Source organism: Paraburkholderia aromaticivorans, assembly GCF_012689525.1.
GTDB classification, from domain to species: domain Bacteria; phylum Pseudomonadota; class Gammaproteobacteria; order Burkholderiales; family Burkholderiaceae; genus Paraburkholderia; species Paraburkholderia aromaticivorans_A.
Window position 1 is genome coordinate 1,663,813 of record NZ_CP051515.1, and the last position, 56,944, is coordinate 1,720,756.

Genomic DNA, 56,944 nt, shown 5'->3' on the forward strand with positions numbered 1-56,944 from the left:
GCGATGCAGCCACTGCCGGCAACCTGGCGAACGACGCGCTGGCGGCCGGCCAGCAAGGCATTGTCGCCGACGTGTCGGGCAGCGTGTGGAAGCTGCTCGTCAAGGAAGGCGAACGGGTCGGCGACGGGCAGGTGCTCGCGATCGTCGAGTCGATGAAGATGGAAATTTCCGTCACCGCGAGCGGCGACGGCGTCATCGAAACGATCGACTGCGCGGAAGGCGCGGCGGTCGTCGCAGGTCAACGATTGATGGTGATGCGCGCCGGCGTTGCAGCCGACGCCACCGAGGAGGTTACGTGCAAATGAAATCCCACGACGATCTGTTCCAGTCCATGTCGATTGCCGCGCTGCGGGCGCGCTATCGCGCCGGCAGCCTCACGCCGGCGCAACTGGTGGAAGCCATCGCCGCGCGCACGTCGGGCGACGATCCGCACCACGCATGGATCCGCCCATTGAGCCGCAACGAGATGATGCGTTACGCCGATGCGCTCGAAGGCCGGGACATGGACACCTTGCCGCTCTACGGCGTGCCGTTCGCCATCAAGGACAACATCGACCTGGCCGGCATTCCGACCACCGCCGCCTGTCCCGCCTATGCGTACACGCCGACGGCCAGCGCGCCGGTGGTCGCGCGCCTGATCGCCGCCGGCGCGATCCCGGTCGGCAAGACCAATCTCGACCAGTTCGCCACGGGTTTGTCCGGCCAGCGTTCGCCGCACGGTGCGTGCCGCAACGCGCTCGATCCGCGCTACGCGTCGGGCGGATCGAGTTCTGGTTCGGCGGTATCGGTCGCGCTCGGGCTGGCGGCGTTTTCGCTGGGCACCGACACGGCAGGATCGGGACGCGTGCCCGCTGCATTCCACGGCCTGTTCGGACTGAAGCCGACCAAGGGCGTGCTGAGCACGCTCGGCGTGGTGCCGGCGTGCAAATCGCTCGACTGCGTGTCGATCTTCGCGCGCTCGGTGGACGACGCGCAGAGCGTGTTCGATGCCGCGCGCGGCGTGGCGCCGAGTGATCCTTATGCGCGCGAATTCCAGCCGCCGCCGGGTGCCGCGCAGCTTGGCGCGCAACCGTCGCTGCGCGGTGTGCGCTTCGGCGTGCCGCGCGCGAACCAGCTCGAATTTTTCGGCGACACTTCGTACGCGCACGCTTTCGATGCCTCGCTCACGCGTTTGCGCGCAGCCGGCGCCGAACTGGTCGAGATCGACTTCGAGCCGTTCCTTGCCACCGCGCGGCTGCTTTACGAAGGGCCGTGGGTGGCGGAGCGGCTCGCGGCGATCCGCGAGTTCGTGGAGACGCAGCCCGACGCGCTGCATCCGGTGATCCGCGAGATCATCGGCGGCGCGGCGCGCTGGAGCGCGGCCGATGCGTTCGCCGCGTTCGACCGCCTCGCGTTGCTGCGCATGCAGGCGGCGCAAGTCTGGCAGCGGATCGACGCCATCGTCACGCCGACGTCGGCGACGACCGCCACCGTCGACGAACTGGAAGCGGACCCGATCCGCGTGAATTCGCGCTTCGGCTACTACACGAACTTCGTCAACCTGCTCGATCTGGCCGCGCTGGCGGTGCCGGCCGGCGTCTGCACGGTCGGCAAACATGCGGGCTTGCCGTTCGGCGTGACCTTCGTCGCGCGCGCGCATGAAGACATCGTGCTGCTCGATCTGGCGCGCGCGTGGCTCGACGAAACGACCGCCGCTTCAGGGTCCGCACACGGCGCAAGCGCATTCAGCCTCGGAGAATCACATGGCAGTCATTGACAGAACCGAATGGTTCGCGGTGCGCCGCGAACTCTCCGTCCGCGGTAAATGGCTGTTGGGCGCGGGCTCGTTCCTGTTGCCGCTCTTCGTCTGGTGCCTGGTCAGCTACGTGCCGTTCATCTGGCATCCGCAGGTGCTGATCGAGAGTCCGGGCAGCGTCGACTATTTCCAGCCGGGCATGCGTGTCGACAAGGACGTGTTCGCCGACGAACTCGCCCACGCGCGCGATGCCCATGCGGCGTTGCCGGCCGGCGAACCGGTCAACCCGGTCTATCTGCCCGCGCCCCATGAAGTGCTGCGCGCGTTCTACACCGCGTTCACCACGCCGCCCGCATCGCGCGACGGCGTATGGCTGCATCAGAGCCTGTGGCACAGCATTCAGGTGATCTTCTGGGGCTTCGTGCTGTCGTCCGTGATCGGTGTGCCGATCGGCATCGTGTGCGGCACGTACAGCGCGATCGCGCGCTTGCAGGAGCCGTTCTTCGAGTTCTTCCGCTACTTGCCGGCGCCCGCGTTCGGCGCGCTGATGGTGGCGATCCTGGGCATTTACGACGGCCCGAAGATCGCGATCATCGTGATCGGCACATTGTTCCAGCAGGTGCTGATCGTGGCCAACACCACCCGCAAGCTCGAGTACAGCCTGTTCGAAGCCGCCATGACGCTCGGCACGAAGAAGTTCAAGCTGCTCACCCATGTGGTGATTCCCGGCATCCTGCCGGACCTGTACCGCGACCAGCGCATTCTGCTCGGCTGGGCATGGACGTATCTGATCGTGGCGGAACTGGTGGGCACCAGCTCCGGCATCACCTGGTACATCACGCAGCAGGCGCGCTACCAGCATTTCGACAACGTCTACGCGGCAATCATGATGATCGGCATCATCGGCCTGGGCACCGATCTCGTGCTGGCCTTTCTCGGCCGCAAGCTGTTTCCGTGGGACCGCACGCTCAAGACGTAGCGGACGGCTTCGTGACACGGCTTATCGCATGCACCGCACCGCATTCAAAGGATTCCATCATGTTAAATCCGCAACCCGTTCCGTCGTACCTGATCCAGTCCGAAGCGGTACGCGAGCGTTTCGACCGTCTGAAGTCGCGCGAAGTGATTCTGGAGGTACGCGACCTCGGCAAGCGCTTCGAGACGCCCCAAGGCGAGTGCACGGCGCTCGACGGCATCAGCTTCAAGACGCACCGGCGCGAGTTCGTCTGCGTGATCGGACCGTCGGGCTGCGGCAAGTCCACGCTGATCCGCATTCTTGCCGGCCTGGAGGCGCAGACGAGCGGCAGCGTGCTGCTCGACGGCAAACCGGTGCGGGGCCCGGGTGCTGACCGCGGCATGGTGTTTCAGGGCTACACGCTGTTTCCGTGGCTGACGGTCAAGAAAAATGTCATGTTCGGTCTCAAGATGAACGGCCACAGCACCCTGCATGCGGAACGCGAGGCGCTGCAATGGCTCGATCTGGTCGGTCTGACGAAATTCGCCAACGCCTATCCGCATCAGTTGTCGGGCGGCATGAAGCAGCGCGTGGCGATTGCCCGCGCACTCGCCAACCGGCCGCGCATTCTGCTGATGGACGAACCCTTCGGCGCGCTCGACGCGCAAACGCGCGCGAAGATGCAAGCGCACCTGCTCGATATCTGGCGCAACATCGACGTGACTGTGCTGTTCATCACGCACGATCTGGACGAGGCGATCTTTCTCGCCGACCGCATTCTGGTGCTGAAGGCGAATCCCGGCGAGGTGCAGGAGTTGATCGAAGTGCCGGTGCCTCGGCCGCGCGATTACTCGCAGGTCACGTCGCCGGAGTTTCTGGCGACCAAGGCGCGGCTGGAAGCCTTGATCCATCCGCCCACAGAGACCCGTGACGACGAGGACGACGTCGTCAAACCGCACATGATCCGTATGACCGATGTAGCGGACAACGTCGAATAGATCGCAGCGCTTGCGGCTCTGTGCTGCGGCGCCGCATGCGAGTGAAGGCGCCGGCCACGCAAGATTCGTCGCAAACGCGCGCCGCGCATCCCGAGCGAGCGCATCAACATTACCGGATCGTAATCACCCGCGCGAGTGCTTGACGGTATGATTTCACCGTCAACGCAAAGCGGAGCAATCGATGCGAATCCTGGTAATCGAGGACGAGCTGAAAACAGCGGCCTACCTCAAGAACGGCCTGGAAGAATCCGGCTATGCCGTCGACGTGGCCAACGACGGGCCGCAAGGGCTGATCCTCGCTCTGGAAGAAGAGTACGACGTGATCGTGCTCGACGTGATGCTGCCCGGCATGGACGGCTGGACCATCGTCAAGACCTTGCGCGCCAAGCGCACCACGCCCGTGCTGTTCCTTACCGCGCGCGACGACGTCGACGACCGCGTGCGCGGCCTCGAACTCGGCGCGGACGATTACCTCGTCAAACCCTTTGCCTTCGTCGAATTGCTGGCGCGCGTGCGCACGCTGGCGCGCCGTGGCCCGCCGCGCGAAAGCGAACTGATCAAGGTGGGCGATCTGGAAATGGACGTGAACCGCCGTCGCGTGAAACGTGGCGGCACGCGGATCGACCTCACGCCGCGTGAATTCTCGCTGCTGCAACTGCTCGCGCGCCGTCAGGGTGAAGTGCTGAGCCGCACGCAGATCGCGTCGTATGTGTGGGATATGAATTTCGACAGCGACACCAATGTGGTCGAAGTCGCGATCCGCCGCTTGCGCACCAAGATCGACGACAACTTTCCCGTCAAGCTGATCCACACCGTGCGCGGCGTGGGCTATGTGCTCGAACTGAAGGACACCGCTTGATGCGCGGCCGCTCGCTTGCCGCGGCGCTCGCGCTGGCGTTCGGCGCCACCACGCTGACGGTTTTCGTGCTCGTCGGCAGTTTCCTGTATGTCGCGCTCGAAAAGCAGATCAAGGCGCAGGACAATCTCGACATCGTGCTCGCCGCGCGCCACGCACGGCGGCTCGCCGAGGAACTGGATTCGGCGCAAGGGATTCGCGAGCACAGCGAGCGGCTGACCAGCATCGTGCTCGGCAACGAAGCCATGTCGATGGAAGTGTTCGATCCCGACGGCAAGCGGGCGATCGAACACAACATCGCCGGCGCGCTCGCCGTGCCGGATGCGGCAAGCGGCGCCGCGACCATCGCGGCATTGCCGCCGCTCGCACGCGTTGCCGCGACGGCGCGCATCACCGAGACCGATATCGGCGACTGGACCGGCCGCGACGGCGCGCCGATCCGCGGCATTCTCACGGACGCGCGGCTGCGTGACGGCAACACGGCGAGTGTGCTGGTGGCGCGCAACATGAGCGACCGCTGGCTGCTGCTGGACCGTTACCGCGACAAGCTCAACCTCGCGGGCGTGGCCGGCGTGGTGCTGGCCATGCTGCTCGGCTACCTGCTGATTCGTGCCGCGCTGCGGCCGTTGCGCGATATCGCGGCGAGCGCGAGTCTGGTCACGGTGAATCGCCTCGATACGCGGATCGCGGTGGCGCGCGTGCCGAGCGAACTTGAAGCTTTGGTCGCCGCGCTGAACGCGATGCTCGAACGGGTCGAGCAGGGTTTCCAGCGTCTGTCGCGTTTCACCGCCGACCTCGCGCACGACATGCGCACGCCGCTCAGCAACATGCGCGGCGCCGCCGAAGTCGCGCTGGCGCGGCCGCGTTCCGTCGATGAATACGAAACGCTCCTCGCCTCGAATCTGGAAGAGTGCGACCGGCTCGCGCGCATGATCGAGAACGTGCTGTTTCTGGCGCGCGCCGAACATCCGCAGTTCGTCAAGCAATTGCGCGCGTTCGACGCGGGGCAGGAGTTGACGCATATCGCCGACTACTTCGAAGGCATTGCCGAAGAAGCGAATGTGCGTTTGCGCGTGAGCGGCGCGGCCAGCGTGACGGCGGATCTCGAGTTGTTCCGCCGCGCCGTGAGCAATCTGCTCGCCAACGCCATTCGCTATACGCCGCCGGGCGGCGAGATCGTGCTGGACGCAAGCGCGTCGGCCGACGCGGTGCGCGTGACCGTGGAGAACCAGGGACAGCCGATTCCCCCCGAGCATCTCGAACGGATTTTCGACCGCTTCTATCGGGTCGATCCGTCGCGCAGTTCGCTGCCGTCTTCAGGACTGTCGCAAGGGTCCACGGGTTCGACCGGGCTCGGGCTTGCCATCGTGCGCACGATCATGGAGCTGCACGGCGGCTCGGTGCATGCGGAAAGCGATGCGCGCGGTACGCGGTTCGTGCTGAGGTTCCCGCGCGCCAGTTGAGGGCCTTTAACCGCTTACGCCGACCCCGGCGCGCTCTTGCCTTCATCACTCCACGTCCCACCCAACGCCTTCAACAACAATACGCTCGACTCCAACTGCCGCGCGGCGATCTGATCCGCGATGCGCTGGTTCGTCAGCGCAATCGTCTGCGCGGTCACCACGTCGAGGTAGCTGACCGCGCCCGCGTTGAAGCGGTTCGTCGTGAGCCGCAACGACAGGTCCGCGGCGGTGGTGGCGCGCTGCTGGCTGGCGGCTTCGTCGGCGAGGGAATGCAGGGCGGACAGGTTGTCCTCGACCTGCTGGAATGCCACCAGCACTGACTGTCGATAGTCCGCGACGGCGCCGTCGTATTGCGCGGTGGCGCCGTGCAGGGTGGCTTTGCGCTTGCCGCCGTCGAACAGCGTGCCGGCCAGTTGCGGACCGAGCGACCAGAACAGGCTCGGCGCGCTCAGCCATGGCGCGAAAAAAGTGCTTTCGAGACCCGCGCTCGCGGACAGCAGCAGATCCGGAAAAAACGCCGCATGCGCCACGCCGATCTGCGCATTCGCGGACGCCACGCGCCGTTCGGCTGCGGCGATATCGGGGCGCCGCTCCAGCAGTTGCGAGGGCAAACCAATTGGAATAGCCGGTGGCGTCACGGCCGAGCCGTTCGGCGGAAGCGTGAAGGTCGATGCCGGTTCGCCGATCAGCGTCGCAATCGCGTGCTGCATCTGCGCGCGCGTCACGTCGATGTCGGTGTCTTGCGTCCGCGTCGCTTCGAGTTGCGTCGTGGCCTGCGCGACGGCGGAGGCATCGATCGCGCCGTTCTTCAACTGCTGCTGCAACAGCTTCAACGCGGCGGCGTAGGCGTCCACGCTGTCGTCGAGCAGCTTCTTCTGCGTGTCGAGCGAGCGCAGCGAGAAGTAGTCGGCGGCCAGATCGGCGCTCATCGACAGGCGCACGCCTTCGAGGTCCGCCTCGCTCGCCTGGGCGTCGGCCTGCGCGCCGTTCACGCTGTCGCGGACCCGTCCGAACAGATCCGGCTCCCAACTCGCTGACACGCCCGCCGAGTAGTCCGGCACGGTCTTGCCCGCGAGCGATTTCCCTTCGACGTTCTGCGAGGTCCGGTAACGGTCCTGCGCGACACCGGCGGTGATGGTGGGGAAGAAGCCGGCGCGCTGATAGTCCACCATCGAGCGCGCCTGCTGAACCTGCGCGACCGCCTTGCGCACGGTCTGGTTCGATACATCGATGCGCGCCTCCAGTTGGTTCAGTACGGGATCGTCGAAGATCGTCCACCAGGGACCGCGCGGCGTGGCGTCGGCCGGCGTGGCCTGCGCCCAGCCGGGCGCGGCGCCCGCATGCACGGCGCCCGTATGCACGGCGCCCGTATGCACGGCGCCCGCATAGTGCGCCGGAATGTCGGCGCTCGGGCGTTGATACGGAGGCAAGGTCGAGCACGCGCTGAGCAGCGCGCCGATCAGCGTGGCCGCCAGCGCGCGGCTCGGCAAAGGCCGGGAAAGAGACAGGGAAAACATCGGCAAATCCTTTCTGTGACGAAGCACTCAGCTGTGCATGGCCGGCATGATCTGAACCATCTGCCCGGTGGAGAGCGAATCGCCGGGGTTGTCGATTACGCGGTCGGTGGCGGCGAGTCCCGTGGTGATTTCCACGTGCGTGCCGAAATCGCGGCCGATATGCACGGTCTTGAGCAGCGCCCGGCCGCTGCCGTCGACCACGGCGACCGTCACGCCGTCCGGCCGGAATAGCAGGGCGCTGACGGGCAGATCGAGCGCCGGCGTGGTCGATTGCAATTGCAGATGCACCTGCGTGTAAGCGCCCGGCATCAGCGCGCCGTCCTTGTTGTCGACGTCGACCTCGACGCGCAGCGTGCGGCTCGACGGATCGATCGAACCAGTGCTGCGCGCCACCTTCGCCGCGATGCGGCGGCCCGGATACTGCTGCGCGGTCAGATATACGCCGGTGGCCGGGGTGACGTACGGCGCGTCGTTCTGCGGCACGTCGACGAACACGCGCAGCACGCCGTTCTGCTGGATATGGAACAGCTCGCCCGACATGCCCGCGGCGCCGGGCGTGCCGCCCGCCGTCACCAGCGCGCCGACGTCGACGTTGCGCGCGGTGATTACGCCGTCGAACGGCGCGGTGATCTTCTCGTACGAGACCAATTCGGCGAGATGCGCGACATTGGCTTGCGCCGACGCCAGCATCGCGCGGTGCGCTTCCATGTCGCTGACCTTGGTGTCGGCGTCCTGTTGCGCGACCGATTGGGTCTTGAGCATCTCCTGCCAGCGTTGCGCGGTGGTCTTCGCGTAGTCGAAATTGGCCTGCGCGGTGGCTTCGTCGGCGCGGGCCTGGCGCAGTTGCGCGTCCAGATCGGGGGCTTCGATCGTCGCGAGAATCTGACCGCTTTTCACCTGCGCGCCGATGTCGGTGTTCCAGTGAGCGAGGTAGCCGCTCGTGCGCGCGTAGATGGAGGCTTCGGCGAACGGCGTGACGGCGCCCGGCAGCAGCAGTTCGTTGACGGCCGGCGCGGCGCGCGGCGCGACCACCGACACGCTGAGCATGCTTTGCGCTTGTGTTTGCTGCGTGAGCGCGGCGCTTGCGTGCAGACGCGGCACGATGCCGATGATCAGCAACGCCGCGGCTAGACCGCTCAGCGCGAATGGCCAGAGACGTCGGCGCGGTTTGGCGTGTGTCTCGCGGTGCGAAACGGCGTCAGCGGTCGCTCTGTCTCGCGTGGATTCCGCGGACGGAGCGGCATGCGCGCGGGCGTCGCGGTCTGATTCCCACGCGGGCGAAGCTGCTGGCGCAGGCTCAGCCGCGCGAGCGGCGACAGCCGCGTGAGTTTTTTCAGCGGCGTTGGCAGCCTGTTCGGCCTGCCCACCCAACTTCGGCGGAAGTGATGAATCGTTCATAAAAAAGGTCTCGTCGAAATCAAAGAGTGCGGGCGGTGACGGCGGCTTCCTGCTTTTCGCTGCGTGCCGCGCGGCGTTTGTCGAGCCACGCATGCACCATCCCGTAGACGACCGGGACGAACAGCAAGGTCGACACCGTGCCGAGCGCGAGGCCGCCGATCACGGCGCGGTCGAGCGGCGCGTTCTGTTCGCCGCCGTCGCCGAGGCCGAGCGCCATCGGCAGCATGCCGATCAACATCGCGAGCGCCGTCATCAGCACCGGACGGAAGCGGCTGAAGCCGGCTTCGAGCGCGGCCACGAGCGGCGGCTTGCCGCCGTCGTGCAATTCACGCGCGGTGTTGATGACCAGAATGCTGTTGGCCGTGGCGATGCCGATGCACAGAATGGTGCCGGTGAGTGCCGGCACGCTCAGGCGAGTGCCGGTGCTGAACAGCATCCACGCAATGCCCGCGAGCGAACCCGGCAGGCCGCTGATGGTAATGAACGGGTCGAGCCACGACTGGAAGTTGACCACCATCAACAGATACACGAGACCGATGGCGAACACCAGGCCGCTCGCGAGACCGCTGAACGAATCGTGCATGGCCTGCACCTGGCCGCGTACGACGATGGACGCGCCCGGCGGCAATTGCGGCCGGATCTGCTCGACCAGCCGGTTCACGTCCACCGCCACGCCGCCGAGATCGCGCCCTTGCGCCGACGCGAAGATATCGAGCACCGGCTGCACGTTGTAGTGCGAGACGACGGCTTGCTGCGTGCCGCGCGTCAGCGTGCTCAACGCGCCGAGCAGATTCTGCGGCGCGGGGCCTGCGCCGCTTGCCGAACCAGCCGCCGTCGTCGCGCCGGAACTGCCGCCGTTCTGCGCGACCGGAATATTGGCGAGCGCCTGCAGCGAGTTGACGTCGTACTGCGGCATCATCGCCATCAGCGGATAGCTCACACCGTTGCGCGGATCGAGCCAGAAATTCGGCGAGGTCTGCGAGCTGCCGGAGAGCGCGATCAGCAGATTCTGCGACACGTCGCGTTGCAACAGGCCGGCCTGAATCGCCCGGGTGCGGTCGACGTTCACGTTGATCGCGGGCGCGTCGCCCGGCTGTTGAATGCGCGCGTCGACGAGACCGCGCACGCCGCGCAGTTGCGCGAGCAGGTGGTTCGCCACCACGCGGTTGGCGTCGAGCTTGTTGCCGACGATCTGGATATCGATCGGCGCGGGCAGCCCGAAGTTGAGAATCTGGCTGACGATGTCGGCGGGCAGGAAAGCGAACGTGACGCCGGGGAAATCTTTCGTCAGCGTCGTACGCAGCGTCGCCACGTATTGCGCGGTCGGCTTGTGTTTCGGCGCGAGCGTGACCATCACGTCGGCATCTTCGGGGCCGATCGGGTCCGACGAGTCATAGGTCAGATTGATGCCGCTCACCGGCACGCCGATGTTGTCCAGCATCGCCGAGAGTTCCTGCTTCGGAATCACGTCGCGCACGCGGGCTTCGACCTGATCGGTAATGCTCGCGGTGTCCTCGATGCGCGTGCCGGTCGGCGCGCGCAGATGCAGGCGGATTTCGCCGGTATCCACAGCCGGGAAAAAGTCGCGTCCGGCAAACGGCACCAGCGCGAGCGAGCCGATGCAAAGCACGAGAAAGATCGCGATGAAGCGCTTCGGGCTCGCTATCGCCGCGCCGAGCACGCCGCGATAGCGTTCGCGCAGCGCTTCGAAGCGTTGCTCGAAGCCGGCCTGAAAGCGGATCAGGCGCGCAATCGGACCGTTGCCTTTGACCGGCGCATTGCTGCGAGCGCGCATCAGATACATCGCAAGCGTCGGCACTAGCGTGCGCGAGAAGAAGTACGACGCGATCATCGCGAACACCACCGCTTCGGCGAGCGGCACGAACAGATAGCGCGCCACGCCGGAGAGCAGGAACATCGGCACGAATACGATACAGATCGACAGCGTCGAGACGAAAGTCGGCACGGCGATTTCGCCAGAACCGTTCAGGATCGCGTCGTGCAACGGCTCGCCGTTCTCCAGATGATGCGTGATGTTTTCGATGGCGACGGTGGCGTCGTCGACGAGAATTCCCACGGCGAGCGCGAGGCCGCCGAGCGTCATGATGTTGATGGTCTGGCCGAGCGCGGACAGCGCGATCAGCGAGGTCAGCACGGCGAGCGGAATTGACACCGCGATGATCAGCGTGGCGCGCCAGCTGCCGAGAAACAGCAGGATCATCACGGCGGTGAGGGCGGCGGCGATCAGCGCCTCGCGTGCCACGCCCACCACCGCCGACTTCACGAACACGGATTGGTCGGACAGCGCGGTGATGTGCAGCGCGCTCGGCAGACCGGCCGCGATATGCGGCAGCATCGCCTTGACCTGCTGGATGATGGTCAGCGTCGAGGTGCTGCCGGATTTTTCGACGGTCAGGAGCGCGGCGCGTTTGCCGTCGCTGCGCACGATGTTGGTTTGCGGCGCGTAGCCGTCGCGCACATGGGCGACGTCGCGCACGTACACCACGCCGCCGGCCACGGTCTTGATCGGCAGATCATTGAGCGCGGCTACGGTGTCGGTGCTGCCGTTCATCTGCACGTTGTATTCCTTCGTGCCGATCTTCGCCGTGCCGCCCGGCAAAATCAGGTTCTGCGCGTTGACCGCGTTGACCACGTCGAGCGGGGCGAGTCCCTTGGCCTGCAATGCGCGCGGGTCGATATCGACCATGATCTGCCGCACTTTGCCGCCGAACGGCAGCGGCACCGACGCGCCTTGCACCGTCGCCAGTTGCGTGCGGATCTGGCTGTTGCCGAGGTCGTAGAGTTGCTGTTCGGAGAGCGTGTCACTGGAGAGGCCGAGTTGCAGGATCGGCACCGTCGAGGCGTTATACGTAATGATGTTCGGCGGCAACGTGCCGGGCGGCAGCACGCGCAGGATCGACGCCGAGTTGGACGCCGCCTCGGCAATCGCGCGATTGATGTCCGCGCCCGGATGAAAAAAGATCTTCACCACCGAGACGCCGTTCAGCGATTGCGACTCGATGTGCTCGATATCGTCGACGTCCGAGGTCAGCGCGCGCTCGTAGTTCGAGGTGATGCGATTGGCCATGTCCTGGGCGGAGAAGCCGTTATAGCTCCAGACGATGCTGACCACCGGGATATCGATGTTCGGAAAAATATCGGTCGGCGTGCGCAGTATCGCGAGCGGGCCGACGATAAAGATCAGCACGGCGAGGACCACGAAGGTATAAGGGCGGCGCAGCGCCAGGCTGACAATCCACATGACGGGTTCCTGAAAAAAGGCCGATGGAGGCGCGCGTCGATGCAGTGTTGCGGAGGTTCGTGACGCGGGCTTCGTGAGTCAGGAGTGTGGCGTGGCGGCGCTGACGGGCTGCCGTCGGCTAGATTACCGTTCTGTTATGTGGGCGCTGATGTGAATGTGCTGGAGCGGCGCGCGGCGTTTCGCGAGGCTGGTGTAGATAACAAAACGGTAATCTCGAGGTCAGTGCTCCGACAGGGGAAATGACAAGAATGGGAAGCGTGGTTCAGGCCACTCATTCCTTGCCCCTACTCGGAGAGACATCATGAAATTGCTTACCGCTGTTGCCGTCACCGCACTCAGCCTCGTGTTCGGCGCGAATGCCTTTGCGCAAACGAGTCCATCCGGGCTGACGCGCGCCGATGTGATGGCGCAGTTGCAGCAGGCACAGGCCGAAGGTCTGGTGCCGACACGCAATAACGACTATCCGCCGTCGGCCACCGAAGTGGCGCGAAATCGGGAGATCTATGCGATTCAGCACGGCACGCATGACGCCGCGGCGGCGCGCACCGCGCAGATGCCGGCGGCGCATGGAGAGTCGGCTTCGAATTGAGGCGAGGGCGAGCCGGCCAGTCCACTCGTGATGCGGACCGGCCGCGATCCGTTCAGGGTCGCCGGGAGGTGTCAGCCGCCCAATCCACCGCGGCGTCGAACAGGCTGTTCCCCGCCGGCGAAAGATTGCCGAACGTTTCGTTGGTGAGAACGAACATCACTCTTCGTGCCGGCGCGAGCGACTCATCATCCATCTTTGCGCCTTTCTGGTACGCGAAAATCGCTGCTTTCTCCGGTTGGCCATACAAGGTTGCGACGATCGTCGCGCCGAGCCCCGGTTTGCCTCAACTCATCGCGGCCTGCTTGCCGTAGACATTCGTCACGCCCGCGGGCAAGCCCGCCGCGATCGAACGGATACCTGAAGTTGCGATATTCGTACGAGGCGACCACCTGCGTATCGCGCCCATGTATGAACACCACCTCCGGTTACCCACGCATGCTCAAATGATTCTCACGCAGTCCGAATCGACATTCGTGTCTTGACTGGAGAAACTTGAAATGGCGATCACATCGATAGGCGGTATCCACATCACGGTAATTGACGTTCGCCCTGGCGAAATAGGTGCACCTCACGACGACCCGGGCAGAGGCGACCCGGGCACGCCCGATCCCGTCGGAAGCCCGGAACAAAAGGGCCGAGACGATACCGACATAGATCACGGCGGAAACAATGACGCCGTCAAAAGCAAACCAGGCGAATCTGGCGGATCTGGGGCGGCCTCGACGTGGCCCACTGCGTACGCGCTGGAGCGGCTGCCCAGCCGCTATGGTCCGTCGAAAGACGATCCGAATGTCATGGTCGACTACGAGCATCCGGGCGATAACAGGTTCATCATCCGCAACGACCAGGCGTATCCGGTAAAAACCGAGAACGGCCAGACGTCGATCTACGATCCGCAACACCCCGAACGGCCGGCTTATCCGGTGAGCTACGACGCTGCAACCGGGAGCTGGTCGGTCCACGACGACGCCGGGCAGGCCCCCGCAGGCGGGATGCTCAATGTGCCCAATACCTACGTGAGCAAGCCGGACGGGCAACTGAGACCGGACTCGCAGTCGCGGGGCGTCTACCGTGACGGCAAGGGCCAGGCCTTTATCCGTCAGGAAGGCAAAACATACGCAGTGGCCTACGACAAGGATAACGAAACGTGGAGAGTGCGGTCACCGGAAGGTGGCACGAAGCCGTCGTACCCGGTGCGGCTGAACAGTAACGGGAAGTGGGAGCTCAAGCCGGATGCGGGGTTACCGGGCGGGGGCCGGCCGTCGAAGTATACGGACGATTTGGGCCAGCAACTCTACACGGATTATCAGAACGGCCTCACGCAGCAGGCGCTCGCAACAAAATATGATCTTAACCCCAATACGGTTCGCACATATGTCGCAAAGTATGCGCGCGCCCACGGCTTACCAGTGGGCGCGGGGACGCCGATCAAGTATACGAAGTATACGGAGGAGCTGGGCCTGGCAATACACACGGACTATAACAACGGCCTTTTGTACAGAGACATCGCAAAAAAACACAATATTGGCCTTAACACTGTTGGGCCCTGGATCCGCAAGTACGCGCAAGACCACGGCTTGCCAGTGCGCGTGAGAGAGCGATCCACATACACGGATGCGTTGGGCATACAAACCTACATGGATTATCAAATCAACGGCCTGTCGTACGCGGACCTCGAAAAAAAGTATGGAATTAACAAGGACACAGCCAAATCCTGGGTCACAAGGTATGCGCGAGACAACGGTTTGCCGGCAACGGAAATAACTCGCAGCGACAGTGCGGTGGCACTTGCTAGAGGTCAGTATATCTACACCGACCTGGCGAACGGACGTACGCTGCAAGAAACCGCGAATATGTATACGGACGGAGATGTCACCGTGGCCTATCGTGCAGCGATGCGCCATGCAACCAAAAATGACCGTTCCAAAGATGTGGTCGTGCAAGCCTGGGGGAATGATATGGAGGCCAAACTTTCGGCTGGCGCTGGCCAAGGACCGGCCGCTGTTGCGCCGGCCGGTCCTGCGCTGCAGCCTGAGATTGATCCGATGAGTGAGCAGCAGTACGGGCAGATTCTTGAACTGTACGACCAGGGCGGCCTGACACCCCAGCAGATTGCACAGCAAACTGGGGTGCCCGAGGCGTCGGTCCGGAATGTCGAGCATGGCTACGGCTACTTTTCGCCATCGAAGCAGGCCTATGTCGAGCCGATTTCCGACCTCGAGAGAGAGCAGCCGCCGGCCAAGCGGCAGCGTCCGGATTCGTCCGCACCTTCGTTGGAACCTCAGCCCGGGCCTTCGGGTGTCGACCAAGGGGCCGCTGCACGGGTGGTTCCCGGATGGGGACGCGCGGAGATACGGCAGTATCTGAACGAAGACCCGGAAATCGCACAGAATATGAATCCGGACACCCGTGACGCCATTACCGACTGGCTGGAGGGCAATACGCCCGCGCCGGAAGGGCTGCAGCAGGAGATGATCGACCAGGGATATCTGGACTTGACTCCGGATATGGTGCGCGCGTATTTCGAGCGAGGAAGCAATCTCACGTCGGCGCAACGTAGAATGGTCGAGAACTGGCTCGGCGTCTGACGGCCGCGTCGGGTGGCTCGATGAACATAGTCGACAATGCTGCGCTGGATCGACGGGTGGCTCCGCGCCGGAAGCCGTCACTTGTGTGATTCACACACACATTTCTTTGCGATTTCAGGGGGCGAGAGTCCGTTTTGATAGTCCGTGAAGACGCTCCGGCCCAGTTCCTCCGTATATTTCCCTCCCCCCTCAATGGCAAGCCGTGCTCCTTCGCGTACCTTGCGACATAATCGAAAACCGCCGCCGGCGTAAGACCATATCTTGTTGCGAGTGCGCCGTACGTGAGGCTTCCGTTCTGATATTCCGTGTAGAGTTGCTGGCCCAATTCGTCCGTATACTTCGACGGCCGGCCCCCGCCCGGTAACCCCACATCCGGCTTGAGCTCCCACTTCCCGTTACTGTTCAGCCGCACCGGGTACGACGGCTTCGTGCCGGCTTCCGGTGACCGCACTCTCCACGTTTCGTTATCCTTGTCGTAGGCCACTGCGTATGTTTTGCCTTCCTGACGGATAAAGGCCTGGCCCTTGCCATCACGGTAGACGCCCCGCGACTGCGAGTCCGGGCTCAGTTGCCCGTCCGGCTTGCTCACGTAGGTATTGGGCACATTGAGCATCCCGCCTGCGGGGGCCTGCCCGGCGTCGTCGTGGACCGACCAGCTCCCGGTTGCAGCGTCGTAGCTCACCGGATAAGCCGGCCGTTCGGGGTGTTGCGGATCGTAGATCGACGTCTGGCCGTTCTCGGTTTTTACCGGATACGCCTGGTCGTTGCGGATGATGAACCTGTTATCGCCCGGATGCTCGTAGTCGACCATGACATTCGGATCGTCTTTCGACGGACCATAGCGGCTGGGCAGCCGCTCCAGCGCGTACGCAGTGGGCCACGTCGAGGCCGCCCCAGATCCGCCAGATTCGCCTGGTTTGCTTTTGACGGCGTCATTGTTTCCGCCGTGATCTATGTCGGTATCGTCTCGGCCCTTTTGTTCCGGGCTTCCGACGGGATCGGGCGTGCCCGGGTCGCCTCTGCCCGTCCCGTCCCGTCCCGTCGTGAGGTGCACCTATGTCGCCAGGGCGAATGTGAATTACCGTGATGTTGTGGATACCGCCTATCGATGTGATTGCCATTTCAAGTATCTCCAGTCAAGACACGAATGTCGATTCGGGCTGCGTGAGATTCATTTAAGCATGCGTGGGTAACCGGAGGTGGTGTTCATGCATGCGGAGTTTTTATCAACGTGGCAAGGCGCCGCGCAACTGGTTGCGGCGGTAACGATTCGGCGCGTGGCGGTCGAACTTTCACCTGGTGAGCGAAGCGCTGCGTCTGCGCTCAGTCAGGCCGCTTTACGATGCGCGGCTCGACCTTGTGACGGCAACCCACGAGTTGCAGCCCACCGGCCGCTAAGAAGCTCTGCGCTAGCGCGCACAGCTGTAATCCTTCATCTAATTTCCTCGGACAAGTCGATAGGAGGACACTCAGTCTAAGATCACTTCTGAACGTCGGACCGATCCGACCCGTGTTGGGATTGGCCGAGCTGCCTTGGAATTGACCTGTCGATCGGGCTCTGGCGTTCCCCGAGCGTTGCCGGGCCCAGCGTCTGTGACCTAAAGGAGCTTTGTTCTGCACCGTGAGTGTCCTGTCCCGCGATTGGGGTTGGCGATGCACCGCCTCCGTCGACCTTGGCCGTCAAGCGTCATGATGACTTCCTCTTTCGTCGCGCGCATCCGCATCTTCGGGGTAAGGGGGCGTTCGACGGCGCGGTTGATTCTGCTCGACGCACCGGGGGCATAGACAAATGCCTAAAGCGTGCCAACGTTTGTTTCCGTAATTGTCCCGTCCGAAATGCGCCGTTTCCCACCAGGCTGCGGCGCAGCATCGGATACGTCATATCACACCTTGCCACGTCGATAAAAAGCTCCGCATGTATGAACACCACCTCCGGCTACCCACGCATGCTCAAATGAATCTCACGCAGCCCGAATCGATATGCGTGCATATCGCGTGTCAATGTCCTGCAAGTCGACACGGGTCTGCGTGTATTCGTGTTCTTACTGGAGATACTTGAAATGGCAATCACATCGATAGGCGGTATCCACAACATCACGGTAATTCACGTTCGCCCTGGCGGCGACCTAGGTACACCTCACGAAGGTACACCTCACGACGGGACGGGCAGAGGCGAGCCGCCCACGCCCGATCCCGTCGGAAGCCCGGAACAAAAGGGCCGAGGCGATACCGACATAGATCACGGCGGAAACAATGACGACGTCAAAAGCAAACCAGGCGGATCTGGCGGATCTGGGGCAACCTCGACGTGGCCCACTGCGTACGCTCTGGAGCGGCTGCCCACCCGCTATGGTCCGTCGAAAGACGATCCGAATATCATGGTCGACTACGAGCATCCGGGCGATAACAGGTTCATCATCCGCAACGACCAGGCGTATCCGGTAAAAACCGACAATGGCCAGACGTCGATCTACGATTCGCAACACCCCGAACGGCCGGCTTACCCGGCGCGATCCGGCGCTGACGGTCAGTGGCAAGTCAGCCTTGGGCTCAAGGGTGGCGACGACCCGCGGCTTCCCGCTCCGCCCAATCGCAATGACCCGGGTTATCAACCGCCGCCGCATGCCGGCGGTGGTGGCGCGAACGCTCCGCAGCCCGACCTCGGGAACGTGCTGGCATTGGGCGCACCCGCGCCGGGCTTCCCCGGCATGAACCTGGGGCAGTGGCTTGCGGCCGGTGCTCCCGCAGCGCCCAATAATGGGCAACCGCAGGCGCAAGGTCCCAATAACCCGGGCATAGCTGGACAGCAATGAACTTGCACAGCGCGGTTCCGGACAGACCGTGTTCACCGCTTCAATACTTCAGAAAGGATGTCGATATGAGCGTCACCAGTTCCACCGCTTCCCAGCCGAGCCCATACGTTGGCGAAGAACAGCACGCAGGCACGACCATCAGGGTCGTCGATCAGAACCAGCTTCCCAACGCAAATGGCTCGAACAACAATGTCGCGACCGAGTTCAAGCTAAATCCGAACGGGCAGATGCCCATACAGATCGGTTCGCAAGTCGTTCCGCCGCCGCCGCACGACCCCAGCAATGACGAGGGTATCGGCGAAGTGATCTGGCGCGGCTTCAAGGAAGGGTTCGGTCATCCGGGCTCTTTTTTTTCAGAAGCTGACGGCATGGGGAAGGCTGAGGAGAAGGGTGAAGAGTACACTCCTGAACAGTTCGACGCCGACCGGAACCGAGGCGCCGAGTGGGACGATTTGCTGGCAAACTTACCTATCGTTGGCGAAGCCATACAGGGCGCTCAAACCGGCACCAACGGGATCGATGCCTTTCGAGGCAAACCCGCAGAGATCGTTCCGCCCTTCACGCCGCACGATCCGGCCAAGGGACACGGCAATAAAGAGCCCTCCAGCTAACCATGTTCAACTAAAGCGTGTTAGGAACTTTTGAAGTGCCGGCACTGCGTGAACGAGCATGAGCATGGCGAAGACCACGAAATGAAGTCCTGCAAGGGTCTCGGGTAGCCGTTCATCATCACGTGCGAGGCGGCGAAAACGGTTGAGCCAGTCGAAGCTGCGCTCAACCGCCCGCCGCTGGGGCGGCAGTAATTTTTTTTTGCTTCTTCGAGTTTGATCACCTGCAGTTCAATGCCTTCATCGAGTGTCGCCTGCGCTGGCTCCTTACCCCTGTATCCCTGATCAGCGAATGCGACCTTGACCGTGTGTCCCGTGACTTGCACCGCACCAAACGAAATGCAGCGAGGGCCACCATGATTGATCATGCTGCCCTGACAGTTATACCGCGCAACGGTGCCTTTGGTGCCGGGATACGCAACGTGCAGCTTGCGCCCGCAGTGACCGCAGCGAAGCAGTCCTGCCAGAAGCGAGCTCCCGCGCTTGACAGCGCCGCGGACCATGTTGCCCTTCATGTTCGCGTTATTGGTAATCAATTTGCGGTTCGCCTCGTACTCGTGCCAGCTAATGTAGCCCGCGTGGTGCTCGATGATCAAGGCCTGCCAATCCTCGCGTTGAAGGGGGTTGCCTGCATACACTCGCTTGCGTCCGTTCACAATGCGGGCGATTGTTCGGGTCTTGCCAAACGCGTATGCGCCGCCATAAGTCGGATTGGTCAGGATATGCAGGAGGGTGTTATAGACGGGAAGCTTCCACACAATGTGGCGACCGTCCGGGCCGTAGTTCACCGCAGGCAACTCGATGCGTTCCTGCCGAATCCATAGAAGCACCTGCCGGACGCTACCAAACTCACGAAACTTCCGGAACGCCAGATCGAGGGCTTCACGAATGCGCGCATCAGGATCCTTCTCAATGCGATTTCCATGTGCACGTACATAGCCGATTGGGATCGACGTGAACAGTTCGCCGCGTTTGGCCTTCTGGTCAAGAGCCGCTTGTGATCGTTGACGAAACGTCGAGAGCTCCATCTCGGAGAGCGTACCCTTCATGCCTAACAGGAGGCGATCGTTAGGCTGTCGCGGATCGTAAATTCCGTCCTCGTCAACCAGCAAGCATCCTACAAGCCGGCAGAATTCCAGCAGCGTATGCCAGTCGCGCCCGTTGCGCGCGAGGCGCGACGCTTCAATGCAGAATACGGCACCCACTTCTCCGCCGCACAGTGCCACCAGCAGGCGCTCGAATCCGGGGCGATAGTTGCCAGAACCGGAGCGGCCAAGGTCGTCATCGATAACCGTCACATCTGCCCAGCCAAGTCCGCGTGCGCGATCGGCCAGCCCGTACTGGCGTAACTGGCTCTCGCGATTGTGATGAACCTGATCCAGGGTTGATTGGCGAACATAAACGTATGCGCGACGGGAGAGGTGTTCAGCACCGATCTTGCTCATCACGCGCCTCCGCTTCGATGACGTCTATCAATGCGAACATCAGCAGGGCCAGTTGCGTCACCAGATCGGTTTGCATCTCCTCGGGCACTAACGTGTCCGGTACGGTCTCCTCGAACAGATCCTTCTGCCTCCTCATCTGCTTGCGCATCTTTGCCTCCGTCATGTTTTACCGCCGCAAAGCACGATAACGCCATGTCGACCAGGCGCAGAAGTTCGACAATTACTGCATGAGGCATTTCCGGCTGGACGACGACAGACATGCGGGCAGCATCCTCGTCCGTCATCCACGGCGGAAGATGCGTCAAAGTGCCATCGGGCTGTCTGATGGTGAGATACGACTCGCCCCGGTAATTGTTCATGCCAATCACTGTTATCCGTTCACCGAAGCGAGGGTGAAACGGATAGCGAATGATCACATCATCGTAATGATGATGGACAGTGTGTAACGGGTTCGTCCGGGGTGGGCAAGACGCATATCGCGACCTCGCTTGCTTACCGCGCCGCGCAGGCGGGCATCAAGACGCGGTTCATCACCGCCGCCGACCTGATGATGCAGCTGGCCGCCGCCCGACAGCAGAACCGCCTGCGGGAGTTCTTCAATCGCGCGGTCATTGGGCCCAGGCTGCTGGTCATTGATGAAATCGGCTATCTGCCATTCGGGCGCGAGGAGGCAAACCTGTTCTTCAACGTCGTTGCAAAACGCTACGAACGCAGCTCAATCGTCTTGACCAGCAACCTGCCGTTCACACATTGGGCGACAGCCTTCGCCGACGACCAGACGCTGACGGCGGCGATGCTCGACAGGCTGCTACATCACGCGGATATCGTGCAAATCAGCGGCGAGAGCTATCGACTGAAGGACAGGAGAAAGGCGGGACAAACAGGCACGCGGGCGAGCACGAAAGTAGCCGCGTGATACAGGACCCGGGTGGGTCAGATTTACTTCGGCGAAACCACGAAACGTGAGTCAGGTTTCAGTCGGCGTTGACAACTCGGGTCGGTGCCGCTCGATGCGTCGTTTGCTCGCTCGGCCAGTTCGTGCTCGAGCAATGCCGCCGAGCAACTGTGAAGCCTGCCAGCCTTCCTTGTTAGAGCGTTCCGCGAACTCGGGCCACAACCTACCGATCGTGAGAGTGCCGCTGCTTGACATGGCGCAACGTGCAATGACTTGAAGCACCTGCGTCTGTCGGCCGTCGCAGATCCGGCAAGAGGGGATTTCCCGTCCCGTGCCATCGCTGCGGCCGGCCGCCTTAAAGGATGGGAACCGATATTACCCGCCCATGCCGCCCATAGCACCCGATGCGAGGCTCATCATATCTTTGAGCAACTTCACCAGATCCTTGAGCATATCTCCACCGCAACCAGCGCCTCCCGATTGCCCGCCCGCGCCACTTTGGTCCGCGTTACCCGGCGATACTACTTGAGCCTGTTGATCTTGGCCGGGGGACGCGGACGCGTTAGCAGAGTGATTGAACGCGCCGATGGTGGCGGACTGTGAGGCAGTTGTTTGAGTGACATCGTATGACATGTGTTACTTCCTTGAAATGAGAGCCCTTTCGCGAAGGGCAAGATCTTCGATGAGCACATGAGTGCTCGTGATTCTGGAGAATGTGAATAATCTTTACATGGAACCCTCCCGAGGTTTGAATGGAAGCGCTCGCAACGAGCGCCAATCATGCGCTACCGGCCTCAACGACCTTTAACCGAAACAGGCGGCAGAGCAAAATCCATTGGATGAGCTGGATTACTGGGATTCATCAACTGCATAACGCAGATCACGCGGATGTAGCCGGTGAAATTCCACACAGACTCGCACGCAAGATCTATTTCCATCGCCCATCGAGAGATCAACTTCCCGACGGTCAATGATTCGCGTCGTGCCAGCTCCTCAATGATCGACCAGTAAATTTCTTCCAACCTTAGGCACGTTGCCAGACCGTTGACGCGAATGGACCTCTGTCTTGGCTTCAGGAGGTCGGCGCTGAAATTGCAATACGCTTTGTTTGCCATATGGCTATCAGAATCTCTTCGCCTTCTGTTTGTGAGATGAAACGCATCATTTTTTGACAAATGCGAATACATATATATTGAGATTGAGGACTATTAGTCCCGCGATCTTCTCCATCCGAAACATAACAATTCCAATGCTCGCTGACTGAGAACTGAGTCGGTGGTATATCCGTATGACCTTAGAAAAACAGAAATCGATAAATTCGTGTTCATTCGCAGTCAATAGGCAAAGAGAGGTATTCAGATGTTCATGACGCGGCGTGTCATAAGCGCGAAAGGGGAAGGACGATACGCAAGGCGATATCCCACAGTCGTAGGGATACGTTCCGCAGTCGCTGTAGGAATCATCCTGTATGCGTCGGTGGGCAGCACTGCGGAGCCAGTGTGGAGCACGCAAGCGCTGCATTACTTTGCGCGTAACACACCGTTACCCGACGTGTTGAAAGCGGTGGTCAGCGCCGCCGGACTTCAGATCGAGATCGCACGCGGCGTGAAAGGGCCCGTCAACGGGGCGTTCGACGATCCGCCGTCGCGTGTGTTCGCCAGGCTGGTTGAAGCCTACGGACTTTTGTGGTACTTCGACGGCCATGTTATCCATGTATCGCCCGCCTCCGATATCCGAAGCCGGACAATCCCCTTTGCTCCGATGACGCGCGAGGAGGTAGCCGGTTTGCTATCCAGCCTCGGTCTCGCCGACAGCCACCTGCCGGTTCGGTACTCGGATACGACAGCGGTCGTATCCGGACCGTCGGGATTTGTCGATGCGGTTGCCAGTGCCGTTGCAGAGGCACAGCGGCAGACAACCGTCACGCCTTCCGTCGACGAGACGGTGATCCGGGTTTTTCCCCTTCGGTATGCGCAGGCGCAGGACATCAGTTACACGTCCGGCAACCAGCGTCAGATCGTGCCCGGCGTGGCGTCACTGTTGCGCAGGCTCATGGCCGACGTTCCAGTCACCGTGCCTGACCGGGAGAATCCGTCGAGGTCCCGCAACCAGGCACGCGCCGAGCGTGGCGGGCCGCCGCCGCTGCCGAGCCTGCGAGGGTTAGGTTTGGCCAGTTTGGGACAGGAGCCCGCGCTCGATCCGCCTTTGCCAGTCGCTGAAGTCATGCGCCCCGCGGCGATGCCAATACAGCGCAACATCATTGCCGACGCGCGCACGAATTCGGTGGTGATCTATGACGTGCCGTCGATGATGTCGAACTATGCGCGCACGATCGCGATGCTGGACAAGCCGCAGGATCTCGTCGAGATCACGGCGGTCGTCATCGATATAACAAGCGACGCCGCAAGCGACCTGGGCATCCACTGGGGCGGTGCAATGAGGGGGGAAGCGGGCGGCTATGCGGTAATGAACTCTTCGCCAACGATCCTGGATTCGTCGCTCACCCCAGCGCTGGCCGGTTTGAACCTCGCAACGATGATAGGGAGTTCTGCCAACTACCTATTTGCGAAAATTCACCTGCTTGAACAAAGCGGGAAGGCACGGATTCTGTCGCGACCACAGGTGTTGACGTTGAACAACTCAGAAGCGATTCTGTCCTCGCGCAATTCTTTGTACGTTCGAGTCGCGGGCAATCAGGACGTCGACCTTTACAACGTCGACACCGGGCTGACATTGAAGGTCACACCGACAGTGGAATCCGGGTCGGATAGCACCAGGAACATTTTGCTGAGCGTGCAAATCGACGATGGCGCGTTCGATTCGTCGCTATCCGTCGATGGCATTCCGAAGGTCAACAACCATTCCATTGTGACGCAGGCGGTGGTCGCGGACGGAGAGAGCCTGCTCCTTGGCGGCTATGAATATGAGCGCAGCCAGACATCATCTTCGCAGGTGCCGGTGCTCGGACATCTTCCCTACGTGGGCGCTTTGTTTCGGGACACACAGACGCAGGTCGAGCGTCTTGAGCGGCTCATCCTGATTACACCGCGTGTGAAGCCAATGACGAAGCTCGTTACGGAACCTGACGGCGCCGGCACCGTGCAGTCCTCATCGTTTGAGCATCCAGCGCCCTCATTCCCGGGCAGCGCCGGCATAGAGCGGGCGGCGGTAAGGCAGCGCCCGGCAGGCATGCCGGCGTGGAGCGGTGCGACGCCTCCGCTTCCCCCCGGCCTGCCACCGGGCCCTTCATCAGCCACGGGGCAGAGTCGATGAGCACGGGCGGAATTATTATCGTTACCGGCGGCATTCACGCTGGCGCGAGTGTGCTGTTGTCCGATAGCCATGACCTGACAATCGGTAGCGGGGAGGGCGCTGGTCTCCTGCTCGCGGATGACGGCATCGCGTCGCATCACGCGACCATTCGGTTGACCGGTAACAGACTGAAACTGACAGCGCTACATGACGGCGTATCTGTGTTCAGCTATCCGTTGGCATCGGGCAAGACGACCGTGTTGATGTGCGGCGCGTCATTCACCGTGGGTGACGCCCAATTGCAGTTTAGCGGACACGATCTTCTGACGCCGGATGTGGTGAGCAGCGCCGAGCTCGCGTGGTTGATGACGCATGCGCCCCTTGCCTATGTCTCGAAGCGCTGGACACACGCATCCCGTGGCGCGAAGCTGCTGCTGCTAGTGCTTCTGGCATCGGCCGGTCTGGGATCGCTATGGCGAATCGGCGGTCCGCATGAACTTGAACGCGCATTGCCGCGTCTTGACGGGCCGTTTCGCTTTGTGACCGTGCATGAAGATGTGAAGACGCATGCGTACGTCTATGAGGGCTACGTAATGAGTTCGTCGGAGCTCGCCTCATTGGCCGCGAATGCTCGCCGAGATACACGTGCGCCCGTGATACGCGTAATTGTCGTCGAGCAGATGAGAGAACAGCTTGTCGATTTTTTGCAGAAGTACTACCGCGATGCGCAAGTCAAGCCAGGCGAGCCGGGCTCCTTCACGGTCAGTCCACCTGCCGAAGAGGCATACGCTGTACCGGAATCGTGGGATTACAAGCGCGTAACACGCCTCGCGCGCGAATCGATCAATGGTTTGCACACACTCAGGTTCGAAGGGCATGTGGTGGACAAAGGGCCCGTGCGCGTGCCACTCCAGGCCATTGGTATGAACCTCGCGCGTTCGGCACATGGGGCGTGGTTGGTCGACCAACAGGGTGTGCGCTATTTCACTGGCGCCCGCTTGCCGCTCGGGCGAATTGCAAGCATCTCGGGTTGCACAGTGAAGATCGTGCGCAATGACGATGGAACGACATATGAGTTCTTTGCTGAGGACGCGGAGAGCGCCAGGACATGCAAGTGAGAGCTGACTGCGGGCGCGCGGCTTATTACACCGAGCGACGCATTTAGTGACAGGTTTGTTCGCCGAGTATTTGCGCGCGGCTCGGCGTGCTGGTGGTTAAAGAAAATTTACGCGTGCGTTATTTATTTAGGATAGCAAATTATGCAAATGGGAAACGTTGGCAATTCGCCCAATGCTGGGGGCGCCAGCCCGGCCGCCAGTGCGGGCAATGGTCAAACTACACAGGACCTTCAGGATCAGAAGGCTCAAAACGGCTTTCAGGAGGAAATCACGAAAGAAAGCAACATGGAATCAAAACGCAACCAGACCCGAATGGGTGTGATCGGCAATCTGAAGTAACCGTTTGAAAGAGGCGCCGTTCCTGCGGCGCCTCGAAACAACCCATCGTTCAAGAGAGTTAACGAGATGCAATTGCAACCTGTGGTGATGAACATGTTTCCCCCGGAGCCGCCTACTGACGCAAGACACGTCCAGTCGGCCGCCGCCTCGTTAGAGGATAACGATGCCGAGAGTTCACTCACGTTCATGATGATCGAGCGCGTGGAGGAGACTTGCAAGGCTCAGGACGCGCGAATCGACAGTGACCTGGCGTCATATGGAAGAAACCGGGCTTCGACGGCCGGATTGCTCGATCTCCTTCATCTGCAGTACGACCTCGATGACATGCAAGCCAGCGCCATGATGGCGAAAAACATCGCCGATAAGGTCGGGCAGGCAATCAATTCGCTTACACAGAGGAACTGATGCGACTCGCACTGATTTTGCTGCCGCTTCTATTCCTCGTCGGCTGCAAATCGTCGTTGTTCGAAGGCCTGGAAGAGGACCAGGCGAACCAGATCATCGCTGTCCTTAGCGAGCATGGCATCGAAGGGGTGAAGGACCGCAACGCCGACAAGAAGTGGAACGTCTCGGTCGAGGATGATGATGTGGTCACCGCAACCGAGATCACGCGCGAATACGCATTGCCTCGCGGCAATCATGCGAATCTCGGCGATCTGTTCAGCCGACAAGGGTTGATATCGAATCCCGACGAAGACCGGGTCCGCTATGTCTACGGTTTGACGCAAGAGCTATCGGAAACGCTGGAGAAGATCGACGGAGTGCTGGTGGCGCGCGTGCACATCGTGCAACCGGAACGCGATCCGCTGATGCGGCAGGTCACGCCACCCTCGGCATCGGTGATGCTGCGCTATCGCAGCGACTACAACCTCGAATATATGAGAGACAAGATTCGCAACCTGGTTGCGGGCAGCGTTGAGGGTTTGACGCCGGATCGTGTGTTTCTGACGTTCGTCGCCGTCACACCCGTTGCCGACCCCGCCAACGCAAAAGGCGACGCCAGTGCGCACTTCGCGATGCCCGTTGTCGAAACGCGTCAAGACACCACACTGATGCTCATCGTCGCAGCGGTAATGGTGATCTCGCTGATCATATCGGCATGGGTCTGGAACAGCGGCATTCGCTCGTTTGCGCGGACCTTCTATCGCCGAAGAAAGCCCACGACGGCGACTGAGGCGCACCCAGACGAAAAGCCGGGCACCTCCGGCAAAGGAGACGCACCATGACCCTGGTCCCGGTCCTCGCCTTGTCGAAGTGGGCACACCATAGCTGGCTGGCGGCCGGTGAACGCTCGCTCAGCGAGCGCGCGCAAGCTGCTGCGAACGCCCGTCTGCTCGCGCTCTTTCCGCACTTGCTCAGCCAGCGTGCGACACCGTCCTTGCCCCGGTTCGCCGCATTGCCACGTCCGGCGTGCGCGAAGGTCATGCGCGTGACGGCAGCGCTTGCATACGCGGCATCCCTGCGCAAGGTGGTGAGCGCATCGGAGCACGAGATGTTCGCCGCCCGCATAGCACCGCACGTACTGCGCGCAGTCCAACGCGATCCGCGTGGTGGCCACGAGAATGCGAACGTGGGCGTCATGCTCGATGTACTCGATCGCGCGGATATGACCGCGGCCGGCATGCAGCTTACCCTGCACGCACTCGGCGATCCGACGCTGCGTGTGCTGCTCGAATTGCGCCTGCCGCGCGCGGTCGCGCAACGCGCGGCACGCTTTGGTGTCTGCGGCATGAGTTCCGAGGCAGCCATGAATCTGCTCGATGCCGCATACGTGCTGACGGGAGGTAGCGCATGTTGATCTGCCGGAAGGGCGGGTGGTATGTGGAGTCGGACGGTTACGTGTCGTCAGTGGAGTTGAGCGGTCTCGACGGTTTACGCGAAGTCGAAGCGTCTCGCGCGCGCGAAGCGGAACGGGAGACCGCCCGTCTTGTCGAGCGCGTGCGCGCGTTGAAGCGCCGGGCATGGCGCCGCGGGTACGACGCGGGACGCCGGATGGCGCTGCATGAGCTTGTTGTGCCCTCGGCTGCAACATCGTTCGCATCACGCTGCCTGGAGGAACGTCTTGCCGCTCTTGTGCTCGATTCCGTTGTGGAGATACTCGGCGAACTTCCTCCTGACGTGGTGTTAAGGAACCGGCTGCGACGCTGCATCGGTGCTTCACGCGCGCAGCAGATGCTGTCTTTGCGCGTCTCGACAGACGATTGCGAAGAGACGCAGCGCATCGTGCATTCGCTCGAGCAGGAGCTGAATCTCCCGTTATTTCTGGTGCTCGCCGACGCCGGCCTGCCAGCGCATTCGCTGGTGGTCGAGACGGTACAGGGCGTGATCGACGGTAGCTTGACGCCGCAGTTGCGCGTGCTGGAACGCGGTGTGAGAGACGCGATCAAACTGGTGCTGGACGAGTACCGATACATCGATGGCGAATCGGCAAAAAAATTTGCCGTGATCGAAAATGGGTTGCGCGATGTGATCGATTTGCTTGCCGGATCCTGGGACGCGCACCACAGCGGAGAAGCCCAATGAGTCCATTGCGAAATGTGGACCGGATATCGCTCGCGCACGCACAGCGACACAACGTTGCGGCGCTGCATTTTGGCACGCCCTATCAGGTCAGCGTCGGAAAGCGGGCGTTCACGCTGCAGTTCGAAGTCTGCCGTGCTAACTATCCGTTGCGGCTTCATGGGCATGCGGCGGGAGAGTCTGTCGCGCTCGATTGCGATGCGCAGGCGTTGTTCCCGGAGTTGACGCGGGCGTCCCTGGTGCAGGCGGAGGACAGAGCCGGCACATTGGTTTCGCAGGTGCTCGATGAGTGGCTGAGCGCACTCGAAGGTGTATTCGGGTTCACGATCGAGATAACCGGCGTGTCGTTCGATGCAGTACCGCAACGCGGCGCATACGGGCTCATTCTCACGCATCTACGAAGTCATCGTGCAGCGCACTTTGCGCTGGATAGCGCGGTAATAGATGGATGGCTGGAGCGCCAGCCCGTTCACCTCGGCGATGCAACCGCGCTTACAGGACGGCTCGTGGTGCCCGTCTCCGTGTGCATGGCGGGACCCGAACTTACGTTGCAGCGCCTGCGCAGAATCAGGCGCGGCGATGCACTGCTTCTCAACCGTTCTGACCAGTACTTGCGTTTGCCGATGCGCCTTGGCGCACGCCGCATTCTGCTTCAACCTTCAGGAGAAAACATGGTGATAGTCCGACCGATGATCGACGATGCGAACCAATCCGCCGAAATGACGAGCGAGCTGATTCCGGCCAGCGCACTCACGTTTTCATTCGATGCCGTAATCGGCACGCTTTCGCTGACGCTCGATGAATTAATGCGCCTGCGAACCGGCTCGATGGTGTCATTGCAACAGCCGGTGGGTAGACATGCGATCAGGCTGCTCTGCCAAGGTATTCCGTTTGCGCGCGGAGAACTGATCGAGATCGATGATGCGTTGGGCGTACGCATCGTCGATCTGGCACACATGTCGGATACGCAAACGACATGATGAGAGATCAGGCCGTCAACTTTCAGATAATCGTCTTTTTCTTCGTTCTCGGTCTGCTGCCGCTGATCGTGACGATGACCACGTCATTCACCAAGTTCAGCATTGTGCTGACACTGCTGCGTTCCGCCCTGGGCGTGCAACAGGCGCCCGGCAACATGGCGATCTCCGCGTTGGCTCCCGCGGCGACACTGGTTGTGATGGCGCCGACGGTGGAGAAGATCGGCGCCGATCTGTCGTTCGGCGATCGCATCGAGCGCGGCCAGTTTCCCGACGTGACGGAAGTATACCAGGCGGTGCGCGGGCCACTCGGCGAATTTATGATGGAACATTCGCGGCCCTCCGAGCGCGCGTTCCTCGTGACGGCGGCAAAACGCATTGACCCGGCACGCGACGCACAGGAAACCGACTTCTCGCTGCTGATTCCCGCATTCATGATCAGTGAAATTTCTAGCGGGTTCGAGGCTGGGTTTCTGCTTTATATGGCGTTTCTCATCATCGACCTCGTCGTCGCCAACGTGTTGACGGCGATGGGCATGGTGATGTTGTCGCCCACCACGGTATCTACGCCGTTGAAGCTCTTCGTGCTGGTGTCCGTATCAGGCATTTCGAAGCTAATGCACGGTCTGATTGTCAGCTACGCCAAATGAGTTCATACCCCTCTCTTGGTTCGTTGTCGAGCGATGCATTGCTGCTGGTTTTCTGGCTATCGTTGCCAGCACTGGCCATTGCCACCGCAATCGGCGTCATTGTTGGACTCCTGCAATCAGTGACGCAAATTCAGGATCAGGCGTTGCCGTATGGCGCGAAGATCATCGGTGTGGGGCTCGTGATGATCGTCGCCATCCCCTGGGGCAACAGCGAAGTCTCGCGCTTTCTCGATCACGCGTTTTCGTACATCGCGGCGGGACGGGTGCAGTGATGACGGATTACATAGGATACGTCGAGGGGTTTGCGTTCTGCACCATCCGGCCCGTCGTCGCGCTTTCGCTCGTTCCATTTGGCGGCAGCGAGTCGCTTGGCATCACGCTGCGGTTGCCATTGATGTTGATGTTCGCGACACTGCCGCAGCAAATTGGGTGGCCCACCCACCCGATCGTCGCGGCCTCGGTTGAAGTGCTAGTCGGGTTGCTACTCGGTCTTTTGCTAAGCGTGGCGTTTCATGCGGCGGGCGCGGCCGGCGCACTGATCGATCAGCAAGGCGGCTATTCGATCGGTTCCAGCTACGACCCGAACTTTCGCGACGAATCGGCGCTTTTCGAACGGCTCTTCATCTGGTTCGCGACATTGACGTTTTTTACTGGAAAGGGCCTGCAGGCCGTCTATGGCTTCTTTGCGGATGCATGGGTGCTGTGGCCGCCTGGCGCGCCGCGACCCGATCACATGCGTGTGATGCGTGAACTGGCGGAGCAGCGGCTGCCGCTGTCGATGGTGGAGGGCGCGCGAATTGCAATGCCGCTCATCGGCATGATGCTGCTCGTCGACATTTCGATGGGGTTGATGTCCCGTTACGCGAAGCGGCTTAACCCGTTCACGACCGCGCGCACGGTCAAGGCGATCGTACTTTCCTTCACGATTGTCGCCTGCGTGCCGGTTCTCATCGAACGGCTCAATGCTCTCTTTCTGCAAGGCGCAATACTCCAATGAGCGACAAGACGGAAGCCCCCACTCTCCAGCGACTGCAACGTGCCCGCAAGGACGGCGACATCGCAAAGAGCACTCACGTGACCGTCGCCGTCAGCGGGCTGTTCTGGTGGCTGTTTCTGCTGATGGATGGGCCACACGTCTATCAGGTCTGCGTACACGTGGTGGAAGTTGTCACGCAGATCGATCAGGGCCAACCGTTCGCCGTACGTTACTTGCAGGTCACCAAGGCGCTCGGTGCGACGATGCCGATACTGCTCGCGACACTCGGCGTCGGTGCACTTGCGGTTGTCGTGCCGGAGGCCACACAGGCGGGCGGCTTGTTCGCAGTCAAGCGTGCGTTGCCGGACTTCAGGCATTTGAATCCGGTGACAGGATTGAAGAACCTGTTCGGCCTGAAAACGCTGATCGATACCGGCATCGTGCTCGTGCAGTTCTGCATTCTGGTGTTTGTTCTATGGCATGCGTTCGCGACATGGTGCGCGCAACTGCTGCCAGAGTTTGCGCTTACGTTCGGCGGACAGCTGAGTGTCACCGGTCAGTCGCTCGCGCAGCTGCAAGGCCTGATGGCGGCGTCGCAACTGGCGCCTGCAGCGGTCGACTTCTGGCTGCAACGGTTTCAGTGGCGGCGGCGGCTGCGAATGGACAAGAGCGAAATCAAGCGCGAACACCGGGACGAGGAAGGCGATCCACACGTGAAGGGTCGTCGCCGCGCGCTGCACAGGGAGCTGAGCCGATAACATGATGAAAAATATGAAGTTGGGCAATATCGATGTGCCGGGCTTGATCGCGCGTCACGCCGATCTCGCGGTCGGGACCGGCATGCTTAGCGTGCTGATGTTGCTGATTTTGCCAGTTCCGGCGTTCGTACTCGATCTGTTTATTTCCGTGAGCTTCACCGTCAGCTTCGTCATGCTTGCAGCGACGATCTACGCCACCAAGCCGGTGGAGCTATCCAGTTTTCCATCTCTGCTGCTCGTGACGACCTTGCTGCGGCTCGCCCTTGCTATCGCGTCGACCAAGATGATTTTGCTGTACGCGCACGCGGGAAAGATCATCGACGCGTTTGGTGAAATCGTGGTCGGCGGTAACGTGGCAGTCGGCATGGTGGTCTTTGTCGTGTTGTCGGCGATCCAGTTCATTGTTGTCGCAAAAGGGGCCGACCGGGTCGCGGAAGTGTCGGCGCGGTTTACGCTCGACGGCATTCCGGGCCGTCAGATGAGCATCGACGCTGATTTGCGCGGCGGCTTGATTGGTGCGTCCGAGGCGGGCCGGCTGCGTGGCGAACTGGAACGCGAAACCTATTTCTATGGCTCGCTCGATGGGGCGATGAAGTTCGTCAAGGGCGATGCGATAGCGGGACTCGTCGTTGCGCTCGTCAATATTGCCGGCGGTCTTGCCGTTGGCATCGCACAACGGGGCATGTCGTTCGGCGAGGCGCTGCACACGTACACGATCCTGACGGTCGGCGATGGACTTGTCTCGCAGATTCCGTCACTGATCGTTTCCATCTCGGCGGGTCTGCTGGTTACGCGTGTATCGTCGGGCGGCGGTGGCGGGAATCTTGGCGGAGACATCTTCAAACAGCTCTCGGCGCATCCACCCGCAATGGTGATGGCGGGCACCGCATGTCTTGCGCTCGCTTGCATTCCGGGTTTTCCTCATATCCAGTTCGTTCTCGCGGCGGCCGCACTCATTGGGCTGGCCGTCGCGATGATACGCCAGCGCGCGGCGGCAGGCCGCGCGGCGCGACCGAAGATGCCAGCGATGACACGCGACGGCGGAAACTACGTGCAGCGCATTCTCGACGACGTGGAACTCGGCACGAGTTCGCCGCTACGCGTGCGGCTTGGAAGCGCAGCCTGCAACGCGCTGAACGCGGCCGAACTCAACGGCCAACTTGCGCAATTGCGCCGTGACCTGATCGTGCGTTTCGGCGTGCCATTTCCGGGGCTTGTACTCCTGCGCGATCCACGTCTCGACGCAGATCGCTATATTGTCGATATCGACGACGTGCCGTTCTCCGGCGGCACGCTGCTAGCGGGACATGTGCTGTTGAGCGGCGACGCCGAGCGGGTGACGATGGAGGGCTTGGCCGGCTATCATCCGCGCGCGGAGAAATCGGTGTGGGTGCGGGCCGAGTCGGCCGCTGGAGTCGACGACACGCAGTTCATGAAATCGAGCCCTAATGGTGTGCTCTGCGCTCACTTGATGGACGTCTGCGAGAAGTGCGCGCCGTCCTTCGTCGGCACGCAGGAGACGCGCTTCCTGCTCAATCTCATCAACGCCGAGTTTCGCGAACTCGTGACCCTGGCACAGAAGGTGGTGACGACAGTGCAGATCGCTTCCGTGCTGCGCAGTCTGCTCGAACAGCGCGTGTCGATCCGTAATATGCGAGCCATTCTCGAAGCAATCGTCCAGGTGCCGGACGGTGAGCGCTCGCACGACCGGATGGTGCGCGATGCGCGCATCGCGCTCGCGCCCCAACTGGTGCGTTCATATGCGGATTTGAAGAGCTGGGAAGTACAAGCCGCCGTGCTCGAAGCTTCCTGGGAAGCCGATCTCGAAGCGCAAATAGATCTTGGGCCCGACGGCGAGCCGCGGTGCGTGCTCGACGCCGACCGTCTGGAAAGTTTGCAGCGAGGCTTCGCCGCACGACGCGACATGGTGCGCCTTGTGGTGACAACGGCTGTATTGCGTCCTCACCTAGAGCGCATTCTCCGCACGCTGGGTATGCGGGCCGACGTGCTCGCGATGGAGGAAATCCCTCTCGACGAGTATCGCGTCCGCGTGATCGCGACGCTTGCGCCAGGCTGATCGGTGCCAAACATGGACAATGAGATGAAGACGTTGATGTCAGTGCCACCACTGCTTTCAGGCCGGCCCGTGTTGAGCGCGCGGATCGTCGAAGCGCGTGGCGTTATCGTGCGCGTGGTGGGTGCTTCGTTGCGCATCGGCGAAATGGTCCGGCTCGTGCGGTCCGATATGCCAGAACCGCAGATCGGGGAGGTGGTGGGCTTTTCGCAGGAGGGGGCGCTGGTCGTGCCGCTGGACGGACTGGTGGGATTGTCGGACATCACGCAGGTGGAAGGCTGCGGGCTCAGTTGGGGACGCCTTGATGCGCTCGCGATGCTTGGCCGGGTGGTCGATGGGCTGGGCCGGCCGCTCGATGGCGGCGTAGCCCCGAAAGCCGCGAGTTCGCAGCAGTCAATGGACATGTTGTCGCATATCAATCCGCTCGACCGCCCAGTGATTTCGACGCCGTTCGCGACGGGCGTGCGGGCAATCGATGGTCTCTTGTCCTGCGGAGTCGGTCAGCGAGTCGGCATCTTTGCGCCGGCGGGCGGTGGCAAGAGTACGCTGATGGGCATGATTGCGAACGGGGCGACCGTCGATGCCATTGTTGTCGCACTGATTGGCGAGCGCGGTCGCGAAGTGGGCGAGTTCATTCACGATCACCTTGGCGCGCGGGGCGCATCGTCGGTTGTAATTGCATCGACGTCCGAGCGGCCTGCGGCGGAGCGCATCAAGGCGGCCGAACTGGCTTGCCGTGTAGCGAGCGATTTGCGCGCCGAGGGAAAGCACGTTTTGCTGCTGTTCGATTCCCTGACGCGCTATGCGCGGGCACTGCGCGAGGTGGGTCTTGCGGTTGGCGAGCCGCCCGTGCGGCGAGGCTATCCACCGCGCGTTTTCGCCGAGTTACCGCGCCTGATCGAGACCGCGGGGCTTACGCGACAGGGCGCGGTCACCGCGTTCTTCACGGTGCTGGCCGAAGACGAGGAGATGTCGGATCCTGTCGCGGAGGAGGCCCGCTCGTTGCTCGACGGCCATATTCAGTTGTCGGGGCGCCTCGGCGGGGCGGGACATTATCCGGCCATCGACGTGTTGAAAAGCAAGAGCCGCGTGATGTCACGGGTGACGAGCGGCGCGCATCGAGATGATGCCAACCGCGTGCGCGGCTGGATGAGCCGATATCAGGAAGTGGAACTGCTGCTGCAGATCGGCGAATATCGGCGCGGCAATGATTCGGCGAGCGATCTCGCGATCGACCGGCATGAAATGATCGAGCGCTTTCTGCGTCAGCGTCACGACGAGTATTCCGGCTGGGAGACGACGATTGCGTTGCTGCGCGCGCTTTGCCGTGGATCGCGCGAATGACGGACGCGAAGCAGATGCGGCTGTGGTCCTTGCTTGCCAAGGTGCGGCGTTTGAGAGTCGAGCGCAAGCGCCGACGTTTGAATGAGGTTCGCCTTGAAGCCCAGCGCGCGACAGCTGAATCCGTACGACAGAGAGAAGCGATTGGACAGCACGAGGCTAGACGCACCGAAATTCTCGCTGCATATCCGACCGCTAACAGAGCGGCGCCGTTGTGGCGCATGGCGTTGCATCGGCATGACTCCAGCAGGTTCGCGCTCGAAGAGGCACTGCGCAGCGCGCTGCACACCGAACGGTTGGCGGAGGCGCGGGTCGCCGCCGCATCACGTGCGTTGCGGCGGGAGATGCTCGGGGAGGAGGACGCGTGTACGCGGGTGCGGCGGATCAAGGCTGCACAGCACCAGGATGAGGGTCCTGATGATTGATGGTCAGGCAGCAAATCGAGCGATCTGTCGTCCAGCTGTACGCGCGCGTCGCATTCGACGTCAATAAAGGAAGAGTCGCCGTGTCCGGCGACCCTCGCTACGATTAGTGCTTCTTGTAGTCTGCCGCGGTCGGCGCGTGGCCCGTCTGCGGATCGATCCAGCCCTTGCCATTCCGGTTCTCAACAAGCGAATAGCCGTCCGGAGTTTGTGCATCGAGCCGGCGGCCGTTGCCTGTGTGCTGCACGGTGAGCGGATTACTGTCCTTCTCGCTCAGGCCGTTGACCATATAAGCGTCGTTGCCTTTTGTAATCGTGAGCTTGTCGGCGTAGCTGACATTGCCTTGCCCCTGCGTGCCGATGGTCACCTTCGTGCCATCAGACAGATTGAGCGACAATGGGCCATTGAACATGTTCGAGGTGCCGTTGCTGTCAATGTGTGGGTCACCCCAGACTTTGGTCGTGTCGCCGGTCTTCTTGTCCGTCAGAAGCATCGAAGAGTCCTTCTTGTTCAGATCGAGCTTGTAGTCACCAAGGTTGATGGTCGACTTGTTGTCCTTGACCTGCGTATTGCTCCAGTTGTCCTGCCGACCAACGCACCGGTCCGACCGACCGTTCCCGCGGGAGGATGTGTTTCCGAAACTTTCCCGAACCCGCGTGCTGTTGAAACTGAACGATTGCTCGAAACCGCGGTTCGATGTGGCCTGTTGAAAGCTGGACATCGACATCGACATCGACGATGACATCCCGTTGCGCGTTTGCGAGTGCTGCTGCGAAAAGCTCGTTGAATCAAACTGGTAATTCTGCAGGCTCCCAGAAGCGGGCCCGAACAACGCCGGGCTGAGCGGTTGAATCATGGCTTGCTGCTGCGAGGTTCTGTTCGCCATGAAGGAGGATTGCATATCGCTGAACGATGCGTGAGAGCGGCTATCGAATGTTGCTTGCATGGATGGTTCCTCAAATGTTTGATTCGTCAATCGGGAAGGTTGTTCCCACGTCGTGGCCGAACACGTTCACAGCTGAACGACCACGCAAGCCAGTCTAAAGTCCGATAGCACCTCGTATGCACTACATAGATAACGCGATACGAAAGAAGTCAGGCAAGTTGAATGTGACGGGTGATCGACCACAATTGCCGGCTCGCATGAGGTGGCTTTGACTGTGCGGGCAAAGACGGCATCAACCCAGTCCCTCTGCTTCGGGTTGGTGGGCTGCACCAGAAAGAAGGGCGTGGCATGAACACGCTTGCTGGTCTTCGTGCCTGGCGTCCGTGGAATCGCAAAGCAGCATCGGGTAGCGAGAGATTCGCTGGTCAGTGAGCTATTGAGTCAGGGGCAATCCGTCGAGGAGGTCGCCAGGAAACGGGGCATAACTCCTGAGTATGTCGGGTGCCTGCGCCAGGGCGTGCCCGAAGGTACCCACGGCATCCATCTGAACTCCCGAGACGGGGCTGTGGCGGAAAATATGTTTCGGAAAGGCAATACGAGAGAAGACGCTGCAACACCCGCGCCAGCAACGCCTCCCGCAGCAACACCTCCACCAGCCGCCGTAGCGCCAAGTGGAGCCGACAAGCTCGAAATTCGAAAGCTTGCGAGGGACCGACTAAGCCCCTCGTTCATCGCCCAGTTGCTTGAAATACCATTGGAAGCAGTCAACAAGGGCCTGCTTCGAGCGTGATCGTCCGCAGCGGCTGACCTTCATGCTTGATGGCCTTGCTCGCCACTTTATCGGATCTGTCGGGCCCATTTGCACCAGAACCCAGCGGCGCAGGCGGAACCGGCTTCGAATTGAGGCCACTGGCGACAGATTGCCGATGCTACGGCCGATCGCGGCTGCGGGCCCGTGTCGCGCCGGTGATGACGGCGACGCCGAGCAGAATGACTGCCACGATGGCAATCGTATGTTGCGCGACGTGCATGGCCATCAATCCCCATGACACGCCGCCGATCAGAATGATCCAGCCAACCAGGTAAATGAGCAGGGTCATCTTTTCTCCTCGTTCGAGCCGACGTAGTAGGTCTATCGAGTAGCACGATTCGCGCCCGACGCCGGCTTGTCGCGCCGGCGTTCAGAAGCAGAAGGAGAACAGTGCGATGACGAAGCGTGGCTCGTCCGCCTCAACCGCAAGCCGGGGCGGCCTTCTTGCACGCATCCGCCAGTTGCGGCGGCGGGTCTTTCTTGAACACCGTCTTATAAGATTCGAGCACGTTTGACTGAACCACCGGCAACGATTGCACACCGATCCACGCCGGCGGGGTCTGGCCGATCAGCGCCTTCATCATCGCCATGGCTTCGGCGACGCCTTGATCGTACGGACGCTGCGAACCGGTCGCCTTCAGCGGTCCGCCCTTGGCGATTTCGATCGCGGACTGAAGTCCCAGATCGACCGTCGTCATGGGAATCGTCACGCCTTGCGCGCGCATCGACGTGAGCGTGTCCAGCGCCGGCTGATCCCACACGGCGAACAGACCCTTCACGTCCGGATTGCCGGTGAGGAAGTCGCCCGCGATCTGGCCGACTTTAGACGGGTCCGTGAAGGCGACCTGCTTGATCTTGATGTCCGGACGATTTTTCTTCAGCCAGTCGTTGACGGCCTTGGTGCGTTCCGTCGTGCTGAAGTAGTCCACGCCGAAATTTACCAGCCCGACCGTCGCGCCCTGCGGCACGCACGAGGCGAGCACTTTCGCCGCGATCTGGCCGTTGCCTTCACTGTCCGCCGAGATCATCGACGAGTATTCCTCCGGATGCTTCAGGCCGGTCGGCACGTTGTCCATGAACACGAGCTTGATGCCGGCCGCGGACACTTTCTTGTAGGTGGCGGCCGTCGCCGTGCCATCGACCGGAATCGAGATGATGCCGTTCGGGTGGCGCTGGATCGTGTTCTCGATATCGGCGATCTGCTTGTCGACCTGATATTCCGCCGACGCCGTGCCGATCACTTCCACGCCGTACTTCTTCAGCGTATCGGTGATGCCTGCCACCTGTAGTTGCGACCAGTCGAGATTCATGGTCTGCATCGAAATGCCGACCTTGAACTTGCCGGCCTTGATCTTGGCGATGTCGGCGTCGGTCAACTTCACGGCATCCACCGAGGCGGCTTTTTCGCCGTTCGGTCCTTGCCCGACAATGCCCTTCGGTCCGATCGAGCCAGCGGGTATGCCAGCCACGCATTGCGCGTAAGCACCCGAGGAAGCCAGACAAGCGACAGCGGCCGCCGCCATGACACTGGCTAACGCTATTCTTGAACCACGACGTTGTTTCATGTTTCTCCTCCGTTGGTCTTCATGTCTGTGCTTCACGTCTTCACGTCCGAACTGCTTTGTTTCTTGCCTCGCTTCGTGCCTATTTCCTGGTAAAGGCAACCGCCGCAACGATGATCACGCCTTTAATCACCAACTGCAGCGACGAACTCACGCCGAGCAGCACCAGCCCGTTATTGAGCGTGCCGATGATCAGACTGCCGAGCAGCGTGCCCAAGACGAAACCGCGTCCGCCGAACAGACTGCAGCCGCCGAGCGTGACCGATGCGATCACATCCAGTTCCATGCCTTGCACAACGTCGGGCCGCGCCGCATGCGAGCGCGCCGAGAGCACGAGCGCGGCGAGTCCGGCCAGCATGCCGGTGAGAATGAAGGCGAGGGTGGTCACGCGCCGCGTGTTGATGCCCGAATACAGCGCGGCCGTCGGATTGCCGCCCGCCGCGTAGATCTGCCGGCCGAACACGCTGTAGTGCAGCAGCAGAATGCCGGCGATCACGGCGAGCAGCGTCCAGATGATCGGCACCGGCACGCCGAAAATGTCGCCCTCGCCGAAGATCGCGATGAACGAGTCGTTGTCGATGATCACGGGCTTGGTGGTCGTCACCATCAGCGCGAGTCCACGCGCGGCGCTCAAGGTGCCGAGCGTGACGAGAAACGAAGGAATGTTCACGCGCGTGGTCACGATCCCATTGATCGCGCCGACGATCGCGCCAGTGCCGATGCCGGCGATCGCGCCGATGACCCAGTTGTTGCCGACATACGCCATCGCGAGCGCCGCGGACATACCCGACAGCGCCAGCGTCGACCCCACCGACAGATCGATCTGCCGCGCGATGATCACGAAGGTCATGCCGATCGCGATGATCGAGACGAGCGCGGTTTGCCGGCCGATATTCAGGAAGTTGTCGATGGATAAGAACCACGGCGACGCGAAGCTGAACACCACCAGCAGAATCGCGAACGCGGCATAGAGCGCATAAGGCCGGTCGCCTTGCAACAGAGCTTGCGCGATGCGCCGCATACGGCTTTTCTGCGGCGGCGATGCCTGCCGTTCGGCCGTCAGCGGCGAGACAGATTCATTCATGTTGCGGACGCCTCGAGGGAAGAACGGGAAAGTTGGATCAGGTGATGCAGTGCTTCGGCGTTGGCGAGTTCCGCGCGCTCGACGGTATTGACGATGCAGCCGTCCGCGACAATCGAAATCCGGTCGCACAGGCGCAAGAGTTCATCGAGGTCCGAGGACACGACGAGCACGCCGGTGCCCGCCTGCGCCGCGTCGTTCACCACGCCGTAGATTTCCTCGCGCGCGCCGACATCGACGCCGACGGTCGGTTCATCGAGCATGAGCAGCTTGGGGCGCGGATGATTCCACTTCGCGAAGACCACTTTCTGCTGATTGCCGCCGGATAAAAATTTGACCGCGGTGGATGAATTGGGCGCCTTCACGGCCAGTTCTTTCATGGAACGCTTCGCCTGCTGAACGGCGGCCTGACTGCGCAGCCATCCCCAGCGGGAAAAATGCGGCAAGTGTGGCAGCGTCAGATTGCGTTCGATCGAATGATCGAGCACGAGCCCTTCGAGGTGACGATCCTCTGGCACCAGCGCCACGCCGAGTTGAATGGCCTCGGCGGGTGTGATGCGTGAACGCGTTCGACCGTCGAATTCGATGCTGCCGGCGTCGACGGATCGAAGGCCAAAGATGGTTTGCAGAATCTCGGTGCGTCCGCTGCCGATCAATCCCGCGAGCCCGTGGACTTCGCCGCGGCGAAGCACGAGGTCGACGTGATGCAGGCGGTCGTTGCTGACGTTCGATAACTTGAGCACGGGCGCAGCGCGGGTATCTTCTTCAGATGCCGGCAACTCGCTTGCCGTTGTGGCAACCGTGCCATCGCCCACCGCCGTTTTCTGCCGTGCCTGCAACGCGGCATGAGCGGGGCCGACGATCGCCGCCACCAGTTGCTTCATATCCGTTTGCGCTGTCTGGAATGTGCCGGCATTCGCGCCATCGCGGAATACGGTCACGCGCTGCGAAATCCTGAACACCTCGTTCAACCGATGCGTCACATAGATCACGCCGACGCCGCGAGCCGTGACCGCGCGAATCGCGTCGAACAGAATCTGCTCTTCGCCGCCGGTCAACGCGGACGTCGGTTCATCGAGGATCAGCACGCGCACTTCGCCCATCAATGCCTTGCAAATCTCGGTCATTTGCCGGTAGGCGAAGGGCAGCGAGCCGACCGGCGTCTTCGGATCGAGCGGAATGCCATGCGAGCGCAGAAATTCGCCGACCGTGGCCATGAGCTGACGGTTCTTCACAAAGCCCAGCCGCGTACGCGGCTCGCGGCCCAACATGAGATTGGCGCCGACCGAGAGCGATTCGACGAGACTCAAATCCTGATAGACCACGGCGACACCTGCGTCACGCGATTGCGCTGGAGAGTCGAACGCGACTTTCTGGCCGGCGATTTCGATGACGCCGTCGTCGTACGCATGCACACCGCTGAGGATCTTGATCAGCGTGGATTTGCCCGCGCCGTTTTCGCCGAGCAGGGCGTGGACTTCGCCGGGCAAGACTTCGAGGTTGACGCCGCGCAGCGCGTGCACGCCACCGAATCGTTTGGTGACGCCCGCAACACGGATCAATGGAACCTGAGGCGATGACGCGGCCGCGACCGCAACCGGCTCACTCATCTGGCATGTCTCCTTCGTCCACGCGACGAATTTCTTTTCTTTGTATCAGGCTATCCGGCCGGAACCGTGTTGTGATCTTCGCATCATGAATATGGTGCGTCAATAACATTCACGGGCGTTCGCCGGGCTCATCCGCTTGATGATGTAACGATTGCTCGCAAAGCTTGTTATGATTCTATCAATCGTTGTAGCATAAGTGCGAACAAATTGTCGGCGGCTGTTGTGCGTCGCATCATATTTTCGGATGTCTTATGCCAGAAGCCCCATTGCAGTCTTCATCGGTCGTCGCGCTGCGCGGCATACCGATCATCCATCCCGAGCGCAATCCCGGCATGCCGTTCGACGCCTCCTGGCTCGACGGCTTGCGCGTCAATCAGTCGGCGGTTGAGCGGCGCACCGCCACGCTCGGTACGCGCCGCAGCGTCAAGAAAGATGCGCAGGCGGCCTGGCTGCTGAAAGCCGTCACCTGCATCGACCTCACCACGCTCAACGGTGACGACACCGAAGGCCGCGTGCGGCGGCTCTGCGCGAAGGCGCGGCAACCGGTGCGCGCCGATCTGCTCGAAGCACTCGGCATCGCGCCGCAAGGCATCACGACAGGTGCGGTGTGCGTGTATCACCGCTTCGTCGCGGCGGCGGTCGATGCGCTGCACGGCAGCGGCATTCCGGTCGCCGCGGTCTCTACGGGTTTTCCTGCGGGACTGATTCCGCATCCGTTGAAGCTGAAAGAGATCGAGGCGTCGGTCGCGGACGGCGCGCAGGAAATCGATATCGTCGTCACGCGTGAATATGTGCTGACCGGCAACTGGCAGGCGCTCTACGACGAAGTGCGTGACTTCCGCGCGGCTTGCGGTCCGGCGCATCTGAAAACCATTCTCGCCACCGGCGACATCCGCACGCTCTCCAACGTGGCGCGCGCCTCGATGGTCTGCATGATGGCCGGCGCCGACTTCATCAAAACCTCCACCGGCAAGGAAGGCGTCAACGCGACGCTCGACGTGTCGCTCGTGATGGTGCGCATGATCCGCGAATACCAGGAACGCACCGGCGTGCTGATCGGCTTCAAGCCGGCGGGCGGCGTATCGACTGCGAAGTCGGTGCTGTCGTATCAGATCCTGATGAAAGAAGAACTCGGCCGTGCGTGGCTCGAACCGGAGCTGTTCCGGATCGGCGCGTCGAGCCTGCTGGCCGATATCGAACGCCAGCTCGAACATTACGTGAGCGGCCGTTACTCCGCTTTCAACCGTCACCCCGTAGCCTGAACAGAAGACCGATCCCATGAGCGTAGCCGAGTATTTTTCATCGATGGAGTACGGTCCCGCACCCGAGGACGATCAACCCGCGCGCGCCTGGCTGGCGCAGCATGAGGGCGGCTTCGGGCATTTCATCGGCGGTGCGTGGCATGCGCCCGCGGCGGGTGAACGGTTCGCGTCGAACGCGCCCGCGACCGGCGAGCAACTCGCGCAGGTCGCTCAAGGCGACGCGGCCGATATCGACGCCGCAGTCGCCGCCGCACGCGCCGCGCAGCCGGGCTGGCTCGCTTTGGGCGGCGCAGGACGGGCACGGCATCTGTACGCGCTTGCGCGCATGGTGCAGCGTCATAGCCGGCTGTTCGCCGTGCTTGAAGCGCTCGACAACGGCAAACCCATCCGCGAAACGCGCGATATCGACGTGCCGCTCGTCGCGCGTCACTTTCTGCATCACGCGGGCTGGGCGCAGTTGCAGGAGAGCGAGTTCGCGGATTACGCGCCGCTCGGCGTGGTCGGTCAGATCGTGCCGTGGAATTTCCCGCTGTTGATGCTCGCGTGGAAGATCGCCCCGGCCATTGCCATGGGCAACTGCGTCGTCCTGAAGCCGGCTGAATACACGCCGCTCACGGCGCTGCTGTTCGCCGAACTCGCGCATCGCGCCGGCTTGCCGGCCGGCGTGCTGAACGTCGTCACCGGCGACGGGCGCACCGGCGCCGCTTTGGTCGAACATCCGCAGGTCGACAAGATCGCCTTTACCGGTTCGACCGAAGTGGGCCGGCTGATCCGTTCCGCGACGGCCGGTTCGGGCAAGTCGCTGACGCTCGAACTCGGCGGCAAGTCGCCCTTCATCGTGTTCGACGACGCGGATCTCGACGGCGCAGTCGAAGGCGTCGTCGACGCGATCTGGTTCAACCAGGGGCAAGTCTGCTGCGCGGGCTCGCGGCTGCTCGTGCAGGAAGGCATCGAAGCGCGTTTCATCGCCAAACTGAAACGGCGCATGGAGACGCTGCGCGTGGGCACGTCGCTCGACAAGAGCATCGATCTCGGCGCGATCGTCGATCCGGTGCAGCTCGAACGTATTCAGTCGCTGGTGGAAACCGGCCGGCGTGAAGGTTGTTCGGTCTGGCAGTCGCCTGACACGACGCTGCCTTCTAACGGCTGCTTCTATCCGCCGACGCTCGTCACCGGCGTAGCCCCGGCTTCCACGCTGGCACAGGAAGAAATCTTCGGGCCGGTGCTGGTGACGATGAGCTTCCGCACGCCCGACGAAGCGATCGCGCTCGCCAACAACTCGCGTTACGGACTTGCCGCGAGTGTGTGGAGCGAAACCATCGGCCGCGCGCTCGATGTCGCGCCGCGCCTCGCTAGCGGCGTCGTCTGGATCAACGCGACGAATCTGTTCGACGCGGCGGTCGGCTTCGGCGGTTACCGCGAATCAGGCTATGGCCGCGAAGGCGGGCGTGAGGGCATCTACGAATATCTGAAGCCGCGAGCCTGGCTCAAGCTTGCGGAGCGCCGCACGGCGGCCCGGTCCGCTGCGAGCAACGCTGCCGCGCTCGACCCGTTGTCCAACGTCACCTCGATCGACCGTACTGCGAAGCTGTTCATTGGCGGCAAGCAGGCGCGTCCCGACAGCGGCTATTCGCTGCCGGTGCATGCGCCGGACGGTACGCCCGTCGGAGAAGTCGCCGCGGGCAATCGCAAGGACATCCGCAACGCCGTCGAAGCAGCGCGCGCCGCGCAGAAGTGGTCGCAGGCGAGCACGCATAACCGCGCGCAAGTGTTGTTCTATCTGGCGGAAAACCTGGCCGTGCGCACGGAGGAATTCGTGCTCCAGCTTATCGCGCGCAACGGTGCGACGGAAGCAGCGGCGCGTGCCGAAGTGGATGCCTCGGTGCAGCGTCTTTTCACGTACGCGGCGTGGGCCGACAAGTTCGACGGCGCCGTGCACACGCCGCCGTTGCGCGGCGTCGCACTGGCCATGCATGAGCCGCTCGGCGTGATCGGCATCGCCTGTCCGGACGAAGCGCCGCTGCTCGGCTTCGTTTCGCTGGCGGCGCCCGCGCTGGCGATGGGCAATCGCGTGGTGGTGCTGCCGAGCGAGGCGTCGCCGCTCACGGTCACCGACTTCTATCAGGTGGCCGAGACGTCCGATGTGCCCGGCGGCGTGCTAAACATCGTCACCGGCGAGCGTGGTGCGTTGCTGCCCGCGCTCGTCAAACACGACGACGTCGACGCGGTCTGGTGCTTCGGCAGCACGGCGGATTCGACGCTGGTCGAGCGCGAATCGGTCGGCAATCTAAAGCGAACGTTCGTCGATCACGGCCGCCAGTTCGACTGGTTCGACCGTGCCAGCGAAGGCCGGCCGTTTCTGCGCCAGGCCGTGCAGGTGAAGAACATCTGGATACCGTACGGAGATTGACCGGATTATCCGGCAACTGTACCGAACGTCTTGAAGACACGCACGCCAACCAGAAAATGGAGGAGACAACGTGCTGAACAATCTGGATTTGCTGTTGCACACAGCGGTGTTGTGCGCATGTGAAGCATCGACTCAAAGCCCCTTGAATCAGGCTGTTTATTTGCAACAAGGGGAGCGCGCATGAACACGGCTACGCAACCAAACGCAAAGGGACGCGTCGTCATTCTCGGCATCTATGTGACCGATCTGACGTTTCGCGCGGACCGCATGCCGCAGATCGGCGAGACCATCGCGGGCTCGGCGTTCGCAATGGGGCCGGGCGGCAAGGGCTCGAATCAGGCGGTCGCGGCCGCGCGTGTCGGTGCGGACGTGGTGTTCTGCACCCGCATCGGCAACGACGCGTTCGGCTCCATCGCACGCGCCACGTGGGCCGCTGAAGGCATCACGGCGCGCGCGTCGGTGATTGACGGCGTCTCGACGGGCGCGGCGCATATTTTCGTCGACGATAACACCGGCATGAACGCGATCATCGTCGCATCCGGCGCGGCCGGCACGATGGAAGCCGCCGACGTCGACGCGATCGAAGCCGACATCGCCGCCGCCCGCGTGTTCGTCACGCAACTCGAACAGCCATTAGAGGCCGCGCGCCGCGGGCTGGAAGTGGCGCGCAAACACGGCGTGATCACCGTGTTCAACCCGGCGCCCGCCATGCCGCTCGACGACGCCATCTTCCCGCTGTGCGACTACATCACGCCGAATGAAACCGAAGCGACCGCTTTGACCGGTGTGCCGATCGCGAATGCCGACGACGCCCGCCGCGCCGCCGACGTATTACTCGCCAAAGGCGTCGGCACGGCGATCATCACGCTAGGCGAGGGCGGCGCGCTGCTGCATTCGGCGAATCAATCGCTGCTCGTGCCCGCGTATCACTGCGGCCGCGTGGTGGAAACCGCCGGCGCCGGCGACGGCTTCACAGGCGGCTTCGCGGCAGCGCTCGCACGCGGCGACGACGCCATCACCGCATTGCGTTTCGGTTGCGCGCTCGCCGGTATTTCGGTGACGCGTCCGGGCACGGCGCCTTCCATGCCGACGCTCGACGAAGTGAATCAAGTGCTGAGCCAACCAGGCCAGCCGAACCAGCCGGCCGGCATCTCCCAACCATCCTGACCGTTTGCGAAGCCTGAAGGAGCGTGTCGTCACCATGAAGTCTGCGTTCACCGCTGGAAAACTGTTCGGCGACCGGCAGCTGAATTTTCTGCTGATCGTCAACGTGCTCGTCGTGCTGGTCGCGACCTGGCTCTCGCGCGGTCAATTCGTCGACATCGATAATCTGCAGTCGATGGGCGGCCAGTTGCCCGAGCTGGGCCTGCTCGCGCTCGGCATCATGCTCTCGATGGTGTCGGGCAACGGCGGCATCGACCTGTCCGGCGTCGGGCTTGCCAACCTGTCCGGCATGGTCGCCGCGCTGATCGTGCCGCGCTTCGTCAACGGCGACGACTCGCCCGCGCTCTACACGTCGCTGTTCTGCGTGATCGTGGTGGTGATGGGTTTGCTCGGCGGAATGCTGAATGGCGTGGTGATCGCGCGCCTCAGACTCACGCCGATTCTCTGTACGCTCGGCACGCAGTTGCTGTTCACCGGCTTCGCGGTGGTGCTCAGCAACGGCGCGTCGGTGCATGTCGATTACGTGGACCCGTTGTCGAACATCGGCAATGGCACAGTGTTTCAGGTGCCGATCGCGTTCTGCATCTTTATCGCCGCGGTGATCGTGCTGGGATGGCTGCTCAAGCGCAGTCCGTTCGGCCTGCGCCTCTATCTGATGGGCACCAATCCGAAGGCGGCGTTTTATGCCGGCATTCCGCGCGCGCGCATGCTGATCACGACCTATGCGATGTGCGGCATGCTCGCGTCGCTGGCCGGGTTGATCAGCGCGACGCATACGTCGAGCGCGAAATGGGACTACGGCAACTCCTATCTGCTGATCGCGATCCTGATCGCGGTGATGGGCGGCGTGAATCCCGCCGGCGGACACGGCCGCATCATCTGCGTGTTTTTTGCCGCGACGGTGCTGCAGTTTCTCTCCAGCCTGTTCAATCTGATGGGCGTGTCGCAGTTTTTCGGCGACTGCGCGTGGGGGTTTCTGTTGCTGCTGTCGCTCGCGTTTGCGGGTGGCGAACGGGTGCGTGCGATTTTCGGCTTCGGCGGTGGAAGTAGCGCGGGTGCTTCGAGTGCGGCAACTTCGGCGCCCAAGCGTTAGAGGTGCCGCAAGGTTCGCTACCGGTCGGACTCGTGCGTTTCGCCTTGCGCACTTAAGCGCAGGCAGGCACGGAACAAAGTTTCAGTACGCGGCGGACAACGAGCCCAGGCTGTCCGTGACGGTGAAGTGGGCGACATCGAACGATAAAGGAGACATCGCATGAAATTGACTCGACTGGGTGCCGCGCTTGCAGCAGGCGCGCTGACGGTAGGCGTAATCGCTGCCGCGCAGGCTGCCACGAACGAAACGATCGTCACGGTCGTCAAGGTGACCGGCATCAACTGGTTCAACCGCATGGACGACGGCGTCAAGCAGTTCGCCAAAGACAACCCCAACATAAACGCGTATCAGACCGGCCCCGGCCGTGCGGACGCGGCGCAGCAACTGAAGATCATCGAAGACCTGATTGCCAAGAAGGTCACGGCCATCGCCGTGGTGCCCTACGATCCGCCGACGCTCGAACCCGCGCTGAAGAAAGCGATGGATCGCGGCATCAAGGTGGTCACGCATGAAGCGGACAACGCCAAGAACACGATGGTCGACATCGAGGCCTTCGACAACACCGCCTATGGCGCCGGCCTGAACGAGCGTCTCGCCTCGTGCATGCACGACGACGGCAAGTGGGCCGTGCTGGTCGGCTCGCTCGGCAGCCGCTCGCAGGTGCAATGGGCGGACGGCGGCATCGGCAACGCCAAGGCCAAGTATCCGAAGATGAACCTGGTCGAGCCGAAGCTCGAAACCAATAACGACGGCGAGCGCGCCTATGAAGTCGCCAAGGAAGTGCTGCGCAAGCATCCGGACCTGAAGGGCTTCCAGGGCTCGTCGTCGCTCGACGTGATCGGCATTGGCCGCGCGGTGGAAGAGGCCGGCATGCAGGGCAAGATCTGCGTCTACGGCACGGGTCTGCCGACGGAAGCCGGCAAGTTCCTCGAAAGCGGCGCCGTCAACGGCATCGCGTTCTGGGATCCGAAGCTCGCCGGCATCGCGATGAACAAGGTCGCGCAGATGCTGGTGGAAGGCAAGACGGTTGAAAACGGCGCGGACCTCGGCATTCCGGGCTACACGAAGGTGACGGTCGCGAAGGGTCCGGGCAAGGGCATCATCGTGCGCGGGCAGGGCTGGGTGAACGTCGATAAGTCGAACTACAAGCAGTATCCGTTCTGAACTTTGCGGCTTTTAGTTTTTGTTTCATGTGTCATGGCGTCCTCGAAAGGGGACGCCTCAACCTGCGACCCGCTCCAATGAATCAAGACGCAACCTCACCTGAGTCACCGCAGTCTGAAGCGTCGCAGCCGTTTCTGGAGGTTGTCGGCGTGCACAAGCGCTTCACCGGCGTGCATGCGTTGCGCGGCGTGAGCCTGTCGTTCGAGCGCGGTCAGATCTATCACCTGCTCGGCGAAAACGGTTGCGGCAAGAGCACGCTCATCAAGATCATCTCCGGCGCGCAGCCGCCCGACGAAGGTGAACTCATCATCGAAGGCGTGCGGCATGCGCGGCTCTCCGCGCTCGAATCGCTCGCCGCCGGCATCGAAACTGTTTACCAAGATCTCTCGCTGCTGCCGAACATGAACGTGACCGAAAACGTCGCGCTCACGTCCGAGCTGGCGATGCACGCGGGCAAGCTGGCGCGCACCTTCGACCGCCGCGAGCTGGCGCGCACGGCGGCGCGCGCGCTCGAAGCGGTCGGCTTGCCCGGCAACGCGGAGTTTCAGGCGACGCTGATCGAGCAATTGCCGCTCGCCACGCGGCAACTCGTGGCGATTGCCCGTGCGATCGCCAGCGAGGCGAAGTTCGTCATCATGGACGAACCCACCACATCGCTCACGCAGAAGGAAGTCGACAATCTGATTGCCGTCCTCGCCAATCTGCGCTCGCAAGGTGTCACCGTGCTGTTCGTTAGCCATAAGCTCGACGAGTGTTATGCGATCGGCGGCGAAGTGATCGTGCTGCGCGACGGCCAGAAAATGGCGCAAGGACCGATCGCGCAATTCACCAAGCCGCAGATCAGCGAGCTGATGACGGGACGGCATCTGTCGAATGAACGCTATCGCGAAGGCGCCTGCGAGCCCAACGTCGTGCTCGATGTGCGAGGTTATACGCGCGCCGGCCAGTTCAGCGATGTGTCGTTCGCGCTGCACGGCGGCGAGATTCTCGGCATTACCGGTCTGCTCGACTCGGGCCGCAACGAACTCGCGCGCGCGCTCGCGGGCGTCGCGCCGGCGCAATCCGGGCAGGTGATGCTCGACGGCAAGGCCGTTGCATTGCGCACGCCCTCGGACGCCAAGGAGCATCGCATCGGCTATGTGCCGGAAGACCGCCTGAACGAAGGGCTCTTTCTCGACAAGCCGATCCGTGACAACGTGATCACCGCGATGATCTCCAGCTTGCGCGACCGCTTCGGCCAGATCGACCGTGCCCGTGCGCAGGCGCTCGCGGAGCAGACGGTGAAGGATTTGCAAATCGCCACGCCGGGTGTCGACAAGCCTGTGCAATCGCTGTCGGGCGGCAACCAGCAGCGCGTGCTGATCGGCCGCTGGCTCGCCATCGACCCGCGCGTGCTGATCCTGCATGGACCGACGGTCGGCGTCGACGTCGGCTCGAAGGACATCATTTACCGCATCATGCAACGCCTCTCGCAACGCGGCATCGGCATCATTCTGATCAGCGACGATTTGCCGGAACTGCTGCAGAACTGCGACCGCATCCTGATGATGAAGAAAGGGCGTGTGGCTAGCGAATACCAGGCCGACACGTTGAGCGAAGCCGATCTGTATCACGCGCTGCTTTCGGAAGCCGCATAAAGGACGTTCCCATTTATGAACTCGCGCATCGATTCGCGCCTGAACCAGACCATGACCACCCCGACCGTCGTCGAAGTCGCCCCCGAGGTCAAGCCGCCGAGCTTGCGGGCCAAGCTCGCGCGCAATCCCGAATGGTTCACCCTGGCATTGATCGCGGTGACGTGCCTGATTGTCGGTGCGATCAATCCGCGCTTCTTCCAGTTAGCCACGCTGTTCGACCTGTTGCATTCGGCGACCACGATGTCGCTGTTCGCGCTGGGCACGCTCGTAGTGCTGGCGTCCGGCGGGATCGATGTGTCGTTCACCGCCATTGCCGCGCTGACGATGTACGGCATCACCAAGGCCGTCTTCGCGTGGTGGCCGGATGCGCCGTTCGCGTTGATCCTGATCACGAGCGCGCTCGGCGGCGTCGTGCTCGGCATCGTCAACGGGCTGCTGGTGCACCGTCTGAAAGCGCCTTCTCTGATCGTCACGATCGGCACGCAGTATCTGTATCGCGGACTGTTGCTGACGTTCATCGGCACGACGTTCTTCATGAACATTCCGCACAGCATGGATCGCTTCGGCCGCATTCCGCTCTTTTTCTATCACACCGCTGATGGCTTGCGCGCCGTGCTGCCGGTGTCGGTCGTAGCGCTGGTGGCGGCCGCGCTGGTCACGTGGTGGCTCCTGAATCGCACGATGATGGGACGCGGCGTCTATGCGATGGGCGGCAGCCTCGCGATTGCCGAGCGGCTCGGCTACAACCTGCGCGCGATCCATCTGTTCGTATTCGGCTATACCGGCATGCTCGCCGGCATCGCGGGCATTCTGCACGTGTCGAACAACCGGCTCGCCAATCCATTCGATCTGGTGGGTACGGAACTCGATGTGATCGCTGCTGTGATTCTGGGCGGCGCGCGCATTACGGGCGGCACGGGGACGGTGGCCGGCACGCTGCTTGGCGTGGTGCTGGTCACGCTGATCAATAGCGTGCTGATTCTGGTGGGCGTGCCGAGCACCTGGCAGAAGGTGATTATCGGCGCGTTTATTCTGATCGCCGGGACGCTGTTCGCCTTGCAGCGCAAGAACTGAAGACCTGGATCTGCGGCCTCCGCGTTGCGAGCGGGGGGCCGCAAATGCAGAGGCGAGCAAGCGCGCCTAGCGGCGCTTGCGGTGCTCCTGGCCTTTCTCGGTGATGATGGAATCGAAGTCGTCGACTTGCGAGAAGCGCACGGCTTTAACGACGCCGAACTTGCTCTGGTCTACCACCAGATGCCGCTCGACTGCGCTCGCCATGGCCGCCTGTTTGAGCGCGACCTCATGAAAATTCCAGCACGTCACGCCGCGCGCCGCGTCCACGCCGCCGGCCGAAATGAACGCCTTGTTGATGCCCATGCGACGCAGCATCTCCAGACTTTCTTCGCCCGCGAACGAATCGGAAGAAGGTACATAGACGCCGCCCAGCAGAATCATCCGCACATTGGGTTTGCGACGCAAAATCTCCGCGACGTTCAGCGAATAGCACACCACCGTGACATGCCGCTCGACCGGAATGAGCCGGGCCAGTGTGGTGAGCGTCGTGCCGCAGTCGATGAACAGCGTCTCGTTGTTGCCGATGAGTCCCGCCGCGATCGCCGACGCCTCGGCTTTGGCCTGTGCAAAGTGGTCTTTCTCTTCTTCGAGTGAGTAGCCGGCGTTATTGGGGACGTCGGTCGCGCTGACGATATAGCCGCCGAGATACGTGAATCGCTCGGGACTGCCGGCGATGTCGCGCCGGACAGTCATTTCCGAAACGCCCAGCAGGCCGGCGGCGTCGCGCAGACGCATCACGTTTTGCCTGCCCAGTGCATCGGCAAGGGCGCGGAGGCGGTCGGGTTTCAGCATGGAGATCCTGTCGCGCAGTGAGGAAGGGCGTTATGTTTTGTTCGATTTGGTGAAAGAATTATAACAAGAGGCGGTGCGCACGGCGAGCGAGATCGACGCCGACGCACCCGATGTCATGCGTATTTCTGTCATTCAGTTGGGTTAAGTGCAGCTTACATTCACGGCTCAAACTTAATCCCAAAGAGGACACAATCCGTGAACCACTCCTACCGCATCGCGGTGATCGGCTGCTGCATGGCCGTCTCTGCCTGTCTGCGAATACCAGTTTCGCTGCGTCAGACGCAAGCTCGTCTTCATCTGTCACGCTCTCCGGCATCATCGACACAGGCGTCGAATTCCTGACCAGTGCCTCATCCACCAAAGGCCAGACTCACGACGTCACGCGCCTGACCTCCGGTCTTCGAGTTTGCTCTTGGCTTTCGATGAGCTGCCGCTGACATCCGTCTTCGTCGAGGTCGTTTCGTTAGCCGAACCAAACTTGAATTCGATGTTGCGGCCGCTACTGTCGTCGCGTTCGCGCATTGAATAGCCGGCTTGTTTCACGGCGCACGTACCCGGCGAATCATAGTAGAGCACGGTACGATCGTTATCGGCGGCGAAGCTGCCCGTGACGGTGCGGTCGAAGCCGTTTGCCGCGAGACTCGCTTGCAGGTCGGTGAGAAAGCGGTTGGCCGTGGCAGCCGGCTGGCTCGCGAAATCCGCGGGATTGAGCGGTACCTTATATTCGCGGCTGCCGACGGACGGCGTGCCCGCGTGCGAGACGCTGCTGGCGAACAGCAATGCAACGGTTCCTGCATGATGCCATCTAATCTTTGTCATTTCGGTTCTCATGGATTGAAAGGGTACAGCCCCTTCAATTCATGGGTCGCTGAGTGACAGCAGCATGTTCGACAGAGAGGTGAACTCGACGACATTCGGCACTTCACACCGTGGCCTCAGGGAATTACCTGAGACGCGAAAGCCATGGTTTTCGCCTACCTTTTCCGATACTGAATCGGTTTGCGGCGAATGCCGGGTGCTCAAGGAGCTTCAATGACTGCTTTGGACCAGATTGACACCATCGTGATCGTCATGATGGAAAACCGTTCCTTCGATCACGCACTCGGCTATCTGAGCCTGAACGGCAGCCAGGTCAACGGCCTTTCCGCAGATCCGGCGTGGCAGGCGAACTTCATCAACGCATACAACGGCAAGCAATATCCCATTCATGCATTGGGTCCGACTGGACCGGCCATCTCGGATCCGCCTCACGACCGCGCCCCGATCGCCACGCAGATCAACACGCCGTGTGTGCCGGGAGGATGCCCGGAACTCGGCGGATTCGTGCAGAGCTATGCCACCCGCACACCGGCACCGTCGAATCTGGCCGACGTGATGGGTTATTACGACGCTCGCACTGTGCCCACCTTCGACTTTCTCGCGAAACACTTCACCGTGTGCGACAACTGGTTTGCTCCGTTGCCCTCGGGAACTCAGGCCAATCGCCTGATGGCGATGGCAGGGACTAGCCTTATCAGCGACAACGTGCAAGGGTTGAGCTTTCTGCCCGATCAGCCACTTGCCTACGATTGGCTCCGCCAGCGCGGCATACCTTGGTGTGTCTATCAGTCGGGGAGCTTCTTTCCGTTCTTCAGCCTGATGAAGGATTGGCTTCCGGAAATCCTGCTGTCCTTGACCCTGCCGCTCAACGATGCAGGCGGCAACTTCCGGCGGTATTCGAGGTTTGCTCGTGACTGGCAGGGCAACAGCATTCTGCCGAAAGTAATTTTCATCGAACCGGAATATACCGACGGTCCTCATAACACCGCTAACGACGATCATTGTCCAACGGGGATGGCCGGAGGGCAGGCGTTCGTCGCCGATATTTACCGGACTTTGATTTCGAATCCGACCAGGTGGAATGAGACGCTGCTGATCGTGACGTACGACGAGCACGGCGGGTTCTTCGATCACATGGCGCCTTTGGACATTGCGGCCGACATCGCGGGATATTCCTTCAAGACCACCGGTCTGCGCGTGCCGGCTTTGCTGGTGTCGCCGTATGTCACGCCAGGCGGCGTCTTCTCGGGAAAACTCGACCACACGGCAGTGCTGCAGATGCTTGCGGAGAAGTTTGACTCGCAGAAGCAGTATTCCGCTGCTGTCAGCACTCGCAATGCGCAACTCGACCGGTTGGCGAGCGCTCTGAATAGTCAGCCTGTGGTTCAACCTCCGCCTGCGTTGGCGGGTGCGCCGATACAGGCCACGGCAGCTGCATTTAACGGGACGGTGCAAGCGGGAGTGTCGGATACGACGCAGGCTTTCCATAATGTCGCGCTGCAGGTGGCAAGGGATCATCCGCAGTTGCTGACGTCGCCGCAGTGGACGGGGCTGGCGGAATACCTTTCTGTGTATGGGAAGCATTGAGGGAGAGGCCGTGCGATGACGGAACGCTTTCCGGGGCACGTTGAAACGAACGCTTCCTCGAAGCCGAAGGCGCCGACATCGCGCTGCGCAGCGCGTTCGCGCTTTATTCAAGGCTGATCGGACTCGGGTCTCATCGACTGCCCGAGATGGACGAGATCGCGACGGTTTCGCCTCAGTACCACGACAATCAATTGCGAGGCGCGGAAGGGCACAGGGAGGCGTGCAAGCTTATTCCCAATGCGAAGCTATTCGCTTCAATGTTGCCATGGGCGCGCCGCCTATGCCGCTTTGCCCATCTGCATTTGCCCACACCCCCGAAAACTCTGAGCGCGGAAGTCAGCATCGCGTGATCCGGTTCACTCCGATCTTTCTTATGCGTGCGCAGGAATCCAAATACGGAATTCTTTGTTCACTTCAATACGGCGTGCGGATAACGTATTTCACTTCCCATAGCGACGCGGCATAAAACGCCCGCGCTTCATTGCGCAAGGTTTCAGGAGATCGGTCGTGAGCAGTACAGGCTACAGCCACCGGAGTGATGCATGTCGACAGAGCTGATTTCCAGATCTGCGCCGTCGGGCGCAGGTCCACGCCAGTACGGGCGTCGCCGGCAGAATCCGGTTCGCCGTTACGCCGGCATCACCGTGGTCCTGCTACTGCACATCTTCTTCATCTGGGCGCTGACGAACGGCCTTGCGAACAAGGTCGTGCAGATCGTGCAGAAGCCGATCGAGACCAGGATCATCGAACCGATGAAACCGCCGCCGCCGCCGCCGATCCCGACGGTGAAACTACCGCCGCCGAAATTCACGCCACCGCCGCCACCGCGACCATTCGTGCCACCGCCCGAAGTGGCGGTGACGCCACCGCCCGCGCCGACGATCACGCATCAGGCCACGCCGGAGCCGACTCCGGTTGCCCCGACGCCCGCGCCTGTGGCACCGCCGGCGCCCGCGCCCGCCAAGCCGGTTAGCCACGTGATCGGCGTCGTGTGTCCGAACTCGGACGAGATTCGCCGCTCGATGGGCTATCCGCAGGAAGCGCAGGACAACAACATCACGGGCGACGTGACGATCTCTTTCGTGGTCGACCCGCAGGGGCGCGTGACCGACGAGAAGGTCGAGCAGTCCGCCGATCCGATCCTCGATCGAGCGGCCTTCGCCGCGGTGAAGAAGTTCAACTGTATTTCGCAAGGGCAGCCGGTTCGCGTCCAGGTGCCGTTCTCGTTCAACCTGAACTGAGCGTCGCGTGCGCGATCCTTGCCTGCCTTGATGCCAACTCACTCACTATCAATGACTGCACCGTCTGGAGCATGTATGAAGAAGCGTTCCTTTGCCGCCGTGGCGGCCAGCTTGCTGATCATGGTTACGCCCGTCAGCTTCCTTGCCGCGCCGCAGGCGGTTTGGGCCCAGGCAAGCGCGCCGGCCGTCTCTGTACCGTCCACTCCCGTTGCATCGAGTGCAGAACACGCCACAGCGACGTCGCAGCCGACCACGGCCGCCGACCAGCCGGTGCCGCCGCCACTTGCGGCGACCAGCACCGAAGTGACCAACCCGTACGGTCTCAGCGCGCTTTGGGCGAACGGCGACTTCGTCGCGCGTTTCGTGCTGATTCTGCTCGTGCTCATGTCGATGGGAAGCTGGTACATCATGGTCACCAAGTTCTTCGAGCAACTTCGGGCAAACCACCGCGCGAAATCGGCCGACGAGCAACTGTGGAGCGCGCCGTCGCTCGCCCAAGGCGCGGAGCAGCTCGACGAGAATTCGCCGTTCCGTTTTATCGCGCAGGTAGGGATCGAGGCCGGCAAGCACCACGACGAAGCGTTGCTCGAAGCGGTGGATCGCAACACCTGGATCGACGTGTCCATCGAGCGCGCCATTACCAACGTGTCGAACCGCTTGCAGGACGGCCTCGCGTTCCTTGGCACGGTCGGCTCGACGGCGCCGTTCGTCGGCCTGTTCGGCACGGTATGGGGGATTTATCATGCGCTGACCGCGATCGGCATCGCCGGACAGGCGTCCATCGACAAGGTGGCGGGCCCGGTCGGCGAAGCGCTGATCATGACGGCGATCGGCCTCGCGGTCGCGGTGCCGGCCGTGCTGGGCTATAACTTCCTCGTGCGTCGCAACAAGTCGGTGATGGAACGCGTGCGTGCCTTCGGCGCGCAGTTGCACACTGTCCTGCTGCCGGGCACGAAGCGCCAGGTACGCGCGGTCGCGAACGCGCATTGAGCCACCCAACAGGCGGAGCTAGAAGCCATGGCCATAAACGTTGGACAGGATGGTCACGAGGATGAGGTGATCGCCGCCATCAACACAACGCCGCTCGTCGACGTGATGCTGGTGCTGCTGATCATCTTCCTGATCACGATTCCGGTCGTCACGCACACAGTGCCGGTGCAGTTGCCGAAAGAAACGGTGAATCCGTTGCAGTCGAAACCGGA

At 62.0% G+C, this 56,944-nt stretch carries 50 protein-coding genes and 6 pseudogenes (2 of these 56 running past the window's edge); 37 read left to right on the top strand and 19 right to left on the bottom strand.

Annotated elements, in window-relative coordinates; translation table 11 throughout:
* From uca to HF916_RS19395, 6 genes are all read left to right on the top strand, one after another.
* Positions 1–305: the end of an urea carboxylase gene (gene uca, locus HF916_RS19370; RefSeq protein ID WP_168790469.1), read on the top strand. Its footprint begins 3,292 nt before the window's first position; 305 of the gene's 3,597 nt are visible here — the last part of the coding sequence; the start codon falls outside the window, past its left edge; it ends in the stop codon at positions 303–305.
* Positions 302–1,756, top strand: coding sequence for an allophanate hydrolase (gene atzF / locus HF916_RS19375; protein WP_168792073.1), 1,455 nt, complete (start codon positions 302–304; stop codon positions 1,754–1,756). The genes uca and atzF overlap by 4 nt, the downstream gene beginning before the upstream one ends.
* Positions 1,743–2,714, top strand: a complete 972-nt coding sequence (locus HF916_RS19380) for an ABC transporter permease (RefSeq protein ID WP_168790470.1) — start codon at positions 1,743–1,745, stop codon at positions 2,712–2,714. Before atzF ends, HF916_RS19380 begins: the two co-directional genes overlap by 14 nt.
* A 59-nt stretch (positions 2,715–2,773) precedes the next feature.
* Positions 2,774–3,688 carry an ABC transporter ATP-binding protein gene (locus HF916_RS19385; RefSeq protein WP_168790471.1) on the top strand — a complete coding sequence of 305 codons (915 nt, stop codon included), beginning with the start codon at positions 2,774–2,776 and terminating at the stop codon, positions 3,686–3,688.
* Between the two features lie 181 nt (positions 3,689–3,869).
* Complete coding sequence (locus HF916_RS19390; RefSeq protein WP_168790472.1) at positions 3,870–4,547, top strand: heavy metal response regulator transcription factor; 678 nt, start codon at positions 3,870–3,872, stop codon at positions 4,545–4,547.
* On the top strand, positions 4,547–6,007 hold the full coding sequence (locus HF916_RS19395; RefSeq protein ID WP_168790473.1) for a heavy metal sensor histidine kinase: 1,461 nt from the start codon (positions 4,547–4,549) through the stop codon (positions 6,005–6,007). The genes HF916_RS19390 and HF916_RS19395 overlap by 1 nt, the downstream gene beginning before the upstream one ends.
* Before the next feature lie 14 nt (positions 6,008–6,021).
* Here the strand turns inward: HF916_RS19395 and HF916_RS19400 are convergent, their stop codons facing one another.
* The 3 genes from HF916_RS19400 to HF916_RS19410 are packed head-to-tail and all read right to left on the bottom strand — an operon-like array spanning position 6,022 to position 12,184.
* On the bottom strand, positions 6,022–7,524 hold the full coding sequence (locus HF916_RS19400) for an efflux transporter outer membrane subunit (protein ID WP_206001915.1): 1,503 nt from the start codon (positions 7,522–7,524) through the stop codon (positions 6,022–6,024).
* Positions 7,525–7,551: 27 nt separating this feature from the next.
* Positions 7,552–8,922 carry an efflux RND transporter periplasmic adaptor subunit gene (locus tag HF916_RS19405; RefSeq protein WP_168790474.1) on the bottom strand — a complete coding sequence of 457 codons (1,371 nt, stop codon included), beginning with the start codon at positions 8,920–8,922 and terminating at the stop codon, positions 7,552–7,554.
* 19 nt (positions 8,923–8,941) lie between these two features.
* The gene (locus tag HF916_RS19410; RefSeq protein WP_168790475.1) at positions 8,942–12,184 is read right to left on the bottom strand and encodes an efflux RND transporter permease subunit; all 3,243 of its coding nucleotides are present in this window, start codon (positions 12,182–12,184) and stop codon (positions 8,942–8,944) included.
* A gap of 301 nt (positions 12,185–12,485) precedes the next feature.
* Between HF916_RS19410 and HF916_RS19415 the strand changes: the two genes are divergently transcribed.
* Complete coding sequence (locus tag HF916_RS19415; RefSeq protein WP_168790476.1) at positions 12,486–12,773, top strand: DUF4148 domain-containing protein; 288 nt, start codon at positions 12,486–12,488, stop codon at positions 12,771–12,773.
* A gap of 52 nt (positions 12,774–12,825) precedes the next feature.
* Here the strand turns inward: HF916_RS19415 and HF916_RS19420 are convergent.
* A pseudogene (locus HF916_RS19420) lies at positions 12,826–13,119 on the bottom strand (hypothetical protein); the annotation flags it as partial.
* 151 nt (positions 13,120–13,270) lie between these two features.
* Between HF916_RS19420 and HF916_RS19425 the strand changes: the two are divergent.
* Positions 13,271–15,361, top strand: a complete 2,091-nt coding sequence (locus tag HF916_RS19425) for a sigma-70 family RNA polymerase sigma factor (RefSeq protein WP_168790477.1) — start codon at positions 13,271–13,273, stop codon at positions 15,359–15,361.
* Here the strand turns inward: HF916_RS19425 and HF916_RS19430 are convergent.
* Positions 15,315–16,172, bottom strand: a complete 858-nt coding sequence (locus tag HF916_RS19430) for a DUF6543 domain-containing protein (protein WP_168790478.1) — start codon at positions 16,170–16,172, stop codon at positions 15,315–15,317. The two genes, HF916_RS19425 and HF916_RS19430, sit on opposite strands and share 47 nt — an antisense overlap.
* Before the next feature lie 1,249 nt (positions 16,173–17,421).
* On the opposite strand from HF916_RS19430, the gene HF916_RS19435 reads away from it, so the two are divergent.
* Both HF916_RS19435 and HF916_RS19440 read left to right on the top strand, forming a co-directional pair.
* A complete protein-coding gene (locus HF916_RS19435) occupies positions 17,422–18,174 on the top strand; it encodes a hypothetical protein (RefSeq protein ID WP_168790479.1) in 753 nt (250 codons plus the stop codon).
* 65 nt (positions 18,175–18,239) lie between these two features.
* On the top strand, positions 18,240–18,785 hold the full coding sequence (locus tag HF916_RS19440) for a hypothetical protein (RefSeq protein WP_168790480.1): 546 nt from the start codon (positions 18,240–18,242) through the stop codon (positions 18,783–18,785).
* 6 nt (positions 18,786–18,791) lie between these two features.
* Here HF916_RS19440 and HF916_RS50950 read toward each other — a convergent pair.
* From HF916_RS50950 to HF916_RS52065, 4 genes and pseudogenes are all read right to left on the bottom strand, one after another.
* Positions 18,792–19,105 (bottom strand): annotated as a pseudogene (locus HF916_RS50950) (transposase); the annotation flags it as partial.
* 72 nt (positions 19,106–19,177) lie between these two features.
* Positions 19,178–20,227 (bottom strand): annotated as a pseudogene (locus HF916_RS19445) (recombinase family protein); the annotation flags it as partial.
* Positions 20,208–20,375 carry a hypothetical protein gene (locus HF916_RS50955; protein ID WP_240975590.1) on the bottom strand — a complete coding sequence of 56 codons (168 nt, stop codon included), beginning with the start codon at positions 20,373–20,375 and terminating at the stop codon, positions 20,208–20,210. The pseudogene HF916_RS19445 and the gene HF916_RS50955, both read right to left, overlap by 20 nt.
* 106 nt (positions 20,376–20,481) lie before the next feature.
* A pseudogene (locus HF916_RS52065) lies at positions 20,482–20,586 on the bottom strand (hypothetical protein); the annotation flags it as partial.
* Between the two features lie 89 nt (positions 20,587–20,675).
* On the opposite strand from HF916_RS52065, the pseudogene HF916_RS19455 reads away from it, so the two are divergent.
* Positions 20,676–21,143: pseudogene (locus tag HF916_RS19455) on the top strand (ATP-binding protein); the annotation flags it as partial.
* A 54-nt stretch (positions 21,144–21,197) separates the two neighbouring features.
* Here HF916_RS19455 and HF916_RS52070 read toward each other — a convergent pair.
* The 3 genes and pseudogenes from HF916_RS52070 to HF916_RS50960 all read right to left on the bottom strand — a co-directional run.
* A pseudogene (locus HF916_RS52070) lies at positions 21,198–21,356 on the bottom strand (IS21-like element helper ATPase IstB); the annotation flags it as partial.
* 141 nt (positions 21,357–21,497) lie between these two features.
* Entirely contained in the window at positions 21,498–21,755 is a 258-nt protein-coding gene (locus HF916_RS19460) for a hypothetical protein (RefSeq protein ID WP_168790482.1), read from the bottom strand.
* 161 nt (positions 21,756–21,916) lie between these two features.
* On the bottom strand, positions 21,917–22,144 hold the full coding sequence (locus HF916_RS50960) for a ribbon-helix-helix domain-containing protein (protein ID WP_240975591.1): 228 nt from the start codon (positions 22,142–22,144) through the stop codon (positions 21,917–21,919).
* Between the two features lie 529 nt (positions 22,145–22,673).
* Here HF916_RS50960 and sctC point away from each other — a divergent pair.
* The 15 genes from sctC to HF916_RS19540 all read left to right on the top strand — a co-directional run bounded on the left by sctC (position 22,674) and on the right by HF916_RS19540 (position 35,552).
* A complete protein-coding gene (gene sctC, locus HF916_RS19470) occupies positions 22,674–24,395 on the top strand; it encodes a type III secretion system outer membrane ring subunit SctC (protein WP_240975592.1) in 1,722 nt (573 codons plus the stop codon).
* Positions 24,392–25,492: an FHA domain-containing protein gene (locus HF916_RS19475; RefSeq protein ID WP_168790485.1), complete on the top strand. Its 1,101-nt coding sequence runs from the start codon at positions 24,392–24,394 to the stop codon at positions 25,490–25,492. Before sctC ends, HF916_RS19475 begins: the two co-directional genes overlap by 4 nt.
* Before the next feature lie 141 nt (positions 25,493–25,633).
* Positions 25,634–25,831 (top strand): hypothetical protein, encoded by a 198-nt coding sequence (locus tag HF916_RS19480; RefSeq protein WP_168790486.1) that lies wholly within the window; start codon positions 25,634–25,636, stop codon positions 25,829–25,831.
* A 72-nt stretch (positions 25,832–25,903) separates the two neighbouring features.
* Positions 25,904–26,236 carry a hypothetical protein gene (locus HF916_RS19485; RefSeq protein ID WP_206001916.1) on the top strand — a complete coding sequence of 111 codons (333 nt, stop codon included), beginning with the start codon at positions 25,904–25,906 and terminating at the stop codon, positions 26,234–26,236.
* On the top strand, positions 26,236–27,057 hold the full coding sequence (sctJ, locus tag HF916_RS19490) for a type III secretion system inner membrane ring lipoprotein SctJ (protein ID WP_168790488.1): 822 nt from the start codon (positions 26,236–26,238) through the stop codon (positions 27,055–27,057). Before HF916_RS19485 ends, sctJ begins: the two co-directional genes overlap by 1 nt.
* On the top strand, positions 27,054–27,629 hold the full coding sequence (locus HF916_RS19495) for a hypothetical protein (protein ID WP_168790489.1): 576 nt from the start codon (positions 27,054–27,056) through the stop codon (positions 27,627–27,629). Before sctJ ends, HF916_RS19495 begins: the two co-directional genes overlap by 4 nt.
* 194 nt (positions 27,630–27,823) lie before the next feature.
* Positions 27,824–28,354, top strand: a complete 531-nt coding sequence (locus HF916_RS19500) for a hypothetical protein (protein ID WP_168790490.1) — start codon at positions 27,824–27,826, stop codon at positions 28,352–28,354.
* Positions 28,351–29,331 (top strand): FliM/FliN family flagellar motor switch protein, encoded by a 981-nt coding sequence (locus tag HF916_RS19505; RefSeq protein WP_168790491.1) that lies wholly within the window; start codon positions 28,351–28,353, stop codon positions 29,329–29,331. Before HF916_RS19500 ends, HF916_RS19505 begins: the two co-directional genes overlap by 4 nt.
* Complete coding sequence (locus HF916_RS19510) at positions 29,328–29,978, top strand: EscR/YscR/HrcR family type III secretion system export apparatus protein (protein WP_240975593.1); 651 nt, start codon at positions 29,328–29,330, stop codon at positions 29,976–29,978. The genes HF916_RS19505 and HF916_RS19510 overlap by 4 nt, the downstream gene beginning before the upstream one ends.
* Complete coding sequence (gene sctS, locus HF916_RS19515; protein ID WP_168790492.1) at positions 29,975–30,250, top strand: type III secretion system export apparatus subunit SctS; 276 nt, start codon at positions 29,975–29,977, stop codon at positions 30,248–30,250. The genes HF916_RS19510 and sctS overlap by 4 nt, the downstream gene beginning before the upstream one ends.
* The gene (locus HF916_RS19520; protein ID WP_168790493.1) at positions 30,250–30,975 is read left to right on the top strand and encodes an EscT/YscT/HrcT family type III secretion system export apparatus protein; all 726 of its coding nucleotides are present in this window, start codon (positions 30,250–30,252) and stop codon (positions 30,973–30,975) included. Before sctS ends, HF916_RS19520 begins: the two co-directional genes overlap by 1 nt.
* Positions 30,972–31,712: an EscU/YscU/HrcU family type III secretion system export apparatus switch protein gene (locus tag HF916_RS19525; RefSeq protein ID WP_168790494.1), complete on the top strand. Its 741-nt coding sequence runs from the start codon at positions 30,972–30,974 to the stop codon at positions 31,710–31,712. The genes HF916_RS19520 and HF916_RS19525 overlap by 4 nt, the downstream gene beginning before the upstream one ends.
* 13 nt (positions 31,713–31,725) lie before the next feature.
* A complete protein-coding gene (locus tag HF916_RS19530) occupies positions 31,726–33,789 on the top strand; it encodes a flagellar biosynthesis protein FlhA (protein ID WP_240975594.1) in 2,064 nt (687 codons plus the stop codon).
* 36 nt (positions 33,790–33,825) lie between these two features.
* A complete protein-coding gene (locus HF916_RS19535; RefSeq protein WP_240975599.1) occupies positions 33,826–35,130 on the top strand; it encodes a FliI/YscN family ATPase in 1,305 nt (434 codons plus the stop codon).
* Positions 35,127–35,552 carry a hypothetical protein gene (locus HF916_RS19540; RefSeq protein WP_168790497.1) on the top strand — a complete coding sequence of 142 codons (426 nt, stop codon included), beginning with the start codon at positions 35,127–35,129 and terminating at the stop codon, positions 35,550–35,552. Before HF916_RS19535 ends, HF916_RS19540 begins: the two co-directional genes overlap by 4 nt.
* 103 nt (positions 35,553–35,655) lie before the next feature.
* Here the strand turns inward: HF916_RS19540 and HF916_RS19545 are convergent, their stop codons facing one another.
* The 5 genes from HF916_RS19545 to HF916_RS19565 form a co-directional block, all read right to left on the bottom strand.
* Positions 35,656–36,405, bottom strand: coding sequence for a DUF1521 domain-containing protein (locus HF916_RS19545; RefSeq protein WP_168790498.1), 750 nt, complete (start codon positions 36,403–36,405; stop codon positions 35,656–35,658).
* A gap of 959 nt (positions 36,406–37,364) precedes the next feature.
* Complete coding sequence (locus HF916_RS19550; protein ID WP_166678947.1) at positions 37,365–37,535, bottom strand: hypothetical protein; 171 nt, start codon at positions 37,533–37,535, stop codon at positions 37,365–37,367.
* A 130-nt stretch (positions 37,536–37,665) separates the two neighbouring features.
* Positions 37,666–38,811, bottom strand: coding sequence for a substrate-binding domain-containing protein (locus HF916_RS19555; RefSeq protein WP_168790499.1), 1,146 nt, complete (start codon positions 38,809–38,811; stop codon positions 37,666–37,668).
* Positions 38,812–38,890: 79 nt separating this feature from the next.
* Positions 38,891–39,892 carry an ABC transporter permease gene (locus tag HF916_RS19560; protein ID WP_168790500.1) on the bottom strand — a complete coding sequence of 334 codons (1,002 nt, stop codon included), beginning with the start codon at positions 39,890–39,892 and terminating at the stop codon, positions 38,891–38,893.
* Positions 39,889–41,499, bottom strand: coding sequence for a sugar ABC transporter ATP-binding protein (locus HF916_RS19565; RefSeq protein WP_168790501.1), 1,611 nt, complete (start codon positions 41,497–41,499; stop codon positions 39,889–39,891). The genes HF916_RS19560 and HF916_RS19565 overlap by 4 nt, the downstream gene beginning before the upstream one ends.
* Positions 41,500–41,750: 251 nt before the next feature.
* Between HF916_RS19565 and deoC the strand changes: the two genes are divergently transcribed.
* From deoC to HF916_RS19600, 7 genes are all read left to right on the top strand, one after another.
* Positions 41,751–42,761 (top strand): deoxyribose-phosphate aldolase, encoded by a 1,011-nt coding sequence (deoC, locus tag HF916_RS19570; protein ID WP_168790502.1) that lies wholly within the window; start codon positions 41,751–41,753, stop codon positions 42,759–42,761.
* A 16-nt stretch (positions 42,762–42,777) separates the two neighbouring features.
* On the top strand, positions 42,778–45,171 hold the full coding sequence (locus HF916_RS19575) for an aldehyde dehydrogenase family protein (RefSeq protein ID WP_168790503.1): 2,394 nt from the start codon (positions 42,778–42,780) through the stop codon (positions 45,169–45,171).
* 180 nt (positions 45,172–45,351) lie between these two features.
* A complete protein-coding gene (gene rbsK, locus HF916_RS19580; protein ID WP_168790504.1) occupies positions 45,352–46,338 on the top strand; it encodes a ribokinase in 987 nt (328 codons plus the stop codon).
* A 34-nt stretch (positions 46,339–46,372) separates the two neighbouring features.
* Complete coding sequence (locus HF916_RS19585; RefSeq protein WP_168790505.1) at positions 46,373–47,428, top strand: ABC transporter permease; 1,056 nt, start codon at positions 46,373–46,375, stop codon at positions 47,426–47,428.
* Between the two features lie 159 nt (positions 47,429–47,587).
* Complete coding sequence (locus HF916_RS19590; RefSeq protein ID WP_168790506.1) at positions 47,588–48,592, top strand: autoinducer 2 ABC transporter substrate-binding protein; 1,005 nt, start codon at positions 47,588–47,590, stop codon at positions 48,590–48,592.
* Positions 48,593–48,669: 77 nt separating this feature from the next.
* Positions 48,670–50,229 (top strand): sugar ABC transporter ATP-binding protein, encoded by a 1,560-nt coding sequence (locus tag HF916_RS19595; protein ID WP_168790507.1) that lies wholly within the window; start codon positions 48,670–48,672, stop codon positions 50,227–50,229.
* Positions 50,230–50,244: 15 nt separating this feature from the next.
* On the top strand, positions 50,245–51,303 hold the full coding sequence (locus tag HF916_RS19600) for an ABC transporter permease (protein WP_168790508.1): 1,059 nt from the start codon (positions 50,245–50,247) through the stop codon (positions 51,301–51,303).
* A gap of 66 nt (positions 51,304–51,369) precedes the next feature.
* Here the strand turns inward: HF916_RS19600 and HF916_RS19605 are convergent, their stop codons facing one another.
* Both HF916_RS19605 and HF916_RS19610 read right to left on the bottom strand, forming a co-directional pair.
* On the bottom strand, positions 51,370–52,095 hold the full coding sequence (locus HF916_RS19605) for a DeoR/GlpR family DNA-binding transcription regulator (RefSeq protein ID WP_168790509.1): 726 nt from the start codon (positions 52,093–52,095) through the stop codon (positions 51,370–51,372).
* A 378-nt stretch (positions 52,096–52,473) separates the two neighbouring features.
* Positions 52,474–52,914, bottom strand: a complete 441-nt coding sequence (locus HF916_RS19610) for a hypothetical protein (RefSeq protein ID WP_168790510.1) — start codon at positions 52,912–52,914, stop codon at positions 52,474–52,476.
* Positions 52,915–53,127: 213 nt separating this feature from the next.
* Between HF916_RS19610 and HF916_RS19615 the strand changes: the two genes are divergently transcribed.
* The 4 genes from HF916_RS19615 to HF916_RS19630 all read left to right on the top strand — a co-directional run.
* Entirely contained in the window at positions 53,128–54,501 is a 1,374-nt protein-coding gene (locus tag HF916_RS19615; protein WP_168790511.1) for an alkaline phosphatase family protein, read from the top strand.
* Positions 54,502–55,043: 542 nt separating this feature from the next.
* Positions 55,044–55,742 carry an energy transducer TonB gene (locus HF916_RS19620; protein ID WP_168790512.1) on the top strand — a complete coding sequence of 233 codons (699 nt, stop codon included), beginning with the start codon at positions 55,044–55,046 and terminating at the stop codon, positions 55,740–55,742.
* Between the two features lie 75 nt (positions 55,743–55,817).
* The gene (locus tag HF916_RS19625) at positions 55,818–56,732 is read left to right on the top strand and encodes a MotA/TolQ/ExbB proton channel family protein (protein WP_168790513.1); all 915 of its coding nucleotides are present in this window, start codon (positions 55,818–55,820) and stop codon (positions 56,730–56,732) included.
* 27 nt (positions 56,733–56,759) lie between these two features.
* Positions 56,760–56,944: the start of an ExbD/TolR family protein gene (locus HF916_RS19630; protein ID WP_168790514.1), read on the top strand. Its footprint extends 241 nt past the window's final position; only the first 185 of its 426 coding nucleotides appear in the window; its start codon is at positions 56,760–56,762; its stop codon lies off the right edge, out of view.

What these genes read in the sequence shown, in the direction of transcription:
- sctS (WP_168790492.1), top strand. Translation starts at nt 29,975, where the DNA reads ATGAGTTCATACCCCTCTCTTGGTTCGTTGTCGAGCGATGCATTGCTG.
- HF916_RS19410 (WP_168790475.1), bottom strand. Translation starts at nt 12,184, where the DNA reads ATGTGGATTGTCAGCCTGGCGCTGCGCCGCCCTTATACCTTCGTGGTC.
- HF916_RS19390 (WP_168790472.1), top strand. Translation starts at nt 3,870, where the DNA reads ATGCGAATCCTGGTAATCGAGGACGAGCTGAAAACAGCGGCCTACCTC.
- HF916_RS19510 (WP_240975593.1), top strand. Translation starts at nt 29,328, where the DNA reads ATGATGAGAGATCAGGCCGTCAACTTTCAGATAATCGTCTTTTTCTTC.
- HF916_RS19385 (WP_168790471.1), top strand. Translation starts at nt 2,774, where the DNA reads ATGTTAAATCCGCAACCCGTTCCGTCGTACCTGATCCAGTCCGAAGCG.
- HF916_RS19500 (WP_168790490.1), top strand. Translation starts at nt 27,824, where the DNA reads ATGGCGCTGCATGAGCTTGTTGTGCCCTCGGCTGCAACATCGTTCGCA.
- HF916_RS19625 (WP_168790513.1), top strand. Translation starts at nt 55,818, where the DNA reads ATGAAGAAGCGTTCCTTTGCCGCCGTGGCGGCCAGCTTGCTGATCATG.
- HF916_RS19620 (WP_168790512.1), top strand. Translation starts at nt 55,044, where the DNA reads ATGTCGACAGAGCTGATTTCCAGATCTGCGCCGTCGGGCGCAGGTCCA.
- HF916_RS19615 (WP_168790511.1), top strand. Translation starts at nt 53,128, where the DNA reads ATGACTGCTTTGGACCAGATTGACACCATCGTGATCGTCATGATGGAA.
- HF916_RS19505 (WP_168790491.1), top strand. Translation starts at nt 28,351, where the DNA reads ATGAGTCCATTGCGAAATGTGGACCGGATATCGCTCGCGCACGCACAG.
- rbsK (WP_168790504.1), top strand. Translation starts at nt 45,352, where the DNA reads ATGAACACGGCTACGCAACCAAACGCAAAGGGACGCGTCGTCATTCTC.
- HF916_RS19550 (WP_166678947.1), bottom strand. Translation starts at nt 37,535, where the DNA reads ATGACCCTGCTCATTTACCTGGTTGGCTGGATCATTCTGATCGGCGGC.
- HF916_RS19610 (WP_168790510.1), bottom strand. Translation starts at nt 52,914, where the DNA reads ATGACAAAGATTAGATGGCATCATGCAGGAACCGTTGCATTGCTGTTC.
- HF916_RS19415 (WP_168790476.1), top strand. Translation starts at nt 12,486, where the DNA reads ATGAAATTGCTTACCGCTGTTGCCGTCACCGCACTCAGCCTCGTGTTC.
- HF916_RS19530 (WP_240975594.1), top strand. Translation starts at nt 31,726, where the DNA reads ATGAAGTTGGGCAATATCGATGTGCCGGGCTTGATCGCGCGTCACGCC.
- HF916_RS19565 (WP_168790501.1), bottom strand. Translation starts at nt 41,499, where the DNA reads ATGAGTGAGCCGGTTGCGGTCGCGGCCGCGTCATCGCCTCAGGTTCCA.
- HF916_RS50955 (WP_240975590.1), bottom strand. Translation starts at nt 20,375, where the DNA reads ATGCGCAAGCAGATGAGGAGGCAGAAGGATCTGTTCGAGGAGACCGTA.
- HF916_RS19545 (WP_168790498.1), bottom strand. Translation starts at nt 36,405, where the DNA reads ATGATTCAACCGCTCAGCCCGGCGTTGTTCGGGCCCGCTTCTGGGAGC.
- HF916_RS19575 (WP_168790503.1), top strand. Translation starts at nt 42,778, where the DNA reads ATGAGCGTAGCCGAGTATTTTTCATCGATGGAGTACGGTCCCGCACCC.
- HF916_RS19440 (WP_168790480.1), top strand. Translation starts at nt 18,240, where the DNA reads ATGAGCGTCACCAGTTCCACCGCTTCCCAGCCGAGCCCATACGTTGGC.
- HF916_RS19600 (WP_168790508.1), top strand. Translation starts at nt 50,245, where the DNA reads ATGAACTCGCGCATCGATTCGCGCCTGAACCAGACCATGACCACCCCG.
- HF916_RS19430 (WP_168790478.1), bottom strand. Translation starts at nt 16,172, where the DNA reads ATGGTCGACTACGAGCATCCGGGCGATAACAGGTTCATCATCCGCAAC.
- HF916_RS19535 (WP_240975599.1), top strand. Translation starts at nt 33,826, where the DNA reads ATGTCAGTGCCACCACTGCTTTCAGGCCGGCCCGTGTTGAGCGCGCGG.
- HF916_RS19605 (WP_168790509.1), bottom strand. Translation starts at nt 52,095, where the DNA reads ATGCTGAAACCCGACCGCCTCCGCGCCCTTGCCGATGCACTGGGCAGG.
- HF916_RS19520 (WP_168790493.1), top strand. Translation starts at nt 30,250, where the DNA reads ATGACGGATTACATAGGATACGTCGAGGGGTTTGCGTTCTGCACCATC.
- sctJ (WP_168790488.1), top strand. Translation starts at nt 26,236, where the DNA reads ATGCGACTCGCACTGATTTTGCTGCCGCTTCTATTCCTCGTCGGCTGC.
- HF916_RS19405 (WP_168790474.1), bottom strand. Translation starts at nt 8,922, where the DNA reads ATGAACGATTCATCACTTCCGCCGAAGTTGGGTGGGCAGGCCGAACAG.
- HF916_RS19425 (WP_168790477.1), top strand. Translation starts at nt 13,271, where the DNA reads ATGGCGATCACATCGATAGGCGGTATCCACATCACGGTAATTGACGTT.
- HF916_RS19480 (WP_168790486.1), top strand. Translation starts at nt 25,634, where the DNA reads ATGCAAATGGGAAACGTTGGCAATTCGCCCAATGCTGGGGGCGCCAGC.
- HF916_RS19555 (WP_168790499.1), bottom strand. Translation starts at nt 38,811, where the DNA reads ATGAAACAACGTCGTGGTTCAAGAATAGCGTTAGCCAGTGTCATGGCG.
- atzF (WP_168792073.1), top strand. Translation starts at nt 302, where the DNA reads ATGAAATCCCACGACGATCTGTTCCAGTCCATGTCGATTGCCGCGCTG.
- HF916_RS19540 (WP_168790497.1), top strand. Translation starts at nt 35,127, where the DNA reads ATGACGGACGCGAAGCAGATGCGGCTGTGGTCCTTGCTTGCCAAGGTG.
- HF916_RS19435 (WP_168790479.1), top strand. Translation starts at nt 17,422, where the DNA reads ATGGCAATCACATCGATAGGCGGTATCCACAACATCACGGTAATTCAC.
- HF916_RS19380 (WP_168790470.1), top strand. Translation starts at nt 1,743, where the DNA reads ATGGCAGTCATTGACAGAACCGAATGGTTCGCGGTGCGCCGCGAACTC.
- HF916_RS19495 (WP_168790489.1), top strand. Translation starts at nt 27,054, where the DNA reads ATGACCCTGGTCCCGGTCCTCGCCTTGTCGAAGTGGGCACACCATAGC.
- deoC (WP_168790502.1), top strand. Translation starts at nt 41,751, where the DNA reads ATGCCAGAAGCCCCATTGCAGTCTTCATCGGTCGTCGCGCTGCGCGGC.
- HF916_RS19525 (WP_168790494.1), top strand. Translation starts at nt 30,972, where the DNA reads ATGAGCGACAAGACGGAAGCCCCCACTCTCCAGCGACTGCAACGTGCC.
- HF916_RS19585 (WP_168790505.1), top strand. Translation starts at nt 46,373, where the DNA reads ATGAAGTCTGCGTTCACCGCTGGAAAACTGTTCGGCGACCGGCAGCTG.
- HF916_RS19475 (WP_168790485.1), top strand. Translation starts at nt 24,392, where the DNA reads ATGAGCACGGGCGGAATTATTATCGTTACCGGCGGCATTCACGCTGGC.
- HF916_RS19395 (WP_168790473.1), top strand. Translation starts at nt 4,547, where the DNA reads ATGCGCGGCCGCTCGCTTGCCGCGGCGCTCGCGCTGGCGTTCGGCGCC.
- HF916_RS19560 (WP_168790500.1), bottom strand. Translation starts at nt 39,892, where the DNA reads ATGAATGAATCTGTCTCGCCGCTGACGGCCGAACGGCAGGCATCGCCG.
- HF916_RS19460 (WP_168790482.1), bottom strand. Translation starts at nt 21,755, where the DNA reads ATGTCATACGATGTCACTCAAACAACTGCCTCACAGTCCGCCACCATC.
- HF916_RS19400 (WP_206001915.1), bottom strand. Translation starts at nt 7,524, where the DNA reads ATGTTTTCCCTGTCTCTTTCCCGGCCTTTGCCGAGCCGCGCGCTGGCG.
- HF916_RS19595 (WP_168790507.1), top strand. Translation starts at nt 48,670, where the DNA reads ATGAATCAAGACGCAACCTCACCTGAGTCACCGCAGTCTGAAGCGTCG.
- HF916_RS19590 (WP_168790506.1), top strand. Translation starts at nt 47,588, where the DNA reads ATGAAATTGACTCGACTGGGTGCCGCGCTTGCAGCAGGCGCGCTGACG.